General features: G+C 71.6%; 47 protein-coding genes and 1 pseudogene. 24 read left to right on the forward strand and 24 right to left on the reverse strand.

What is annotated here, in order from left to right; all coding sequences use genetic code 11:
- Together F6W97_RS31895 and F6W97_RS31900 are read left to right on the forward strand one after the other, a co-directional pair.
- Positions 1-641, forward strand: a 641-nt coding sequence (locus F6W97_RS31895) for an elongation factor 1-alpha C-terminal domain-related protein (RefSeq protein ID WP_407924628.1), incomplete at its 5' end; no start/stop codon positions are given.
- A 132-nt stretch (positions 642-773) separates the two neighbouring features.
- Positions 774-1,034: a hypothetical protein gene (locus tag F6W97_RS31900; protein WP_155374278.1), complete on the forward strand. Its 261-nt coding sequence runs from the start codon at positions 774-776 to the stop codon at positions 1,032-1,034.
- A gap of 30 nt (positions 1,035-1,064) precedes the next feature.
- Here F6W97_RS31900 and F6W97_RS31905 read toward each other — a convergent pair whose 3' ends face one another.
- The 4 genes from F6W97_RS31905 to galE form a co-directional block, all read right to left on the reverse strand.
- Positions 1,065-1,508 (reverse strand): GNAT family N-acetyltransferase, encoded by a 444-nt coding sequence (locus tag F6W97_RS31905; protein WP_155374279.1) that lies wholly within the window; start codon positions 1,506-1,508, stop codon positions 1,065-1,067.
- Positions 1,505-2,881, reverse strand: coding sequence for an SPFH domain-containing protein (locus tag F6W97_RS31910; protein ID WP_155374280.1), 1,377 nt, complete (start codon positions 2,879-2,881; stop codon positions 1,505-1,507). The genes F6W97_RS31905 and F6W97_RS31910 overlap by 4 nt, the downstream gene beginning before the upstream one ends.
- A gap of 263 nt (positions 2,882-3,144) precedes the next feature.
- A complete protein-coding gene (galK, locus tag F6W97_RS31915; RefSeq protein WP_155374281.1) occupies positions 3,145-4,227 on the reverse strand; it encodes a galactokinase in 1,083 nt (360 codons plus the stop codon).
- Positions 4,227-5,201 carry a UDP-glucose 4-epimerase GalE gene (gene galE / locus F6W97_RS31920; RefSeq protein WP_155374282.1) on the reverse strand — a complete coding sequence of 325 codons (975 nt, stop codon included), beginning with the start codon at positions 5,199-5,201 and terminating at the stop codon, positions 4,227-4,229. The genes galK and galE overlap by 1 nt, the downstream gene beginning before the upstream one ends.
- Before the next feature lie 321 nt (positions 5,202-5,522).
- Here galE and F6W97_RS31925 point away from each other — a divergent pair, with 321 nt between their 5' ends.
- Entirely contained in the window at positions 5,523-6,416 is an 894-nt protein-coding gene (locus F6W97_RS31925; protein WP_155374493.1) for a hemolysin family protein, read from the forward strand.
- Between the two features lie 185 nt (positions 6,417-6,601).
- Here the strand turns inward: F6W97_RS31925 and F6W97_RS40270 are convergent, their stop codons facing one another.
- On the reverse strand, positions 6,602-8,035 hold the full coding sequence (locus F6W97_RS40270) for a sigma-70 family RNA polymerase sigma factor (protein ID WP_196279418.1): 1,434 nt from the start codon (positions 8,033-8,035) through the stop codon (positions 6,602-6,604).
- Positions 8,036-8,136: 101 nt separating this feature from the next.
- Here F6W97_RS40270 and trpS point away from each other — a divergent pair, with 101 nt between their 5' ends.
- Positions 8,137-9,174, forward strand: coding sequence for a tryptophan--tRNA ligase (trpS, locus tag F6W97_RS31935; RefSeq protein WP_155374283.1), 1,038 nt, complete (start codon positions 8,137-8,139; stop codon positions 9,172-9,174).
- 73 nt (positions 9,175-9,247) lie between these two features.
- On the forward strand, positions 9,248-9,769 hold the full coding sequence (locus F6W97_RS31940) for a 2'-5' RNA ligase family protein (RefSeq protein ID WP_155374284.1): 522 nt from the start codon (positions 9,248-9,250) through the stop codon (positions 9,767-9,769).
- 125 nt (positions 9,770-9,894) lie between these two features.
- Here F6W97_RS31940 and F6W97_RS31945 read toward each other — a convergent pair whose 3' ends face one another.
- The 5 genes from F6W97_RS31945 to F6W97_RS31965 form a co-directional block, all read right to left on the reverse strand.
- On the reverse strand, positions 9,895-10,314 hold the full coding sequence (locus F6W97_RS31945; RefSeq protein WP_155374285.1) for a hypothetical protein: 420 nt from the start codon (positions 10,312-10,314) through the stop codon (positions 9,895-9,897).
- A 7-nt stretch (positions 10,315-10,321) separates the two neighbouring features.
- A complete protein-coding gene (locus F6W97_RS31950; protein WP_230687148.1) occupies positions 10,322-11,392 on the reverse strand; it encodes a YhjD/YihY/BrkB family envelope integrity protein in 1,071 nt (356 codons plus the stop codon).
- 227 nt (positions 11,393-11,619) lie between these two features.
- The gene (locus F6W97_RS31955; protein ID WP_155374286.1) at positions 11,620-13,245 is read right to left on the reverse strand and encodes a glycoside hydrolase family 13 protein; all 1,626 of its coding nucleotides are present in this window, start codon (positions 13,243-13,245) and stop codon (positions 11,620-11,622) included.
- Positions 13,246-13,267: 22 nt separating this feature from the next.
- The gene (locus tag F6W97_RS31960) at positions 13,268-14,698 is read right to left on the reverse strand and encodes an alpha-amylase (protein WP_155374287.1); all 1,431 of its coding nucleotides are present in this window, start codon (positions 14,696-14,698) and stop codon (positions 13,268-13,270) included.
- 128 nt (positions 14,699-14,826) lie between these two features.
- The gene (locus F6W97_RS31965; protein WP_120318021.1) at positions 14,827-15,843 is read right to left on the reverse strand and encodes a LacI family DNA-binding transcriptional regulator; all 1,017 of its coding nucleotides are present in this window, start codon (positions 15,841-15,843) and stop codon (positions 14,827-14,829) included.
- Between the two features lie 265 nt (positions 15,844-16,108).
- Between F6W97_RS31965 and F6W97_RS31970 the strand changes: the two genes are divergently transcribed.
- The 5 genes from F6W97_RS31970 to F6W97_RS31990 all read left to right on the forward strand — a co-directional run bounded on the left by F6W97_RS31970 (position 16,109) and on the right by F6W97_RS31990 (position 22,901).
- On the forward strand, positions 16,109-17,359 hold the full coding sequence (locus tag F6W97_RS31970) for a sugar ABC transporter substrate-binding protein (RefSeq protein WP_155374288.1): 1,251 nt from the start codon (positions 16,109-16,111) through the stop codon (positions 17,357-17,359).
- Positions 17,360-17,368: 9 nt separating this feature from the next.
- Positions 17,369-19,009 carry an ABC transporter permease subunit gene (locus tag F6W97_RS31975; protein WP_155374289.1) on the forward strand — a complete coding sequence of 547 codons (1,641 nt, stop codon included), beginning with the start codon at positions 17,369-17,371 and terminating at the stop codon, positions 19,007-19,009.
- On the forward strand, positions 19,006-19,851 hold the full coding sequence (locus tag F6W97_RS31980; protein WP_155374290.1) for a sugar ABC transporter permease: 846 nt from the start codon (positions 19,006-19,008) through the stop codon (positions 19,849-19,851). The genes F6W97_RS31975 and F6W97_RS31980 overlap by 4 nt, the downstream gene beginning before the upstream one ends.
- 188 nt (positions 19,852-20,039) lie before the next feature.
- Entirely contained in the window at positions 20,040-21,875 is a 1,836-nt protein-coding gene (locus F6W97_RS31985) for a glycoside hydrolase family 13 protein (protein ID WP_155374291.1), read from the forward strand.
- Positions 21,876-22,049: 174 nt separating this feature from the next.
- Positions 22,050-22,901, forward strand: coding sequence for a hypothetical protein (locus F6W97_RS31990; protein WP_155374292.1), 852 nt, complete (start codon positions 22,050-22,052; stop codon positions 22,899-22,901).
- A gap of 268 nt (positions 22,902-23,169) precedes the next feature.
- Here F6W97_RS31990 and F6W97_RS31995 read toward each other — a convergent pair whose 3' ends face one another.
- Positions 23,170-23,517, reverse strand: a complete 348-nt coding sequence (locus F6W97_RS31995; protein WP_155374495.1) for a hypothetical protein — start codon at positions 23,515-23,517, stop codon at positions 23,170-23,172.
- Positions 23,518-23,845: 328 nt separating this feature from the next.
- Here F6W97_RS31995 and F6W97_RS32000 point away from each other — a divergent pair, with 328 nt between their 5' ends.
- The 7 genes and pseudogenes from F6W97_RS32000 (at position 23,846) to F6W97_RS32030 (ending at position 31,930) form a co-directional block, all read left to right on the forward strand.
- Positions 23,846-24,910 carry a BMP family lipoprotein gene (locus tag F6W97_RS32000; RefSeq protein ID WP_155374293.1) on the forward strand — a complete coding sequence of 355 codons (1,065 nt, stop codon included), beginning with the start codon at positions 23,846-23,848 and terminating at the stop codon, positions 24,908-24,910.
- A 315-nt stretch (positions 24,911-25,225) separates the two neighbouring features.
- On the forward strand, positions 25,226-26,752 hold the full coding sequence (locus F6W97_RS32005) for an ABC transporter ATP-binding protein (protein WP_330164997.1): 1,527 nt from the start codon (positions 25,226-25,228) through the stop codon (positions 26,750-26,752).
- Positions 26,749-28,158 (forward strand): ABC transporter permease, encoded by a 1,410-nt coding sequence (locus F6W97_RS32010; RefSeq protein WP_155374295.1) that lies wholly within the window; start codon positions 26,749-26,751, stop codon positions 28,156-28,158. Before F6W97_RS32005 ends, F6W97_RS32010 begins: the two co-directional genes overlap by 4 nt.
- A gap of 2 nt (positions 28,159-28,160) precedes the next feature.
- Positions 28,161-29,429, forward strand: coding sequence for an ABC transporter permease (locus F6W97_RS32015; RefSeq protein ID WP_155374296.1), 1,269 nt, complete (start codon positions 28,161-28,163; stop codon positions 29,427-29,429).
- Between the two features lie 80 nt (positions 29,430-29,509).
- Positions 29,510-29,905 (forward strand): annotated as a pseudogene (locus F6W97_RS32020) (cytidine deaminase); the annotation flags it as partial.
- Positions 29,906-29,969: 64 nt separating this feature from the next.
- On the forward strand, positions 29,970-31,247 hold the full coding sequence (locus tag F6W97_RS32025; protein WP_155374298.1) for a thymidine phosphorylase: 1,278 nt from the start codon (positions 29,970-29,972) through the stop codon (positions 31,245-31,247).
- Positions 31,248-31,252: 5 nt separating this feature from the next.
- Positions 31,253-31,930 (forward strand): DUF4272 domain-containing protein, encoded by a 678-nt coding sequence (locus tag F6W97_RS32030; protein ID WP_155374299.1) that lies wholly within the window; start codon positions 31,253-31,255, stop codon positions 31,928-31,930.
- Positions 31,931-32,059: 129 nt separating this feature from the next.
- On the opposite strand, the gene F6W97_RS32035 is transcribed toward F6W97_RS32030, so the two are convergent.
- Positions 32,060-32,905 carry a putative RNA methyltransferase gene (locus tag F6W97_RS32035; protein ID WP_155374496.1) on the reverse strand — a complete coding sequence of 282 codons (846 nt, stop codon included), beginning with the start codon at positions 32,903-32,905 and terminating at the stop codon, positions 32,060-32,062.
- A gap of 34 nt (positions 32,906-32,939) precedes the next feature.
- Here F6W97_RS32035 and F6W97_RS32040 point away from each other — a divergent pair, with 34 nt between their 5' ends.
- Entirely contained in the window at positions 32,940-34,007 is a 1,068-nt protein-coding gene (locus F6W97_RS32040) for an adenosine deaminase (protein ID WP_155374300.1), read from the forward strand.
- Here F6W97_RS32040 and F6W97_RS32045 read toward each other — a convergent pair.
- Positions 33,979-34,347 carry a hypothetical protein gene (locus tag F6W97_RS32045; protein ID WP_155374301.1) on the reverse strand — a complete coding sequence of 123 codons (369 nt, stop codon included), beginning with the start codon at positions 34,345-34,347 and terminating at the stop codon, positions 33,979-33,981. The genes F6W97_RS32040 and F6W97_RS32045 overlap by 29 nt on opposite strands.
- 477 nt (positions 34,348-34,824) lie before the next feature.
- On the opposite strand from F6W97_RS32045, the gene F6W97_RS32050 reads away from it, so the two are divergent.
- From F6W97_RS32050 to F6W97_RS32065, 4 genes are read left to right on the forward strand one after another with little or no spacing between them, the layout of a single operon-like run.
- A complete protein-coding gene (locus F6W97_RS32050) occupies positions 34,825-38,136 on the forward strand; it encodes a sensor histidine kinase (RefSeq protein WP_155374302.1) in 3,312 nt (1,103 codons plus the stop codon).
- The gene (locus F6W97_RS32055) at positions 38,133-38,537 is read left to right on the forward strand and encodes a roadblock/LC7 domain-containing protein (RefSeq protein ID WP_144122168.1); all 405 of its coding nucleotides are present in this window, start codon (positions 38,133-38,135) and stop codon (positions 38,535-38,537) included. The genes F6W97_RS32050 and F6W97_RS32055 overlap by 4 nt, the downstream gene beginning before the upstream one ends.
- 58 nt (positions 38,538-38,595) lie before the next feature.
- Complete coding sequence (locus F6W97_RS32060; protein ID WP_120318038.1) at positions 38,596-38,973, forward strand: DUF742 domain-containing protein; 378 nt, start codon at positions 38,596-38,598, stop codon at positions 38,971-38,973.
- 1 nt (position 38,974) lies between these two features.
- Positions 38,975-39,571 (forward strand): GTP-binding protein, encoded by a 597-nt coding sequence (locus F6W97_RS32065; protein ID WP_155374303.1) that lies wholly within the window; start codon positions 38,975-38,977, stop codon positions 39,569-39,571.
- Between the two features lie 201 nt (positions 39,572-39,772).
- Here F6W97_RS32065 and F6W97_RS32070 read toward each other — a convergent pair whose 3' ends face one another.
- From F6W97_RS32070 to deoC, 11 genes are all read right to left on the reverse strand, one after another.
- A complete protein-coding gene (locus F6W97_RS32070; protein ID WP_155374304.1) occupies positions 39,773-40,975 on the reverse strand; it encodes an ABC transporter substrate-binding protein in 1,203 nt (400 codons plus the stop codon).
- Positions 40,976-41,105: 130 nt separating this feature from the next.
- Positions 41,106-43,754 (reverse strand): transposase, encoded by a 2,649-nt coding sequence (locus tag F6W97_RS32075; RefSeq protein ID WP_155374305.1) that lies wholly within the window; start codon positions 43,752-43,754, stop codon positions 41,106-41,108.
- Positions 43,755-43,813: 59 nt separating this feature from the next.
- On the reverse strand, positions 43,814-44,641 hold the full coding sequence (locus F6W97_RS32080; protein ID WP_155374306.1) for a DNA primase: 828 nt from the start codon (positions 44,639-44,641) through the stop codon (positions 43,814-43,816).
- Between the two features lie 71 nt (positions 44,642-44,712).
- Positions 44,713-46,548 carry an amino acid ABC transporter ATP-binding/permease protein gene (locus tag F6W97_RS32085; protein ID WP_155374307.1) on the reverse strand — a complete coding sequence of 612 codons (1,836 nt, stop codon included), beginning with the start codon at positions 46,546-46,548 and terminating at the stop codon, positions 44,713-44,715.
- Positions 46,545-48,209 (reverse strand): thiol reductant ABC exporter subunit CydD, encoded by a 1,665-nt coding sequence (gene cydD / locus F6W97_RS32090; protein ID WP_407924629.1) that lies wholly within the window; start codon positions 48,207-48,209, stop codon positions 46,545-46,547. Before cydD ends, F6W97_RS32085 begins: the two co-directional genes overlap by 4 nt.
- Before the next feature lie 27 nt (positions 48,210-48,236).
- Positions 48,237-49,679, reverse strand: coding sequence for a SigE family RNA polymerase sigma factor (locus F6W97_RS41450; RefSeq protein WP_330164996.1), 1,443 nt, complete (start codon positions 49,677-49,679; stop codon positions 48,237-48,239).
- A 106-nt stretch (positions 49,680-49,785) separates the two neighbouring features.
- Positions 49,786-50,793 carry an acyl-CoA dehydrogenase family protein gene (locus tag F6W97_RS32100; RefSeq protein WP_155374309.1) on the reverse strand — a complete coding sequence of 336 codons (1,008 nt, stop codon included), beginning with the start codon at positions 50,791-50,793 and terminating at the stop codon, positions 49,786-49,788.
- 117 nt (positions 50,794-50,910) lie between these two features.
- A complete protein-coding gene (locus F6W97_RS32105; protein ID WP_155374310.1) occupies positions 50,911-52,014 on the reverse strand; it encodes a hypothetical protein in 1,104 nt (367 codons plus the stop codon).
- A 170-nt stretch (positions 52,015-52,184) separates the two neighbouring features.
- A complete protein-coding gene (locus F6W97_RS32110; RefSeq protein ID WP_230687181.1) occupies positions 52,185-53,006 on the reverse strand; it encodes an aldehyde dehydrogenase family protein in 822 nt (273 codons plus the stop codon).
- A 73-nt stretch (positions 53,007-53,079) separates the two neighbouring features.
- On the reverse strand, positions 53,080-54,510 hold the full coding sequence (locus F6W97_RS32115; protein ID WP_155374312.1) for an aldehyde dehydrogenase family protein: 1,431 nt from the start codon (positions 54,508-54,510) through the stop codon (positions 53,080-53,082).
- Between the two features lie 2 nt (positions 54,511-54,512).
- Positions 54,513-55,460: a deoxyribose-phosphate aldolase gene (gene deoC, locus F6W97_RS32120; RefSeq protein ID WP_155374313.1), complete on the reverse strand. Its 948-nt coding sequence runs from the start codon at positions 55,458-55,460 to the stop codon at positions 54,513-54,515.
- Positions 55,461-55,606: 146 nt separating this feature from the next.
- Between deoC and F6W97_RS32125 the strand changes: the two genes are divergently transcribed.
- Together F6W97_RS32125 and upp are read left to right on the forward strand one after the other, a co-directional pair.
- A complete protein-coding gene (locus tag F6W97_RS32125) occupies positions 55,607-56,893 on the forward strand; it encodes a glycosyltransferase (protein WP_230687182.1) in 1,287 nt (428 codons plus the stop codon).
- Positions 56,894-56,902: 9 nt separating this feature from the next.
- Positions 56,903-57,535 (forward strand): uracil phosphoribosyltransferase, encoded by a 633-nt coding sequence (gene upp, locus F6W97_RS32130; RefSeq protein ID WP_155374315.1) that lies wholly within the window; start codon positions 56,903-56,905, stop codon positions 57,533-57,535.
- Positions 57,536-57,671: the final 136 nt, after the last annotated feature.

Raw genomic sequence — 57,671 nt, forward strand, 5'->3', positions numbered from 1 at the left:
ACCTGGAACACGTGCACATCGCCTCCGACCGCAACCTCGTCGACGTCCGGTTCCCCGTCCAGTACGTCATCCGGCCCCAGTCCACGACGGTCACCGACTACCGCGGCTACGCCGGACAGGTCGCCTCCGGGATCCTCAAGCCCGGCGACGAGGTCATGGTCCTGCCCTCCGGGATGACCACGCGCATCGCCGGTATCGACACCGCCGACGGGCCCGTCGCCGAAGCGTTCCCACCCATGTCGGTGACTGTGCGGCTCGAAGACGAGATCGACATCTCCCGCGGCGACATGATCTGCCGACCGCACAACACCCCGACCCCGGCACAGGACATCGAGGCCCTCGTCTGCTGGATGGACGACAGGCCGCTGACGGTCGGCGCGAAGTACGCGGTCAAGCACACCACCCGCACGGCTCGCGCGATCGTCAAGGGCCTGCAATACCGGCTCGACGTCAACACCCTGCACCGGGACGAGACGGCCACCCAGCTCGGGCTGAACGACATCGGCCGGATCCGACTGCGCACCACGATCCCGCTGATGGCCGACGAATACCGGCGGAACCGCACCACCGGCGGGTTCATCATCATCGACGAGGCCACCAACCGCACCGTCGCCGCCGGCATGATCATCGAAGCCGCCTGACCACTCGGTCGGCGGCTGAAGATCGCCGTTTCGTGTCATGAGCTGGGGTCACACCCCACGAAGTGACACGAGACGGCGATCTTCGCTTTTCCGGGTCAGCGCGGGGACGTGAGGGCTGGTCAGGGTACGTGAGTGGCCAAGTTGAAGGTGAGCAACGAGACCAGCGCCATGCAGTGCATGTTCGTGGAACCCTGGGGAACAGATCACTGGCTGCTGCCGGGGCAGACGCTGACGGTCGTCACCGAGCAGGAGCTCGAAGAGGCCCCGTTCAGCGTGGCCGTGCACGACCAGGGCATCAGCGTCATGTGCGAGTCGGCCTACTCTGCTGAGGTCTACGACGCCTTCGGCGAAGCTCCCTGCGGCTACCAGCGCCCGGAACATCCTGGCTGGTGAACCTCAGGGTCATAAGCCTGAGCCTCAGGGTCATAAGCCGAGGTTGAGCGACACGTACCCGTCGACGGGCGCGAAGCCCAGACCGGCGTACAGGGCCAGGGCGGCGGTGTTGGCGGTCTCCGTCTGGAGTGCCACGCGCCGGGCCCCGACGGCACGGGCCTGTGACACCGTCTCGGTCAGCAGCGCCCGGGCGTGACCGCGGCCCCGGTGCGCCGGCGGCACGTACAGGTCGCGGATCATCCAGAACGTGCCGAGTGTGAGCGAGGCGGGCACCACCAACGCCGTGAGCAGGCCGCATGGACGCCCCTCCGCGAAGGCCGCGCTGATCCGCAAACCTGACGACGTCGCCTGGTCCTGGAGCCACTGCCGGGTCGCGCCGTACCCCCGCTGCTGCCCGTAGTGCGCGCGGTAGTCGTCGAACAGCTCCGCCACCGCGCCGAAGGCGGCGTCGGACGGGCTCACCCAGGCGATCATTCGCGCGACGATACCGCCGAGCGGATCGCGGTGACCGCGGCGGCCAGCTCGGCGACGATCCCGGACAGGCTGCCGCCGTCGGCCCCGGACAGGTTGACCGTACGCAGCTCGTCCGGCTTGGGCAGCTTGGCGACGATCTCCGGAAGCCGTGCGATCAGCTCGGCCTGCACCGCCTCGGGTGAGCGCCCGTTGGCGATGTCCTGGCTGACCCGGTCGCGCTCCAGCCCCAGCAGGGCGGCGGCGTGCGACTGATCGGCGCGGTCGCGGGCGACGGCCAGTTCGTGGTCCAGGGTGAGGCGCTGCAGCGTCTGCTCCAGCTCCAGGCGCAGCCGGCGCATCTCGGTCTCCTGAGCGTGCCGCTGCTGCTCCAGCTCCAGCTCGTGCAGGGTGGTCTCGCTGGCCTGGCTGGCCAGCGCGCGGGCGTCGGCCTGCTCGCGCTCGCCCCGGCGCAGCCGCTCGGCGGCGTCCCGGTCGAACGCGGCGGCGTTGTTGCGGGCCTTGAGGTCGGCGAGTTCGCGGTCGTTCTCCAGGCGCTGCAACTGGTCCAGGCGCTGGGAGGCCAGTTCCCGGCCGGTGATGATCTCCTGGGCGCCGAGTTCCGCGAGCCGGGCGAGCTGGCCCTGCTCGGAGCGGAACGGTTTCTGCAGGTTCTCCCAGAGCCGGGCGGAGGTGACCACCGCCTCCTTGATCTGGACGGTGACGATGCGCAGGCCGAGGCCGGTGTCGCTGTCGCCGGCGCCTTCGGCGACGCCGCGCAGCCGGGCGGTCAGCTCCTCGATGATGGGCTGCTTGTCGCTGAGCACCTCGTGCACGCTCATGGTGGCGACCTTGTCCTTGATCGCCGCTTCGGCCTGCTCCTTGAGCTGGAGGTTGACCAGGCGCATCGGGTCGGAGGCGTCGCCGAAGTCGAGCTTGCGGTAGGCGGTGGCGATGTCCTGGACGATCCACTGGACGTACGCCTGGACGAGCACACCCTGCAGTTCGCGGCAGATGCAGAAGGCGTTGAGCAGGATGGTCTGCATGGTGCCGGGCACCACCAGGTAGGAGTCGGTGGCCGACCGGTACCGGAAGGACGTGCCGAGGCCCAGGTGCAGGGGCTTGTCGCGGCCGCGCCGGGTGTGCACGACGAAGGCGTTCGGCGGGACCAGGACGGTCTTCCACGGGCCGAAGCCGGTGACGCGTACGTCGACGGCGGTGGGCGGGGTGGTGGCCGCGTCGGCGGCGCTGCGCCGGGCCCGGTTGCTGGTGTCGCCGCCACCGCCGGGTGCCGGGGCCTGGGCCGGGGAGGCCTTCTTGACCCGCAGGTCCTGCTCGAGCTGTGCCGACTGGGCCACGACCTGGTCGAGGTAGACGTTGCGTTCCGCGGAAGCCATGCGCGGCATCCTGCCGCATGCCCGCAAGACCGTCCACTGTGGTGTCGGGAAGGGAACCGTCGGCGCCGGGAGGATTGCCGTGGCCGGTCCGTGTCGACGGGAGCGCGCCCCACGCGGACGGTTGCTCGCGGGGCGGCGCGGCACGCCCGTGTGTGCCGGAAGCCTCCGGCCGCTGCCGTGACCAGGGCTCCTGCGCTGACCGCGTTAAGAAGGGCACCTTCTATAACGCGGAGCGTTAAGAAGGTGCCCTTCCTTTGACTTTGTCAGGAGAGGCGGTGGGCGCCGGGGGAGGGGAGAGCGAGGAAGGTGGCGGGCGGGTTGAAGCCGCGGGTGGCGAAGGCGGTGGTGACGGCTTCGGCCACGGTGGCGGCCTTTTCGGCTTCGACCAGGGCCAGGACGCAGCCGCCGAAGCCGCCGCCGGTCATCCGGGCGCCGTACGCGCCGGCGGCCAGGGCCGTCTCGACGGCTTCGTCCACTTCGGGCACCGTGATCTCGAAGTCGTCGCGCATCGAGGCGTGCGACGCGGTCATCAGGGGGCCGATCTCGCGCAGGCGGCCCTCGCGGAGCAGGGCGATGGTGTCGAGGACGCGGGCGTTCTCGGTGACCACGTGGCGGGCGCGGCGGAACAGCAGATCGTCGTCGAGCCGGGTCAGGTCGTCGAGGGTGGCGTCGCGCAGCGCGGGGACGCCGAGCAGTTCGGCGGCCCGCTCGCAGGCGGCGCGGCGGGCGGCGTACTCGCCGTCGACGAGCTGGTGCGGGGCGCGGCTGTCGATGACGAGGATGGCCAGGCCCTGACCGGCCAGGTCGAGCGGGACGTGCTCGGTGGCCATGCTGCGGCAGTCGAGGAACAGCGCGTGCCCCTCGCGGCACAGCGTCGAGGCCGACTGGTCCATCACCCCGCAGGGCACGCCGACGTACACGTTCTCGGCCCGCTGGGCCAGCAGCGGCCGCTGCTCCAGCGGAATGTCGAGGCCGCCGAGGTCGGCCAGCGCCGACAGCACCGCGCATTCGAGGGCCGCCGACGAGGACAGCCCGGCCCCGCCGGGCACGTCGGAGTCGACGGACAGCCGCGCGCCCGGCACCTCGTGGCCTGCCTCGCGCAGCACCCAGACCACGGCGGCGACATACGCGGCCCAGCCGGTGACCGGCTCGGACAGGTCGAAGGTGACCGTCTCACCGGTCAGCGTCGACGTGACGGTCCACTCGGGACGGTCCAGCCGGGTCGCCGTCACGACGGTGCGCTGCGGCAGCGCGAACGGCAGCACGAAGCCGTCGCAGTAGTCGGTGTGCTCGCCGATCAGGTTGATCCGGCCCGGCGCGGCCCATACGCCCTGGTCGACGGTCATCACAGGCCGCTCTGGAAGAAGGTCCAGGCGTCGGCGACGATGTCGCGCAGGTCGGTCTTCACCGGCGTCCAGCCCAGCTCGGACTTGGCCTTCGCCGACGAGGCGACCAGCTCGGCCGGGTCGCCGGGACGGCGCGGGGCCATCTCGACCGGCAGCGGGTGCCCGGTGACCTCGCGCACCGCGTCGACGACCTGCTTGCAGGAGAAGCCGGTGCCGTTGCCCAGGTTGTAGACGCGGTGCTCGCCGGGGCGGGCCGCCTCCAGCGCCAGCAAGTGGGCCTGGGCCAGGTCGCCGACGTGGATGTAGTCGCGGATGCAGGTGCCGTCCGGGGTCGGGTAGTCGTCGCCGAAGATGGCGAGCTTGTCCCGCTGCCCGGCGGCGACCTGCAGCGCGATCGGGATCAGGTGGGTCTCCGGGTCGTGCCGCTCGCCGATCATCGAGCCGTCCGGCAGCACCAGCGCGCCGGCCACGTTGAAGTAGCGCAGGCTGACCGCGGCCAGCTCGTACGCGTGCGCCTCGGAGGCGATGGCCATGTCGACGGCGAGCTTGGTCGCGCCGTAGGTGTTGACCGGCTTGGTGATCGCGGTCTCGGTCAGCGGCAGCTCGGACGGGTCGCCGTAGGTGGCGGCGGTGGAGGAGAACACCAGGCGCTTGACCCCGGCCGCGCGCATCGCGTTGAGCAGCGCCAGCGAGCCGAGGGTGTTGTTGTCCCAGTGCAGTTCGGGCTGCGACATCGACTCGCCGGCCGAGATCAGGCCGGCGAAGTGCAGCACCGCGTCGAACCCGGCGTCGGGGGTGAGCACGGTGGCGGCGTCGTGGATGCGCGCCTGGACGAAGCGGGCGCCCGCGGGCACCTGGGTCGCGTCGTTGCGGGACAGGTCGTCGAGCACGACGACCTCGTGGCCGGCGTCGACGAGCAGCCGCGCAACGGCGCTGCCGACGTATCCGGCGCCCCCGGTGACCAGTACCTTCATGTAAGACGCTCCTCGAACTGCTGGTGCGGGCCAGCCTAGCCCGCGCCGTGGCGGTCGTGTCGTATCGCTATCTCATCACATTCAAACATAAAGCAACAGGCTCCAACGTCCCCGGTGGGCTGTCGGCCCCCCGTCAGGCTGCCGCGAAATCCCGGAAATCGCGGTCCCCCACCTGCCTGTGCCGCTCGTCATGCGAGAACGGTTATCCGGGAACGCTAATATGCGCCCATGTCCGTGCCCCGGCAGAACACCCCCCGCCAGCGGGATACCCATGGCCGCGAGCCGCGCCGCCGGGAGCCCCGGTTACGTCCGCCCGGGCGGATGGCCCGTGCCGTGGCACCGGCCATCGTACGGGCCGCCGACGCGCTGACGCGCTGGACGAGCCGCGTGCTGGGAGTCGAGGCGACCGCGGGGCGCGAGCGGATCACCGAGGCCCAGCTGCGGGAGCTGATCGCCGTGAACACGGCGCTCGACCCGGAGGAGCGGCACATCATCAGCAAGGCGCTGTCGCGCTCGGCGGCCACGCTGCGCGAGGTGATGGTGCCGCGTACCGAGGTGTGGTTCCTCGCGGTGGAGATGACCGTCGCGGAGGCGATCGCCGAGGCCCGCGAGGCCGGGCACACCCGGCTGCCGGTCACCGACGGCAGCCATGACGACGTGGTGGGCTTCGTCCACCTGCGGGACCTGCTCTGGGACGAGCGGCCGGACCGGCCGGTGCGCGAGCTGTCCCGGGAGATCAAGCGGCTGCCCGCCAGCAAACCGGTGCTCGCCGCCCTGTCGGAGATGCGGCGTGAGCGGCACACCATCGCCGTCGTCGTCGACGAGTACGGCGGCACCGCGGGCATCGTCACCCTCGAGGACCTGATCGAGGAGCTGGTCGGGGAGATCCACGACGAGTACGACGACACCCCCGCCGCGCACGCCCCGGGCGGCCCCATGCCGGACGAGGTCGACGGCATGCTCAACCTCGCCGACTTCGCCGAGCGCACCGGCATCACGCTGCCCGCCGGGCCGTACGAGACGGTGGGCGGGTTCCTGATGAGCGCGCTCGGCCGGCTGCCCGCGGCCGGGGACAGCGCCATGGTGGAGGCGTACCAGCTGACCGTGCTCGCCCTGGACGGCCGCCGCGTCGCCCGCGTCCGGCTCACCCCGGTGGACCCGGCCCCGGTGGAGCCGATCCCCGTGGACCCGGCCCCGTTACCCGACCCGGCCTGACCGGCCGCCTGCTGGCCGCTGCCCGCTGATGATCGCTGTTTCAGGTCGGAAAGTGGAGTCGGAGCACACTTTCTGACCCGAAACGGCGATCATCGCCGAAGCGCATGTTGGGAAGGGCACCTTCTTCTACGTATAGCGATGGGAAGGTGCCCTTCCTTCGGCGCGGTGGGTGGGCCGAGGGGCGGTCAGCGGATGGGGAGTTTGTGCCAGTACTGGCCGTCGGTGGATACGGCCACCCAGCCCGCGCGGAACAGGTCCAGCGCGACGTAGCCGTCGGAGGTGGCGCGCAGCTCGCCGACCGTCGGCAGGGTGCCACCCGCGGGGGTGAACGTGGCGCCCAGGTCGCCGCTGACGTAGAACCGGCTCTCCGGCCCGGCCACCAGGATGCGGCCGTCGGGCAGGTGGACCGGCTCGCCGACGGGGGCGAAGCCCGCCCCGGCGGAGACGCGGACCGGCACGCGGCCCGCGTACACGGCGATGATCTTGTTGTTCTTCAGGGCGAACGCCAGCACGTCCTCACCGCGCAGGGTGGCCGTGACCCGGTCGGCGCCCGCCGAGCCGGGCAGGGGGTGCCGCTGCCACGACTTCCCGTCGCTGGTCGAGGCGAGGTAGGCCGTGCCGCCGTCGAGGCCGCCCGCCCAGGCGAGGCCGGACGGGGTGCGCCCGCGTGCGGCCCAGGTGACCGTGAACCCGGGGTCGCCGGGCGGGACCGGCGGCTTCGCGCCGCCATCGGTGACGATCTGCCAGGTCTGGCCGCCGTCGCCGGTACGGGCGAAAGTCGGTCTGCAGCTCGGCAGCTCCCGGCTGGAGCACGCGGCGCGCAGCCAGCCCGCCCCGCCGGCCAGCTCGAACTCGGTGATGGAGCCGGGTACGTCCGGGGCGGTGGCGGGGTTGAAGATGCCGTCGATGACCAGGCCGGATCCGGAGCCTGAGCCCGAGTACACGGGTGCGGGCGGGGCGGTGACGGCGGCGCTGGGCGAGGTGGCGGTCTGGTCCGGCGGCAGCTGCGGCCGCCAGGGCTGGAACACCCCCACGGTGGCGATCAGCAGGACCGCGGCGGCGCTCGCGGCCTGCGCCGTACGGCGGCGGGCCTTGATCTTGCCGGCGCGGACCCGCACCTGCTCCAGCGGCGGCGCCTCGACGTCGTCGAGCAGCCCGCGCAGCGCGTCCCGGCCCCGGGAGAGCCGCGACTTGACCGTGCCCACGGGGACCTCCAGCAGTTCGGCGACCTCGTCCAGGGGCAGATCGGCGAGGTAGTGCAGCACGACGACCTCGCGGTACCGGCTCGGGATGGCAGCCAGCGCCGCGCGCAGATCGGTGTTGTCGGGCTCCGGCGCGGCCGCGGTCACCCGGGTCAGCGGCCGCTCCCGCAGCAGGATGGTGTCCAGCAGCTGGCGACGACGCCAGCGGCGGCGCACCACGTTGATGGCGACGGTACGCAGCCAGGCCTCCGGCGCGTCCACATCGCTCAGGCCGTGCCGCCGCGCCAGCGCGCGGGCGAACGCCTCCTGGACGGCGTCCTGCGCCTCGGTCAGGTCCGTGGTGAACGCGTAGACCTGCGCCACCAGCCGGCGGTACCCGGCGTGGTACAGCTCACCCAGCTCGTCCTGCGCGGTCATGGTCTCCCCGGTCCGTTGTCTCGGCGACTCTAGTGAGTCCCGCCACCGGCTGCCGGTTCCCAGGTTCGTGGACGGATCATCCGGGTGGGAGAATGGCCCCCATGTCCTTCGACGCGACCCAGCACAGCAAGCCCCGGGTGCTCTCCGGGATCCAGCCGACCGGCGGCTCATACCACCTGGGCAACTACCTGGGCGCAGTGCGCAACTGGGTGGGCATGCAGGAGACGCACGACGCGTTCTACTGCGTGGTCGACCTGCACGCGATCACCGCCGGGCACGACCCGAAGCTGCTGCGCGAGCGCACCCGGGTCAGCGTGGCGCAGCTGCTGGCCGTCGGGCTCGACCCGGCCCGCTGCACGATCTTCGTGCAGTCGCACGTGCCCGAGCACGCGCAGCTGGGCTGGGTGATGAGCTGCATCACCGGCTTCGGCGAGGCCAGCCGGATGACCCAGTTCAAGGACAAGTCGAGCAAGCAGGGGGCGGAGCGGTCCAGCGTGGGCCTGTTCACCTACCCGATCCTGCAGGCCGCCGACATCCTGCTCTACCAGGCCGACTCGGTGCCGGTCGGCGAGGACCAGCGCCAGCACCTGGAGCTGACCCGGGACCTGGCGGGGCGCTTCAACACGCTGTTCGGCAAGACCTTCACGCTGCCGCAGCCGCACATCGTGAAGGAGACCGCCAAGATCCTCGACCTGCAGGACCCGAGCGCGAAGATGTCGAAGTCGGCGTCGACCACGAACGGCCTGATCGAGCTGCTGGAACCGCCCGCGAAGATCGCCAAGAAGATCAAGTCGGCGGTCACCGACACCGGCCGCGACATCATCTTCGACCCCGAGGCCAAGGCGGGCGTGAGCAACCTGCTGACCATCTACTCCGCGCTGGCCGGCCGCCCGATCCCCGAGCTGGTCGAGGCATACGCCGGCAAGGGGTACGGTGACCTCAAGAAGGACCTCGCCGAGGTGGTGGTGGAGTTCGTGACGCCGTTCCAGCAGCGGACACAGGAGTACCTCGACGACCCCGCGCAACTGGACAAACTGCTGGTCATCGGTGCCGAGAAGGCCCGTACCGTCTCGGTGCGGACGCTGGCTACGGTTTACGACAAGATCGGGTTCCTGCCGGCGGCAGCCGGCAGGAACTAGCCGGCACAGGTTGGCGCCGGCAGGTTGGAGTCAGTCTGGCGCCGCAGGCGCCAGGCGAATTTTGGAGGCGTCGGTGGAACGCACCATCGGTATCGCGATCGGCATCCCGCAACCGTGGGGTGCCGAACTCGACGCGGCCCGCGCGTCCACCGGCGACCCGCTCGCGGCGCTGATCCCCTCGCACGTCACGCTTCTCGGCCCGACCATGCTGCCGGTCTCCGCCGACCTGGACCGCCGTATGGACGAGCTGCTGCTGAGCGTGGCTGAGCGGAACGCGCCGTTCTCCATCCAGCTGCGCGGCACCGGCACCTTCCGCCCGGTCAGCCAGGTGGTGTTCGTGGCGCTCGCGACGGGGATCGGGGAGTGCGAGCAGTTGGCGGGCGCGATCCGCACCGGTCCGCTGGCCCGCGACCTGGCGCACCCGTACCACCCGCACGTCACCATCGGCCACGACGTGCCGGAACCGGCCCTCGACGACGTCTTCGACCGCATGGCCGACTACTCGGCCCGCTTCGACGTGGACCACTTCACCCGCTACGAACACAACGGCAGCGGCAGCTGGCAGCCCATCCGCGCCTACCCGCTGCGCGGCTGACCCCCGCACCCGCGCGGCGCTTCCCCCACCAAGATCGTTTGCAGTTTCGGGGAAACTGTGCGAAACGAGGTCATCGTTCGCGCAGTTTCCCCGAAAGTGCAGAGCTGGACCCGCCTGGTGGTGGGTCAGGGGGCGGTGAGGCGGGCGCCGATACGGGCGAAGCCCGCTTTGAGCTCGTCGGCGCTCGGGGCTTCGACCACGTGGTCGTCATGGTCGTGGTCATGGTCGTGTTCGTCGTCGTCCGTGTCGTCGTCGAGCACGTCGTCGATCTCGTCGGCCTCCTGCGCGGCCAGGTCCTGCGCGTTGGCGATCTCCGCGCGGATCTGTTCGAGCGAGGTGGCCGGCAGCAGCGGTTCGACGACCGCCATCAGGTCCTCGTCGGCGACGACGTGCTGCGCGAGCGCGAGCGCGTGCGGGCGCTCATACGGCCCGCACACCACCGGCTCCCACTCCTCGTCGTCGTCGAGCGGCCCGAAGGTGATGATCCAGGGAAGGTCGAGCTGCGGCGCTCCGGCCGGCAGCTCCAAAGTCACGAGTGCACCCACGCGACCATCATCGAGCTTCGCGATGCTTTTCGGGGGTGTTCGGCGTATCCGGCGCGTCGGAGTCGTCCGGCGCCTCCTGCCGGGCGGCCCGTTCCGCGGCGTCGTCCGCGGTCTCCGCCGCCACGGCTTCCGCCTCGGCCCTGGCGATGTCGCCGGGCGGCACCCACTCCAGGTGGTGCTTGCGCGGGCGGCCCCAGGCCAGGTCGAACACCTTGCCGTTGGGGGAGGTGGCCGCGTAGGAGACCGCCCAGAGCACGATCTGGTTGAACAGGTACAGGTACAACAGCAGACCGACGGACGCGGCCACCGCGACGTAGGCCGGGTTGTTCTCGGTGCGCTGGACGAAGTACCTGCCGAACTCGTTGAGCAGGGTGAAGCCCACCCCGATGATGCCGATCGCGGGCAGCAGCCGCCGGGGCGTCATGTGCACCCGCGGCAGCACCGTGACCAGCGCGAATCCGATCATCGCGTTGACCAGGACCGCCACCGCGTACGACGTCACCTTCAGCCAGAACGCGCCGCTGGTGCCCGGGATGAGGTCGAACAGGGTGGCCAGGCCGTCGATCGCGGTCAGCGAGACGCCCATCAGCAGGCCCAGCGCGAGCAGCATGCCGAAGTCGGTCAGCCGCAGCACGAGGAAGTTGCCCGGGTGCTGGTCCAGCCCCCAGATCGCGCGCTGCGACGAGCGCCAGGCGTCCACCCAGCCGATCCCGGCCAGCACCAGGCTGATCAGACCGACGGTGCCGATGGAGCCGGCCGCGGTGCGCAGCTGCTCGGTGTTCATCGCCGGGAAGTAGTTGGTGAGGAACCGGTCGACCTCGGCCACCAGTTCGGCGTCCCCGGAGAAGACCTTGACCAGCACCGCGTACGCCACCATGGCCAGTGCGAACGCGGCGAAGAAGGCGTAGTAGGCGATGGCCGCGGCCAGCCGCCCGGCGAGCACGTCGGCGTAGCGCTCCTTCATCCGCCACAGGTGGTCGAATGCGGCGGACCGCTTGCGAGCCCGGTCCACCATCGCGTCATAACGGGCGCCGACGTCCTCGGTCATCCGCTGCACCCAACCCACCACAGCCACCACCCCCTCATCCTCCCCGACCCGCACCCCCCCCCCCCCCCCCCCGCCGGGGGCCGCGCCCCCCCCCCCCCCCCCCCCCCCCCCCCCCCCCCCCCCCCCACCCCCCCCCCCCCCCCCCCCCCCCCCTCCCCCTAAATATTCTACCGCTGGCCTCTGCGCCCCCGCCCCCCCCCCCGCGACTCTTTAAGACTTGCGGTCTGGGTCCGGCCGGGCGGCCGGGCGGTTCAGGGTCAGGTGGTGAGCCAGATGGTGGTGTCGGGGGGGAGGTGGCCGTCGGGGTGGAGGGGGCCGCTGGACAGGAGGATGTCGCCGGTCAGGTTCAGTTCGGCGAGGTCGACGGCGCGGTCGGCGATGTTGACGACGACCACGACGCCGGGGTCGCGGCTGAAGGCGAGCACACCCTCGGGTGCGTCCAGCCAGGTCACCGTGCCGCCGCCGAGCGCGGGCAGCTCCTTGCGCAGGCGCAGGGCCGCCCGGTAGAAGTTCAGCGTCGAGTCCGGGTCGGACTCCTGCGCCTGGGCGGTCAGCGCCTCCCACTTCGCGGGCTGCGGCAGCCACGGCGTGCCCAGGCCGTCCGGGTTGAACCGGAAGCCCTCGGCCGCCGTGCCGCCCCAGGGCAGCGGCACCCGGCAGCCGTCGCGGCTCTCCCCGGTACGCAGGAACGACGGGTCCTCGCGCAGCTCGTCGGGCAGGTCGAGGACCTCGTTGAGACCCAGCTCCTCGCCGTTGTAGAGGTACGCCGAGCCCGGCAGGGCCAGCATCAGCAGGGTGGCGGCGCGGGCCCGGCGCAGGCCGAGATCGCCGTCGCCGTACCGGGTGACGTGGCGGAATTTGTCGTGGTTGGACAGCACCCAGGTGGTCGGGGCGCCGACCAGGGCAGCCTCGGCCAGCGACTTGTCGATGATGGCGCGGAACGACGCCGGGTCGAAGTCGGCCATCATGAAGTCGAAGTTGAAGGCCTGGTGCAGCTCGTCGGGGCCGATGTAGCGGGCCAGCCGCTCCGCGGACTCCACCCACGCCTCGGCCACGGCCATCCGGCCGCCCGGGTACTCGTCCAGGATGGGCCGCCACTCGCGGTAGATGTCGTGCACGCCGTCCTGGTCGAAGTACGGCAGGCGCTCGCTGCCCAGCATCTCGACCTGGCGGCCGCCGTCGTCGGACGAGCGTCCGACCGAGGGCAGCCCGGCCTCCTTGATCATGCCGTGGGCGACGTCGATGCGGAACCCGTCCACGCCCCGGTCCAGCCAGAACCGCAGCACGTCGCGGAACTCCGCGCGCACCTCGGGGTTCTCCCAGTTCAGGTCGGGCTGCTCGGGGGCGAACAGGTGCAGGTACCACTGGCCGTCGGGCACCCGGGTCCAGGCCCGGCCGCCGAAGATGGACTCCCAGTCGTTGGGCGGCAGCTCGCCGCTCTCGCCCTTGCCCTCGCGGAACATGTACCGCTCGCGCTCGGCCGAGCCGGGGGCTGCCGCCAGCGCCTCCTGGAACCAGGCGTGCTGGTCCGAGGAGTGGTTGGGGACCAGGTCGACGATGATCCGGATGCCCAGCGCGTGGGCGTCCTTCATCATGTCGTCGAAGTCGGACAGCGTGCCGAACCGCGGGTCCACGTCGCGGTAGTCGGCGACGTCGTAACCGCCGTCGGCCAGTGGCGACGTGTAGAACGGGCTCAGCCAGACCGCGTCGATGCCGAGCTCGCGCAGGTACGGCAGCTTGCCGCGCACGCCCTGCAGATCGCCGGTGCCGTCACCGTCGGCGTCGGCGAAGCTGCGCGGGTAGATCTGGTAGACGACGGCGTCGCGCCACCAGTCGTCGTTTGCCTGCGTGGTCACTGGCAGTCCTTTCCAAGGGTGGCGCATGAGCGGTTGCGCGGTCTGTCGGTCATGAGGGGAGCAGGGCCGCGGCCGTCGTGGCCGGGACGGTCAGGGTGAGCCGGCCGGCGCCGTCCACGTCGGCGGTCTGCCCGGAGACCACGTCGCGGTAGCGGCCGGCCGGCAGGCCGGTCTCGAAGGTGCGGGTCATCGGCGTCGGCGCACGATTCACCACGAAGTATCCGCTGCCCCGGGCGAAGGCCAGCGCGTCGCCCTGCGCCCACCAGGCGGTGACCGGGGCGTCGCCGACCGCTTCGCGCCAGGACAGCAGTGCCCGGACCGCGGGCAGCCGGTGCTCGCAGACGAACGCCTTGCCGTCGCAGACCACGGACCGGGTGCGGCCGGCGGCGTCGGCGGGCGGGCCGTCGTCGAAGCCGTCGTACGCGAAGCTGCTCATCACCAGCGGGGTGCCGTAGGGCCAGGCCAGCATGAACTGGACGGCGAGGGTGTGCAGCGGGCCGTCGGCGTGGGTGAGCGTGCTGCCGTTGCGCTGCGAGTCGTGGCTGTCGACGTACACCACGGAGCCTGTGGAGGGCAGCAGGTCGGTGAACGGGGAGCCGGTCTGCGCGCCGAGGTCGGCCAGCGAGGTCAGCGTGCCGTTGCGGAAGGCCCGGCTCACCGTGTCGGCGTAACGGGGCTCCAGGGTGGCGCCGAGGTCGCGGTACTCGGTGGGCTGGATCGGCTCGGTGGGGCTGTAGAGCACCTCGGACCAGACCACGGCGGGGCGGTCGAGCAGGTCGAGGATCGCGCGCAGGTCGGCGGCGGGCAGGTGCTTGGCCGCGTCGATCCGGAACCCGTCGACCCCGAGCGACAGCAGGTCGTTCAGGTACGCCGCCAGGCGCGAGCGCACGGGCTCGGTCTCCGTGGCGAGGTCGGCGAGGCCGAGCAGTTCGCACTGCTGCACCTGGTCGCGGTCGCCGTAGTCCTGCACGGCGCACGGCGTGTGGAAGCTGCCCGCGGGCTGGTCCGGGTAGGTGTAGTGGGTGAACGCCGTACCTGCCGAGCCGGTCCCGGCCGCCTGAGCGGTCATGTGGTTGACCACGGCGTCGGCGTAGATCTTGACGCCCGCGCGGTGGCACGTCTCGACCATCGCGGCCAGCGCCGCCCGGTCGCCGCGGCGGCTGGTCAGCGTGTACGAGACCGGCTGGTAGTCCTGCCACCACGGGTGGCCGGGCAGCACGGCGTGTTCCTGCGGTGGGGAGAGCTGCACGCCGGTGTACCCGGCCGCGGCCAGCGCGGGGCACTCTGCGGCCACGTCCGCCCAGGGCCACTGGAACAGGTGGACCAGCACCCCGGAGGGATCGTGTACGCGCTGCTCAGCGGCGGGGGAGGCCGTTGCGACCGGCTGAGAGAGCGGTTTCTCGCCGGCCGTGCCGCAGGCGCCGGAGAGCAGCACGACCGCCGCGCCGATGACGGCTGCGGCGCTGCTGCTGCGGCGCATGTTTTCCTCCAGGAGCGAGCGTCTCGCGGGCTATGAACGCCGTGAGGACCCATGAAGGATGTCGTGCAAGTTGCGCAAGAGTCAAGCAGAGGATTTCAGAAAGTTTCAATCGTCATACTGACGCAGGGTCACCCGCTGTGGGCGGCGGTGGACCCCCGAACGACCAACTCGGGCCGGAAAATGTACTCCGAGTGGGGCGCCGGGTGGCCCTTGATCTCGTCCACGAGCGCCCGGACGGCGGCCACGGCCATCGCCCGCACGGGCTGGCGCAGCGTGGTCATGGGCGGGTCGGTGAAGGCGATCAGCGGCGAGTCGTCGTAGCCGACCACCGAGACGTCCGTGGGCACCTGCAGGCCGCGCTGGCGCACCGCGCGGATCGCGCCCAGCGCCATCAGGTCCGAGCCGCAGACGAAACCGGTCACGCCCTTGTCCAGCAGGCGCGATGCGGCGGCGTCGCCGCCCTCCACGCCGAACAGGGACAGCGAGATCATCTCGTTGATCTGCGCGTCGCTGAGGTTCAGCAGGCGGCGCATGGCGGTCCGGTAGCCCTCGATCTTGCGCTGCACCGGCAGGTAGCGGTCCGGGCCGGAGATCAGGCCGATCTTCTTGTGGCCGAGCGCCACCAGGTGGGCCACGGCCAGCTCGCCGGCGGCCCGGTCGTCGCAGGAGATGAACGGCGCCTCGATGTTCTCGGCGTAGCCGTTGACCAGCACGATCGGCAGCGGGCGGGCGAGCAGTTTGCGGTAGCGCTCGGGGTCGCTGGTCGAGTCGGCGTGCAGGCCGGAGACGAAGACGATGCCGGAGACCTGCCGGTCGAGCAGCATCTCGACGTACTCGTCCTCGGTCACCCCGCCGGGGGTCTGGGTGCACAGCACCGGGGTGAAGCCCTGCTGAGCCAGGGTCGTCTCGATGATCTGGGCGAACGCCGGGAAGATCGGGTTGTCCAGCTCCGGCACCACCAGGCCGACCAGGCCCGCACTGCGCTTGCGCAGCCGGGCGGGGCGCTCGTAGCCCAGCACGTCGAGAGCGGTCAGCACGGCCTGCCGGGTGTCGGCGGAGACGCCGGGCCGGTCGTTCAGCACCCGGGAGACGGTGGCTTCGCTCACCTCCGCCTGCTGGGCGATGTCAGAGAGTCGTGCGCGCATGGCGGCACTCTAGCCGAAGACAGCCGCATGTTGATATGGGCACGTTGCAAGGTCTTCCATTGCTTGCAAAGGCTTGCTAACCTCCCGGCAACAAACTCTGTAACACCCATCACAACCCCGGCAACGGGGTGCTGTGGTGCGTCACCGATTCTGGAAGACCTTCCAGGAACGGTGATGCGTCGACCCCTCTCCGCCGCACGGGTGCGTGGATACGCCCGCGCGGCACCCCCGGGTCACCTGCGTGACCCTTCTCGAAGGAGTGCTCATGCGCATCCGTACCGCGGGTGTGATCGCCGCCGCCGGGCTGCTGATGCTCGGTGTCGCGGCTTGTGGCGGGACCAACGAGCCGGCCGCCACCCCCAGCAAGGACAAGGGCAACGGCAAGCTCGTGCTGTGGACCGACCCGACCCGGGCCCCCGTGCTCAAGCCGTTCGCCGAGGCGTTCGGCAAGGAGAACGGCGTCACGGTCGAGGTCAAGGAGATCAGCGAGAACCAGCAGCAGACCTTCATCACCGCCTCGCAGCAGGGCAGCGGCCCGGACATCATGGTCGGCGCGCACGACTGGATCGGCAACATGGTGCAGAACGGCGCCATCGACCCGGTGCAGCTGACCGCCGAGCAGAAGGCCGCCTTCCACCCGAACGCGATCAAGGCCGTGACCTTCAACGGACAGATCTACGGCGCGCCGTACGCGATGGAGAACGTGGCCCTGATCCGCAACACGGAGCTGGTGCCCACCGCCCCGGCCACGATCGAGGACCTGATCAAGACCGGCAAGGAGCTCAAGGCCGCCAAGAAGGTCCAGGAGATCCTCTGCGTGCCGTTCGGGGCGGCCGGCGACGTGTACCACACGTACCCGCTGTTCTCGGCGGCCGGCGGCTCGCTGTTCGGCACCACCGCCTCCGGTGACCCGGACCCGTCCAAGGTCACCGTGAACACCCCCGAGTCGATCGCCGCCCTGGAGAAGATGAAGGCGCTCGGCGAGAAGGGCGAGGGCGCGATCAAGACCTCGATCGGCAACGAGAACGGCATCCCGAGCTTCGTGCAGAAGAAGTGCGCGTTCCTGATCTCCGGCCCGTGGTCGATGAACGACGTCAAGAAGGCCGGCTTCGCGTACGACATCACCGCCGTCCCCGGCTTCGCGGCCGGCGGGCAGGCCAAGCCGTTCCTCGGCGTGCAGGCGTTCTACGTGGCGGCCAAGGGCAAGAGCAAGGTGCTGGCCCAGGAGTTCGTGGCCAACTACGTCACCAACAAGGACGTGGCCCTGGCGCTCTACAACGCCGACCCGCGCCCCGCGGCGCTGACCGCCGCCGCCGACGCCGTGAAGTCGCTGGACCCGAACGCCGAGAAGTTCGTGCTGGCCGGCGCCAACGGCATCCCGATGCCCGCCATCCCGGCCATGGGCGCGATCTGGGGCCCGATGGCCAACGCCGAGGTGGCGGTGGTCAAGGGCGGCGACGCCAAGACCGCGGCCGAGGCCGCCGCGAAGACCATCACCGCTGAGATCAACAAGTAGTCCTGCCTCATGACCACTGAGGTGACGGGTGCGGGGAGCGCGAGCTCCCCGCACCCGGGGTCGTCCGGGCAGGCCCCCGAGCAGCGCTCCCGGGGTGGACGGCGCGGTGATGCGGAGCAGGTCCGCCGCACCCGCGAGGTGTCCACCGGCTTCATCGTGTCGCGTATCGCGGTGCTGGGCATCGTCGCCGCACTGCTGATCTACGCGCTCCCGCCGCTGATCCAGACGGAGGCCTGGACCGCCCTGGGCGTCGTCGGCGTCGTCACGGCGCTCGTCGCCTACCTCTACCTGACCCCGCGCCACATCCCGGCGAAGTACCTGGTGCCGGGCACGATCTTCCTCATCGCGTTCGCCATCGTGCCGATCGTGCTGACCTTCATCACGGCCTTCACCAACTTCGGCGACGGGCACCGCGGCACCAAGGACGAGGCGATCCGGGCCATCGAGACCAGCTCGGTGACCCAGGTTCCGGGCTCCCCGGAGTACTACCTGACCATCGCCGAGAGCGACGGGAAGATGGTGTTCCTGCTGGTCGACCCGGCCACCAAGGCGGTCCAGGCGGGCACGGCCGACGGCCTGTCCCCGGTCGCCGGAGCCGACGTGTCACTGACCGGCAAGGTGCTGTCCGCCGCCGGGTACACCGTCATCCCGACCGCCCAGGCGGCCGAGCGCGACGCGGAGATCGCGGCGTTCTCGGTGCCGACCGCGGGCGGCGCCGTCAAGGCCACCGGCCTGAGCCGGGCCTTCGAGGGCAAGGCCGACAAGTCCTACGACGCGGCCTGCGACTGCGTGACCAGCCCGAGCGGCGGCCGGTGGGTCGCCGACGAGGTCGAGGGCTACTTCGTCGACGCCGAGGGCAAGCACCTCGACCAGGGCTGGAAGGTCGACGTCGGGTTCGCCAACTTCGCCAAGGCGCTGACCGACCCGACCATCTCCGGGCACTTCCTCAACGTGCTGATCTGGAACTTCGTCTTCGCGCTCAGCGCGGTCGCGACGACGTTCGCACTCGGCATGATCGTGGCGCTGGCGCTGCACTCGCCCCGGGTGCGCGGCACGAAGTTCTACCGGATCATGCTGATCCTGCCGTACGCCATGCCGGGCTTCGCCATGCTGCTGATCTGGCGGGACATGTTCAACACCGACTTCGGACTGATCAGCAAGCTGTTCGGGGTGCACGACTGGCTCGGCACGCCGACCACGGCCCGGCTCGGCCTGATCGTGATCAACCTGTGGATGGGCTTCCCGTACATGTTCCTGGTGATCACGGGTGCGCTGCAGGCCGTGCCGCGGGAGCTGACCGACGCGGCCCGCATCGACGGCGCGTCCGCGTGGGCCGGCTTCCGGCGGGTCACCCTGCCGCTGGTGCTGGTGGCGCTGACCCCGCTGCTGATCTCGTCGTTCGGCTTCAACTTCAACAACTTCAACAACATCAAGCTGGTCACCAACGGCGGGCCGTACGCCATCGACAACAGCACCGTCGGCGCGACCGACCTGCTGATCAGCTACACGTACCGGGTCGCTGGCTTCGACTCCGGCGTGGCCGACTTCGGCTTCGCCGCGGCCATCTCGGTGTTCATCTTCGCGATCGTGGCCACGGTCTCCACGGTGGCGTTCTGGCGCAGCCGGGCGCAGGAGGAGGTGTACTCGTGAAGTGGCTCCGAGAGGTCGGCTGGCGCTACGCGGTGGTACTGGTGGTCTGCGCGTTCGCGCTGTTCCCGGTGCTGTTCGTGGTGTCCGCCGCGATCAACCCGCTGGGCACGCTCGGCTCCACCGGGCTCATCCCGGAGGGCGCCAGCCTGAAGAACTTCGTGGACCTGCTGACCGGTGACCACCCGTTCACCAAGTGGTTCCTGAACTCGGTCATCATCGCGCTGATCTCGGCCTTCGCCGGTCTGCTGATCAGTGTGGCGGCGGCGTACGCCTTCAGCCGGATGCGGTTCCGGGGCCGCCGGGTGGGCCTGCTGTCCATCCTGCTCATCCAGATGTTCCCGCAGTTCCTGGCGATCGTGGCCATCTTCATCGTGTTCACCGAGGTCACCGAGCTTTACCCGACGTTCGGCTTCAACAAGCCGTGGGGCCTGCTGGTGCTCTACCTGGGCGGCGCGCTGGGCGTGAACACGTACCTGATGAAGGGTTACCTGGACACGGTGCCCAAGGAGATCGACGAGTCGGCCACCATGGACGGCGCGTCGCACGTGCAGACCTTCTTCCGCATCATCCTGCCGCTGGTCGGCCCGGTGCTCGCGGTCACGGCGATGCTCTCCTTCATCGGCACCATCAACGAGTTCCTCATCGCGAACGTCTTCCTCCGCGACACCGAAGCCAAAACCCTCGCGGTAGGCATGTACGGCATGTTGACCGACAAGCGGGACGCCAACTTCGGCATGTTCGCCGCCGCCACCCTCCTGACGGCCATCCCCACCGTGAGCCTCTTCCTCTGGCTCCAGAAATACATCGTCAGCGGCCTCACCGCCGGCGCAGTCAAGGGCTGACCCTTTCGCCGCGTTGATCATGAACTTATGGCACGGCTCGACGGTGTGTCGTCGCCACAACTTCATGATCAACACGGTGGGGGTGGGGCAGCAGTAGCAGTAGCTGCAGTGTCGCGACCTCGGGTTCCGGTGACGGGACTGCGGGCTGAAACGTCGACATCCTCTGAAAACGGAAGGATGGCGCGACAATGCGTCTCATCGAACAGCCGCATCATGACGGCTCGGCGCTCTACATTTCGGACACCGCACCGGGGCTGGGCGACGTGGTCACCGTGTGGGTGCGGGTGCCGGTCGCGGCGGACGTCAGCGCGGTGCACGTGCGGAGCACGCCGGACGGGGAGCCGTCGTTCGTCGCGGCAGAGGTGGATCCGGATCGGACCGGCGCCGCGGTCGGCGGGTACGGCGCGACCGACGTCTGGTGGCGGGCGGCGCTGACCGTGCGCAACCCGGTGACGAACTACCGCTTCCACCTGCGCACGGCGGCCGGGGACACGTACTGGCTGACCGCGGGCGGGGTCGTGGAGCACGAACTGCCCGACGACACCGACTTCCGGGCCGTGGCGTACGACGCGCCCCCGGCCTGGTCCGCCGACGCCGTGCTGTACCAGATCTTCCCGGACCGCTTCGCCCGCGCGGCGGACGCGAAACCGATGGCGGCGCTGGACCTGCCGGACTGGGCGCTGCCCCGCGAGTGGGACCGCGACGAGGTCATCGGGCAGGGGCCGGGCACCGCCGAGCAGCTGTTCGGCGGCGACCTGGACGGCATCGCCGAGCACCTGGACCACATCCAGGGGCTGGGCGTGAACACCGTGTACCTCACCCCGGTCTTCCCGGCCCGGTCAAACCACCGCTACGACGCCTCCACCTTCGACGAGGTGGATCCGCTGCTGGGCGGGGATGCGGCGCTGGCCCGGCTGGCCGAGGCCGTGCACGCGCGGGGGATGCGGCTGATCGGCGACATCACTTCCAACCACTGCGGCGACGCCCATGAGTGGTTCACCGACGCGTCCTCCGATGTGGACTCCGCTGAGCGGGAGATGTTCTATTTCGATCCCGAGACCGGCGACTACGAGGCCTGGTGCGGGGTCAGGAGCCTGCCGAAGCTGAACTGGGCGAGCCCGCTGGTGCGGCAGCGGATGACCGCGGTGCTGCGGCGCTGGCTGGTGCATTTCGACGGCTGGCGGGTGGACGTGGCCAACATGACCGGCCGCCGCGGCGCGCAGGACGACGCCCACGAGGTGGCCGCGCTGATCCGCCGGGCCCTGCCCGCCGAGGCGATGCTGGTCGGCGAGCACATGCACGACGCCACCGGCGACCTGGACCGCGACGGCTGGCACGGGGCCATGAACTACCTCGGGTTCACCCGCCCGGTCTGGGCCTGGCTGCGCGGCGAGGCTCCGGGCCTGCCCAACTTCTTCGGCACCCCGGGCGACGTGCCGAGCCGGGACGGGACGGCGACCCACGCGACCATGCGGGCGTTCGCGGCGCGGGTGTCCTGGCGGTCGCTGATCCACTCGTGGAACATCCTCGACTCGCACGACTCGGCCCGCATCCGCACCGTCACCGGCTCCGCAGCCCGGCAGCTGGTCGCGCTGGGCATGCAGGTCACGCTGCCGGGAACCCCCATGGTGTACGCCGGCAGCGAGTTCGGCCTGACCGGCTGGAACGGCGAGAACGCGCGTACCCCGATGCCCTGGCGCCGGCCGGCCGATCGCGACGAGCAGACGCTCGCGGCCTACCGGGAGTTGCTGGGGTTGCGGGCCGCGGAACCGGCGCTGCGCCACGGCGGGCTGCGCTGGCTGCATGTGACCAGCGATACCATGGTCTACCTGCGGGAATCGGAGCAGAATGCACTTCTGGTGGCGGCTTCGCGCGCGGCCGGTGAGGATGTCTCACTTGCCCTGGGCGCGCGGGCTGTCGGCGTCTTCGCTGCTACGGACCTCGAACCGGACGGCACGGGTCGGCTGACCCTGCCGGGCGACGGTCCGGCCCTGCGCGTGTGGCGACTGGAACCACCCCGCTGACAGGCGGTGGCGGCACGCGGTTCGACCCCGTGTGCCGCCACTTGCCGTAAACGTGTCGACACGCCGTGTGATCGTGAGATTTCCACATGATCGATCGCCGGTATGTCCTTTTCGGGCGTGTCGCCCTCGCGACTCACGCAAGATCGCGTGAACCGGGGTCTTACGCTGACGCCCGTGCCCAAGCCGCCGCTGCGCCCCGAAGCGCTCGCCCGCCGGATCTTCCGGGGAGCCGACGCGCTGGAGTCGGGTCTGCTCACCCGTGCCCAACTACGCAGCTCCGCCTGGCGGCCGCTGTTCCGCGGGGTGTACGCCGACCGCGACCTGACCATCACCCACCGCCTGCGCTGCCTGGCCGTGAGCGACTTCCTGCTGCCCGAGGACGGGGTGATCGCCGGCCGCTCCGCCGCCAGCCTGTACGGCGCGCCGTACGGGGCGGACGAGCCGGTGGAACTGCTCACCCCGGGCCGGTTCGGGCCGATGGCGGGCATCGTCGTGCACCGCGGACCCGTGCCGGAGAAGGACGTGACCCGGCGGGTCGACGGCATCCGGGTCACCACGCCCCAGCGCACCGGCTGGGACCTGGCGCGCTGGCTCGACGTGGTGGAGGCGGTGGCGCTGCTCGACGTGATGGTGTCCCGGGGCGCGGTGAGCGTCGGCGCGCTGACGGAGTACGCCCAGGCCCGCATCGGCAAGCCCGGCTGGGGGCGGCTGCTGAAGGCGGCGCAGCTGGTCGACCCGGCCGCGCGCGGGGCGCACGAGAGCCGGGTGCGGGTGCGGCTGGTGCTGGCCGGGGTGCCGGCCCCGGTGGTGAAGTACGTGCTGGCCCGGGACGGGGAGCCCGCGGTGCGGCTCGACCTGGCCTGGCCGGCTCACCGGGTGGCGGTCACCTGCGCGGACGAGCCCGCGCCGGGGCCTGGTGGCGAGTGGCTGACGGTGCCCGCGGACCCGCAGCGCGTCGCCGCGGACTTCGACTCCCTGGTCCGCGACCTCAAGGCCGCCCTCCGCGCCCGCCGCCCCCACCCCTGACCCGGCTGCTCGGTGCGGGGCCTCCGCCTCCGCGCCCGGCTGCCTTGACCCGGCCTCCGGCCTCCGCTCCCGGCTGCCTTGACCCGGCCTCCGCCTCCGCGCCCGGCCGACCGCTGGTGCGTTTCCCGCCCGGCTTCGGCCGGAAACGAGGAAGATCGCTGTTTCGTGTCGAGATCTGCGTTTGGACCACAGCTTTTGACACGAAACAGCGATCTTGACCGTGACGCCGGCCGCGGTCGCCACCGCCGCGAGGACGGTGGCGGGACGGTCAGCGCCAGAAGACGGCTACGGCGGCGTTGACCAGGGTCAGGCCGATGATGGCCAGGAAGTGGCCCTTGTTGACCGTCTCGCGCTTCTTGAGGTACGGGATCAGCACCATGATGAAGATCATGATGGCGATGACACCCTTGACCGCCAGCTTGACCGGGTCGGGCTGGACCTCGCGGCCCAGCGGCGCGGCCAGTGCGACGCCGGTGACCACCTGGATGGTCGCGCCCCACAGCATGACGGCGTTGATGTAGATGCGTCCCGTGTAGTACTGCACCAGCGCGCCGCCCAACAGCAGGGCGAAGCCGACAAGGTGCGCGTATCGCAGGATCAGGCGTACAGCTTCCAATGCGTCCACGATCGCCGAGGGTACGCGAGCAGGTGTCGCGGACATCACGCCCCGGTCCCAACCAGGTATGGACCTGAAAGAATGCCCGGTTCGTACCTTGCTGTGTGAGTTAAGGCGGGCATGGCCGACGCAGCTTCGTGACCCATTACACGTCCTGGTCACGCGGGGGTAACGACCGTTCAACAACCCTGCACGATTGTCGTCCGGACAGCGATATGAAGGATATGTTGCTGGGCGAGGTTCACCGTGCCGCCATCTGTACACAAGATGGAAGACCATGTGCGGTGTCTTTATGGGAGAGGAGACCGTCTTGCGCCCTGTGCGTGGGATGAAGATTGTCGCGCTTGTCGCGTCTGCGGGCCTCGCGTTCGCCGCAGCCGCCTGTGCCAAGCCGACTGAAGAGACGCCGGGTACCGGCACCAGCGCCGCTGCTGCCAAGTACAGCGCGTGCATGGTGACCGACACCGGTGGTATCGACGACCACTCGTTCAACGCGTCGTCCTGGGCGGGCCTGCAGGCCGCCAAGGCCGCGAACCCTGCGATCGACCCGACCTACACCGCGTCGACCAGCATGGCTGACTACGACCCGAACCTGGCCAACTCGGTCACCAAGGGTTGCAAGTACATCCAGGCTGTCGGCGGTCTGATGGGCGACGCGACCAAGAAGGCCGCGACCGCCAACCCGACCACGCAGTTCTCGATCGTCGACGCCGACAACCTCGGCCTGACGAACGTGTACCCGATCCAGTTCCAGACCCAGCAGGCGGCGTACCTCGCCGGCTACCTGGCCGCTGGCTACTCGAAGTCGGGCAAGGTCGGCACCTACGGCGGCATGAAGATCCCGCCGGTGACGATCTTCATGGACGGCTTCGCCGACGGTGTGGCCGCCTACAACAAGGCCAAGAGCAAGAACGTCCAGGTGCTCGGCTGGGACAAGGCCAAGCAGGACGGCCTGTTCACCGACGACTTCGGCTCGCAGGACAAGGGCAAGCAGAAGTCGGACACGCTGGCCGCCCAGGGCGCCGACGTGATCTTCCCGGTCGCGGGTGGCGCGGGCCTCGGCTCGGCCGCCAACGCCGGCAGCAAGTTCGTCGTGATCTGGGTCGACGCGGACGGTTTCGACACCACCAAGTACGGCTCGGTCATGCTGACCACCGTGGTGAAGAACTCGACCGACGGTGTGAAGGAGGCCGTGACCAAGGCCGCCGGCACCCCGGGCACCCTGCTGACCGGCGGCTTCATGGGCACGCTGGCCAACAACGGCGTCTCGCTGGCTCCGTACCACGACTTCGACAGCAAGATCGACCCGGCCCTCAAGGCCGAGGTCGAGGCGCTGAAGCAGGACATCATCTCCGGCAAGATCGTGGTTGAGTCCCCGGCCCAGCCGAAGTGACACCCGGTCGTCCTCTCCGGTGAGATGATCACCGGAGAGGGCGGCCTCGCTTTCCTCAACCGGCCGCTGTCCCCGCCACGGAATCCGTGGTCGAGATGGCGGCCGGACCGGTTGACGCCGCAGTGCGGACCGGGGAGTGCGCTCCCCCCGGGGCCGCCCACATAATGAGCGCACACTCGCCCTCGGCAGACGGAACGTCGCGGCCCCCGCCGCCCGGCCCGCTCCGGTGGAGCACGGGACCAACGGAGGTCGGAGCTGAGACTCGAACTGCGCGGCATCACCAAGCGATTCGGTGACCTCGTCGCAAACGATGACATCCACCTGACCGTCGAACCGGGCGAGATCCACGCGCTGCTCGGCGAGAACGGCGCAGGCAAGTCCACTCTCATGAACGTGCTGTACGGCCTGCTGCAGCCGGACTCCGGCGAGATCCTCGTCGACGGCGCACCCGTACGCATCAAGGGCCCCGGCGACGCCATCAAGGTCGGCATCGGCATGGTGCACCAGCACTTCATGCTCGTGCCGGTCTTCTCCGTCGCCGAGAACATCATGCTCGGCGCGGAGCCCGCCCACGGCGGCTTCATCGACCACGGCAAGGCCGTGAAACTGGTCCGTGAGGTCTCCCAGCGCTACGGCCTGCCGCTGAACCCCGACGCGATCATCGAGGACCTGCCGATCGGCATCCAGCAGCGCGTCGAGATCGTCAAAGCGCTCACCCGCGACGTCGACCTGCTGATCCTCGACGAGCCGACCGCCGTGCTCACCCCGCAGGAGACCGACGAGCTGCTCGAGGTCATGCGCGGGCTGAAGGCGGCCGGCAAGTCCATCGTCTTCATCACGCACAAGCTGCGCGAGGTCAAGGCGGTGGCGGACCGGATCACCGTGATCCGCCGCGGCCGGACCGTGGGCACCGCCGAGCCGACCGCTCCCGAGTCGGAGCTGGCCGAGCTGATGGTCGGCCGCAGCGTGGTGCTGGAGGTGCCGAAGGAGGCCGCCGTGCCGGGCGAGCCCGTGCTGGAGATCGCCGGCCTCGTCGTCGCCGACGACCGCGAGCACCGTGCGGTCGACGGCGTGGACCTGGTGGTACGCGCCGGAGAGGTGCTCGGCATCGCGGGTGTCCAGGGCAACGGCCAGACCGAGCTGGTCGAATCGATCATGGGGTTGCGCCCCGCGCGGGCCGGCAGCGTGCACCTGTCCGGCAAGCCGATCACCACCTGGCACACCCGGGAGGTGCTGCGCGCCGGTGTGGGCTACGTGCCCGAGGACCGCAGCGTCGACGGCCTGGTCAAGGAGTTCTCGGTCGCCGAGAACCTGGTGCTCGACCTGTACGACCTCCCGCCGTTCGGCGGCCGGTTCGCGCTCGACCTCGACGCCATCGAGGCCCAGGCGGAGCAGAAGATCGCCGAGTTCGACGTGCGCACGCAGTCGCCGCACCAGCCGGTCGGCGCGCTGTCCGGCGGTAACCAGCAGAAGGTCATCGTGGCGCGGGAGATGTCCACGCCGCTGAAGCTGCTCATCGCGTCGCAGCCCACCCGCGGCGTGGACGTCGGCTCGATCGAGTTCATCCACTCCCGGATCGTCGCCGAGCGCGACCGCGGCGCGGCCGTGCTGGTCGTCTCCAGCGAGCTGGACGAGGTGGTGGCGCTGGCCGACCGGGTCGCGGTGATGTACCGCGGCCGGGTGCTGGCGGTGGTCTCCCCCGACACGCCGCGCGAGACGCTGGGCCTGCTGATGGCCGGCATCGACCCCAGTAGCAGCTCGCACACCCCCGGGACACCGGCATCCGGCGAGCAGGACACCCAAGGTGAGGGTATGAGCGAGCACGGCGAGGCAGCCTCATGACGTCGCACGAGCCGATCGAGGCCGAGCCCGGCGCGACCGCGGCGTCGCCCGACAAGGGCCCGGCCCAGCCGACGCCCGGCGTGGACCAGTACCACGTCGATCCGTCGCTGCCCGCCGCCGGTGTCGAGGAGCGCCACGACCAGGCGGAGCGGCAGCCGAAGCACCGCGCCCCCGCGCCCGAGGAAGGAAAGCGGTCCTTCGGGCGTACGTTCCGCGAGGAGCTGTGGGCGAACAACAACTTCACGGTCACGCTGCTGGCCATCGTGCTCGCGCTGATCTGCGGCGGCGTGCTGATGGTCATCGGCAACGCCGAGGTCCGCGACCAGTGGCAGTACCTGCTCTACCAGCCGGGCAAGACGATCGGCGACACCTGGGCCTTCGTCAGCACCGCGTACACCGACATGTTCAAGGGCGCGGTCGTCAACCCGGACACGGTGAACCGCTGGTACTGGAACATGACCACCTGGCAGCAGGTGTTCTACCCGATCTCGGAGACGCTGACCAACGCCGCTCCGCTGATCTTCACGGGCCTGGCGGTGGCGGTGCCGTTCCGCGCCGGCCTGTTCAACATCGGCGGCCAGGGCCAGGCGATCATGGGCGCCATCGGCGGCGGCACGGTCGGCCTGGCGCTGTCCCTGCCCGCGATCGTCCAGGTGCCGCTCGGCGTGCTCGCGGGCGCGCTGCTCGGCGGTCTGTGGGGCTACCTCGTCGGCATCCTCAAGGCGCGTACCGGCGCCCACGAGGTCATCCTGACGATCATGCTCAACAACATCGCGTTCCTGTTCCTGGGCTGGTTCATCCTGCAACAGGGGATCAAGGATCCGGCCCGCTCGGACGCGATCAGCAAGCCGATCCAGGAGTCCGGCCGGCTGCCGCAGCTGATCCCGGACCCGCTGCTGCGGGCCAACCTCGCCATCGTGCTGGCCGTGCTGGCCGCGGCCGGGGTGGCCTGGCTGCTCAAGCGCGGCCGGTTCGGCTTCGAGCTGCGGGCGGTCGGGCACAACCCGCACGCCGCGGCCACCGCCGGCATCAAGGTCGGCACCACGGTCGCGCTGACCATGGCGCTGGCGGGTGCGCTGGCCGGTCTCGGCGGCACCAGCGTCGCGCTGGGCACCGCCCCGGCGCTGACCGTCGACATGCTCGGCCAGATCGGCTTCAACGGCATCCTGGTCGCGCTGCTCGGCCGGGTCCGGCCGTGGGGTGTGGTCGGCGCCGGGCTGCTGTTCGGCGCCCTGCAGGCGGGCGGCAACGCGATGCAGACCTTCTCCGGGGTGTCCGTGGAGCTGGTCGGCGTGATCCAGGCACTGATCGTGCTCTTCGTCGCCGCCCCGGCGCTGGTGAAGGCGATCTACAGGCTGCGCAGGTCGCCGGCTGCGGCCGCGCAGGCCGGATTGGCGAAGGGCTGAGCATGACTACCTCCACGATGGACGTCGAGCTGGCGGTGCCGGAGGCGTACTGGACCCGGGCCCGCAAGACCGGCGCGGTCATGATCGTCCTAGGCCTGCTGGCCACGATCCTGTTCGGTGCCCTGGCCAGCTCCGAGAACGCGCGCTTCGCGCTCGGTGAGAACGTGTCCGGGGCCGGGTTCGACATCCCGGGCACCGCCGGCGCGATCCTCTTCGGGCTGGTCGCGCTCGCGGCCGGCGCGGCGCTGCTGGTCACCGGCAAGCACTTCGGGGTGCTGACCGGCGTCGCCCTGATGGGCTTCATCATCTCGGCGCTGTGCTGGCAGATGTCGGTGTCCCCGGTGTCGCACATCATGCCGCTCGGCTTCATCGCCGCGGCCACCTTCACCGCCGCTATCCCGCTGATCTTCGGTTCGCTCGGCGGCGTGCTGTGCGAGCGCAGTGGCGTGGTCAACGTCGCGATCGAGGGACAGCTGCTCACCGGCGCGTTCTTCGGGGCGCTGTTCGGCACGCTCACCGGCAGCTTCTGGCTCGGCCTGCTGGCCGCGGCGATCGGCGGCGCGCTGCTGTCCGCGATCCTGGCCGTGTTCGCGATCAAGTACCTGGTGGACCAGGTCGTCGTCGGCATCGTGCTGAACGTGTTCGCGGGCGGTCTCACCGCGTTCTTCTACGAGCAGGTGATGCGGCCGGACACGGACGCGTACAACTTCCCGGGCAAGGTGCCGAGCTGGCCGATCCCCGGGCTGGTCGACATCCCGATCATCGGGCCGGCGCTGTTCAACGGCAACATCTTCAGCTACGGCTCGCTCATCGCGGTGGCCGTGATCACGATCGCGCTGTTCCGCACGCGCTGGGGCCTGCGTACCCGGGCCGTCGGCGAGCACCCGGCCGCGGCGGACACCGTCGGCATCCGGGTGCTCGGGCTGCGCTACGCGAACGTGCTGATCGCGGGCCTGGTGGCCGGGTTCGGTGGCGCGTACTTCTCGATGCTGTCGACCACCGGGTTCAGCAAGTACATGGTCAGCGGCGCGGGCTTCATCGCGCTGGCCGCCATGATCTTCGGCCGGTGGCACCCGGTCGGGGCTTTCTTCGCGTCGCTGTTCTTCGGCTTCTTCGGCGCGCTGACCGGCTTCCTGACCAGCATCAGCAGCCCCATCCCGAGCCAGTTCCTGAGCATGCTGCCGTACGTCGCGACGATCTTCGCGGTGGCCGGGCTGGTGGGACGCGTCCGCGCGCCCGCGGCCGACGGCAAGCCCTACGTCAAGGGCTGACGGCTAGGCTGGATGGTCCGATCTTGCGTGGCGCCCGGCCGGGCGCCACGCCGGACGGGCGAACGTGGAAAGGGGCCGTGATGGACGTCGACTGGGAGATGCTGCGCGAAGAGGCGGTGCGGGTGATGCACCGCGCCTACGCGCCCTACTCGAAGTTCCCGGTGGGCGCCGCGGGGCTGGTCGACGACGGCCGTGTCGTCGTCGGCTGCAACGTCGAGAACGCCGCGTACGGCGTGGTGCTGTGCGCCGAGTGCGGCATGGTGTCCCAGCTGCACGCCACCGGTGGCGGCAGGCTGGTCGCGATGGCGTGCGTGAACGCCTCCGGCGATCCGCTGCTGCCCTGCGGGCGCTGCCGCCAGCTGCTGTGGGAGCAGGGCGGCCCGCGCATGCTGATCGACGCCGAGGGGGGCCCGCTGACCATGGCGGAGCTGCTCCCGCACGGGTTCGGCCTGGCCGAGCTGGAAGCTGTCAACGGAGGAATGCAGTGAGCGAGCGGGTCATGGGCGCGGTCGTCGAAGCCGGTCGGAACGAGGAGCAGGCATGAGTTTCGCGGCTGTCGACGTCATCCGGGCCAAGCGGGACGGTGGCGAGCTCGACGACGAGCAGATCGACTGGGTCGTCGACGCGTACACCCGCGGCCATGTCGCGGATGAGCAGATGTCTGCGCTGGCCATGGCCATCCTGCTGCGCGGCATGACCGACCGGGAGATCGCCCGGTGGACCGCCGCGATGATCGCCTCCGGGGAGCGGCTGGACCTGTCCAAGGTCTCCCGGCCGACCGTGGACAAGCACTCCACCGGCGGCGTCGGGGACAAGATCACACTGCCGCTGACCCCGCTCGTGGCGGCCTGCGGCGCGGCCGTGCCGCAGCTGTCCGGCCGCGGGCTCGGCCACACCGGCGGCACACTGGACAAGCTGGAGTCGATCCCCGGCTGGCGGGCTGCGCTGAGCAACGAGGAGTTCATCTCACAGCTGCGTGATGTCGGCGCGGTGATCTGCCAGGCGGGCGAGGGCCTCGCTCCGGCGGACCGCAAGCTGTACGCGCTGCGCGACGTCACCGGGACCGTCGAGGCGATCCCGCTGATCGCCAGCTCGATCATGAGCAAGAAGATCGCCGAGGGCACGGGCGCGTTGGTGCTCGACGTGAAGGTCGGTCGGGGCGCGTTCATGAAGTCGGTCGAGCATGCCCGCGAACTGGCCCGCACCATGGTCGAACTCGGCCGGGCGCACGGCGTCGACACGGTCGCACTGCTCACCGACATGAACACCCCGCTGGGCCGGACCGTCGGCAACGCCGTCGAGGTGCAGGAGTCGCTGGACGTGCTGGCCGGCGGCGGCCCCGCCGACGTGGTCGAGCTGACCCTGGCGCTGGCCCGCGAGATGCTGTCCGCGGCCGGGCTGTCCGACGTCGACCCCGCCGACGCGCTGCACGACGGGCGGGCCATGGACTCCTGGCGGGCGATGATCCGCGCCCAGGGCGGCGACCCGGACGCGCCGCTGCCCGTGGCGAACGAGATCGAGCAGGTCAAGGCCGAGCGCTCCGGCATCGTGGCGTCGGTCGACGCGCTCGGCATCGGCCTGGCCGCCTGGCGGCTCGGGGCGGGCCGGGCCCGCAAGGAGGACCCGGTCAGCGCCGCCGCCGGGGTCGTGCTGCACAAGCGTCCCGGTGACCGGGTCGCCGCCGGCGAGGTGCTGTACGAGCTGCGCGCCGACGATCCGTCCCGGCTGCCGGCGGCCCGCGTCGACGCCGCGTCGGCCGTCGTCGTCGGGGACGGGCCGGCGCCCGTACGCCCGCTGATCATCGACCGGATCGGCTGACCGGCGTGGCACTGCCCGCACCGGACCCCCTCGCCGTGCGCGCCGCCAGCTTCCAGGAGCTGACCCGGCTGGGCGTGCCGCTGCCACCGGACACCTACCCGCTGGTATGGGAACCGGGGGACACCGTCGAGCTGCGACCCACGGGCGAGCTGGAGGCCCGCGCGGCGATCCTGCACGTGGCGCTGGAGCGGGTCTTCGGCATGCCGCCCGCCGAGGCCGAGAAGTGGCTCGACGCGAACGCCCTCATCCCGGACGTGACCGAGCCGGAGTGGGCCTGGATCGTCGACGAGCTCGGCGACCGGCAGTCCTTCGTGCTGCACATGGACGCGCTCGCCGGGATCTGCTGGGTGCTCGGCGTCATCAAGACGCTCGACCCGCTGCTGGTGCCGCCGCGTCTGATGGAGTCCCTGCCGGACCTGCACGGGGGCGAGACCTTCCCGGCCTGGCAGGCCCGCATCCTGGCCGCGCCGCGTGACCCCACGGTCGTCGCGGCAGCGCTCGACCTGCACTACTGCCTCGACTGGTCGTTCCAGGAGATGGAGCGCCAGGGCCTGCGGCCACCCGGCGAGCTGAACGCCAACGCGATCGGCCAGCGGCGCTGGGCGCTGGAGTGGTCGTCGGTGTTCCTCGGCGAGTTCCACGACCCGCCGGGCGGTTGGGAAGAGGTCGACCTGTCGGTCTGACCGGCCCGCGGGTCCGGAGGGCAAGATCGCTGTTTCGTGTCGAAAGGTGCGGTTGGACCGCAGGTTCTGACACGAACCGGCGATCATGGCGGTGGCGGTGGCGGTGGCGGAGTGATGGGACCGGGGCGGTCAGCGGGGGCGGTAGGTTCCGATGCGGACGGAGGCCGTGCAGGTCACCGGGGCTGTGGCGCGGGACTGGCTGTGGAAGGCGTTGGGACCCATCGCGATCAGGTCGTCGGCTTGCGTGGCGGTCAGGTGGAGGTCCCACTCCAGCAGCTGTTCGCCGGTCTGGGTGAAGTCGCGCAGCTCGTGGGCGAGGCGTTCGGCCTTGGACGGATCGACCGACAGCAGGCCCAGCCGCTCGCGCAGCTCCGCGAGGTGCCGTTCGGTCGGGGTGACCACCACCAGCAGGCCGCCGGGCTTCAGCACCCGGCGCATCTGCGTGCCGTTGCGCGGGGCGAAGACGTTGAGCAGCAGGTCGACGCTGTCGTCGGCGAGCGGCAGGGTGCCCCAGGTGTCGGCGAGCACCGCTCCGGCCCGCGGGTGTGCCTTCGCCGCCCGCCGCAGCGCCGCCTTGCTGACGTCGAACGCCAGCCCCTGCGCCTGCGTCCAGCCGTCGAGCACAGCCGCCAGGTAGTACCCCGTCCCGGCACCCAGATCCACCACCAGCGGCACCGTCCCGCCGCGCTGATCATGAAGTTGTGGCCGCGACACGCCGTCGACCCGTGCCATAAGTTCATGATCAACCAGGTTGGTGAGGGTGGTGGCGAGGGGGAGGTAGTGGGCGGCGGAGAGGAAGGCGGTGCGGGCGGCGACCATGGCGGGGGTGTCGCCTTCGGGGAGCTTGCGGCCGGTGCCGAGGGTGACGTAGCCGTGTTTGTTGAGGTCGAAGCTGTGGTTGTTCGGGCAGCGCAGGGTGGGGTCGGTGCGGGTCAGGGGCTGGGCGCAGACGGGGCAGCGCAGCGCGTCAGTCATCTCGGCGGTGAGCACACCGAATATCTTGGTGCATGTGACTCCGACCTATGACGAGATCGTGAAGGCGCCCAAGGCACTGCTGCACGACCACCTCGACGGCGGCCTGCGCCCGGCCACCATCGTCGAGCTGGCCGCCGAGATCGGGCACGAGCTGCCCGCCACCGATGCCCGGGAGCTGGGCGAGTGGTTCGTCTCCGCGGCCGACAGCGGATCGCTGGAGCGCTACCTGGAGACGTTCTCGCACACGGTGGCGGTCATGCAGACCGCGCCCGCGCTGCGCCGGGTGGCCCGCGAGTGCGCGCTGGACCTGGCCGCCGACGGCGTGGTGTACGCCGAGGTGCGGTACGCCCCCGAGCAGCACCTCACCGCCGGGCTGACGCTGCCCGAGGTGGTGGAGGCGGTGCTGGCCGGGTTCGCCGAGGGCAGCGAGCAGGCCGCTGCGGCGGGCACCCCGATCCGGATCGGCACCCTGCTCACCGCGATGCGGCACGCGGCCCGCTCGATGGAGATCGCCGAGCTGTCCACGGCGTACCGCGACGCGGGGGTGGTCGGCTTCGACATCGCCGGGGCGGAGGCGGGCTACCCGCCCACCCGGCACCTGGACGCGTTCGAGTACCTCCAGCGGGAGAACTTCCACTTCACCATCCACGCCGGCGAGGCGTTCGGGCTGCCCTCGATCTGGCAGGCGCTGCAGTGGTGCGGGGCGGACCGGCTGGGCCACGGCGTGCGCATCGTCGACGACATCGAGCCGGGCACCGGCAAGCTGGGCCGGCTGGCCGGGTACGTGCGGGACAAGCGGGTGCCGCTGGAGCTGTGCCCGTCGTCGAACGTGCAGACCGGGGCCGCCGCCTCGATCGCCGATCACCCGATCGGGCTACTCCGCGACCTGCGCTTCCGGGTGACGGTCAACACCGACAACCGGCTGATGAGCGGCACCTCGATGTCGCGGGAGATGGCGCTGCTGGTGGAGGCGTTCGGCTGGGGCTGGGTGGAGCTGCAGTGGTTCACCATCAACGCCATGAAGAGCGCGTTCATCCCGTTCGACGAGCGGCTGACGATCATCAACGAGGTGATCAAGCCGGCTTACGCGAAGCTGCTGTGACCAGCAGCCGCGCGCGGCGGTGCAGCGCCGCGGCGGTGGTGGGCCGGCAGCCCAGCTCGCACTGCCGGCCCAGGACCTGGGCGTCCTCGCGCCACAGGCGCAGCCCGCGGCGCACCAGGACCAGCGGCGGCTTGCGGTGCTCAGCCAGGTCGCGGACCAGCCGCCGGGCGAACGTGACGGTGCGCGGCCGGTGCAGCGCCAGCGCGTCCGCCAGCACTCCTGCCTGCGTACACGCGCCGACCATCTCGGCCGCGAAGATGCCCTCGGCGATGAACAGGGGCGCGCCGTCGAGGTGGAACGGCCTCGCGCCGATCCGGGCACTGAGGCTGATGTCGTACACGGGCACCTGAGTGTGACCCGTTTGAGCCAATTGTGTGACCGCAGTCATAGCCGCGTCCAGGTCCCAGGAAAAAGGGGACTCCCAGTCGGCCATCTCATTCACTCGGGGGAGTGTCGGGTCGGTGCCTTCCTTGTAAAAATCATCGAGGCACAGGACCGGAAGCCCGGTCTGGCGCGCTACGTACGATTTGCCCGATCCGGAAGGACCGGCAAGAAGGATAACTCGGGCGCTTTGGACACTCACCGTGCGTGACTCCAAGGAAACTGCGGGCTGAACTGTGCGGTTGGCCTGCAAGAGCATCCCATCCGGTGTCGGATTCCAGGCAGCCTGGGCTTTCCTCTTTTCACCGGGCGTGATGGAATCTCGGGGGTCCGTCCCTAGCTCGCCGGGATGGGCTGTGTACGGTGCCCGGCGCGACCCCCGCGCCATCCGCACTTTCGCGGATCTCGATGGTGGTACCGACAGGAGGGCGGTGACGTGAGCAAGCGGCCAGGAACGCAGAACAACGCGGTCCTTTCGCGTCTCCGACGGCCTGTGAGCCGGCTCCGGGACATGCCGATCTGGTCCAAGCTGGGCCTGATCATGATCGTTCCGACTCTGGCCACGATCGTCGTGGGCACCAACGGTCTGTTGGACAACCTCGACACAGCGACGGGCGCCGACCGCACACGGATTCTCTCCGTGTTGGTGAAGGAGTCAGGCGCACTCGTCGACGACCTCCAGAACGAGCGTGCGGCAGCGGTCATGCTGCTCGGCACGACCAACACGCCGCCGGCGTCGTACGAGAACTCCGGCAAGCTGGTCGACGAGGCCAAGAAGCCGTACGCGCAGCAGCGCGGCGCGCTGGTCGACGTCGACGACAGCCTCCGGGACCTGCTCGTGCAGATCGACTCGGGACTTTCCAGCCTGCCCTCCGTGCGAGAGCAGGTGAAGGACCGCAAGATCAAGCAGTCCGACGCGGCGATGCGCTACCAGGTGATCATCGATTACCTGCTGCAGATCCGTGACAGCGCCGCCCAGATCGCCGGTGGCGGCGACCTCGGTGACGGCCTGCGCGCGGCCAGCGCGATCGCCACGTACAAGGAATTCCTCTCGCAGGAACGGGTCATCGTGCACCGGGCATACATGCTCGGTGGCCTGAACACGGGTCTGCGCAAGGACTTCATCGCCACGCTGACCGGCCAGGAACAGGCGCGCGACGCCTTCGAATCGGTGGCCAGCGACGCGGACATGGACCTGTTCAACAGCCAGGTGACCGGCCCGACGCTGCGCAAGTCGTCGAAGTTCCAGGCCGACATCGAGGCGCTGCTGGGCGAGTCGCTGTCCTCGCTGAACTTCTCCGCGGCCGAGTGGGACCAGAGCATGCGCGACCACGGCGGAGTGCTCCGCAAGGTCGAGCAGCAGCTGGACTCCGACGTCGAGGTGACCGCGAGCGACCTGCGTGACGAGGTCACCCAGCAGGTTCTCGTGCAGACCGGCCTGCTGCTGGGCATGCTGCTGCTGGCGATCCTCTTCGCCTGGCTGGTGGCCCGCTCGATGGCCCGGTCGCTGCGCGAACTGCGCCACGGCGCGCTCAGCATCGCCCAGTACGGCCTGCCCCAGGCCGTGGCCCGGCTGCGCGACCCGGCGCTGTCCTCACAGCTGTCGCCGGTGCAGGTCGCCAACCAGATCGCCGAGCCTCTGCCGGTGCGCAGCAAGGACGAGTTCGGGCAGGTGACCGAGGCGTTCAACGCGGTCCACCTGGAGGCCGTCCGCACCGCCGCCGAGCAGGCAGCCCTGCGGTCGTCCGTCGCGACGATGTTCGTCAACCTCGCCCGCCGCTCGCAGATCCTGGTCGACCGGCTCATCGGTCACCTGGACCGCCTGGAGCGCGGCGAGGAGGACCCGGACCGGCTGGCCGAGCTCTTCCAGCTGGACCACCTCGCCACCCGAATGCGCCGCAACGACGAGAACCTCCTGGTCCTCGCCGGCGCCGACTCCACCCGTGTGCAGCGCGAACCCGCGGCTCTGCTGGACGTGCTCCGTGCCGCCCAGTCCGAGGTCGAGCACTACACCCGGATCGAGTTCGGGGTCATCGACCGTGACATCGAGGTCGCCGCGCACGCGGTCAACGACCTGGTGCACCTCATCGCCGAGCTGTTCGACAACGCGACCGCGTTCTCCCCGCCGGACTCGACCGTCATGGTCGAGGCACGCCGGGTGGGCGACCGCGCCGTGCTCTACGTCGAGGACCACGGCATCGGCATCTCGCCGGACATGCTCAACGAGATCAACGAGAAGCTGGCCAGTCCGCCGCAGGTGGACGTGGCGGTCTCCCGGATGATGGGCCTGGTCGTGGTCGCGCGGCTCGCCGCACGGCACGGGGTCAAGACGGAGCTTCGGCTCTCGGCCGACCGGGGCATCATCGCCGACGTCACGCTGCCGACCGCGGTCCTGGTGCCGCGTGCCCTGGCAGGCGGCCGCGCCGCCGGCCCGCCGCGGGAACTGCCCGGGTTCGCCCCGGCTCCCAACGTGCGCCAGCAGCCCCCGGCAGCTCCCGCGCAGCGCTCGTCCTCCTTCGCGCCGCTGGCGCTGGAGTCGGGCTCCGGGCTGGGTGCTCCGGCCGGTGCCGGCCGCCCGGTCAACGGCGGCGGCAGCGGCGGGCGGCTCTTCGACGCCCCGCCGGCTCCGCCCGCTCCGGAACTGCCCGTCAGCGCGCCGCCCTCGCGGGCCGGCATGCCGGCGTGGTCGGACCTGACCGGTGTCAACGGCTCCAACGCGGCGCAGTCCAGCTTCGGCGAGGCGCTCCCGCAGCGGCGGGTGCCGGCCGACACCGATCGGCCGGACTCGTTCAACCAGCCGCAGATCCCGCGGCAGTCCTCGTCGCCCGCCGAGGAGCGCGCCAACCCGTCCTGGAACCAGCAGAGCTGGGCCGGGCCGGCGGTGCCCGCTCCGGCGTCTCCGCAGACGCCGAGCAGCCCGTACACGAGCCCTGGCATGCCGATCTCGGCCGTCCCGGTCTCCGCGGTGCCCGTCTCGGCAGCGCCCGTCTCGGCGGCCCCGCTGGACGTTCCCGCGTCCGCCGTGCCGCCGGTCTGGCCGCCGGTCAGCCACGAGGACAGCAGGGCGGCGACGCCGGACATGACGGCCGAGATGCCGCGGATTCCGGACGAGTACCCGGTCGTGGACACGCGTATCCCGTTCGCTGACGAGACGATGGAGCTGCCGATCTTCCGGGAGCTCGAGTCGGCCTGGTTCAGCACGCGGCGTACGGCAGTCGATACACCAGGTCAGGACGAGAAAACTGCCCCTCCCGCGAACGTCCCCCAAGACACTACGATCACCGCACAGTTCCCCGCCGTTGAGCGCAACGGTCACGGGAGCAACGGTGGACCGAAGGTCAGCACAGCGGCGGGAGCTTCCGACCTGCCGAGCAGGGACGTGAGCATGGGGAGTACACAGTCTGGCCGCGAGGCCGCCGGATACGAGGTACCGGCGCCTTACCGGCCGAGCTGGCAGACAGCCGCGGACGACGGATGGGCGGCCGCCACGGCGATCGCCAACAACACGGCACCTTCGGAATCGACGGCCGCCGGGCTGCCCAAGCGCACCCCGATGGCACAGCTGGTCCCCGGCGGTGTGGAGAAGGGCGCTACCACCGTGCAGCGCCGTACGCCGGAGGGCGTCCGCGGACTGCTCTCCGCCTACCACCGCGGGGTGCAGCGTGGCCGCACTCAGCACAAGGACGATGATGTGATTCCGGGCTCCACCGAGACCGGAAGCCAGTCTGGCAAGGAGCAGGAGGCATGACCACTACGCAGGATCTTGGTTGGCTGTTGGCCAACTTCGCCGACCGGGTGCCGGGCGTCGCCCATGCGGTCGCGGTGTCCGCGGACGGCCTTCTGCTCGCGTCCTCCCGGGATCTTCCCCGGGACCGGGCCGACCAGCTGGCCGCCATCTCATCCGGTCTGGTGAGCCTCACGCAAGGTGCCGCCCGCTGTTTCGAGGGCGGGGCGGTGTTGCAGACTGTCGTGGAGATGGACAACGGGTTCCTTTTCCTGATGTCCATCTCCGATGGTTCCTCGTTCGCGGTGCTCGCTTCGCGAAGCTGTGACGTGGGCCAGGTCGGGTACGAGATGGCGCTTCTCGTGGACCGGGTGGGCGACGCGCTCACCCCGGCCCCGCGCAGCGCCGCAGGCGTGCTGGGCTGAGGCACAACCGTCCCGGAGGGTCCGGGGACGGCACTGGGGAAGGGGGTGAACGGCGACGATGCCCGACAGAGAAGAACCGACCGGCGCATTGGTACGGCCGTACGCCGTGACCCGTGGCCGCACCCGGCCGCGATTGGAGATCGCGATCGAGGCGCTGGTGGAGACGACCGTACGTGGTCGCTCTGCCGGCACCTCGGGTCGCGGCGGCCACGGGCGGGAACATCAACACATCGCGTCTCTCTGCGACGGCAAGGTGCAGTCGCTCGCGGAGATCGCAGCACGGATGCGGCTGCCGCTCGGTGTCGCCCGTGTCCTCATCGCGGACATGGCGGCAGACGGCCTGGTCGCGGTATACGAGCCGACGTCGTTTGAGAGTAACGACGCGGTAGGCACTGAACTGCTGGAGAGGGTACTCAGTGGACTTCGGAGGCTCTGACATGTCACACCGCCCGGCGCAACAGCCTGGCGGTCGTGTGACATCGGCGAAGATTGTCATCGCCGGCGGCTTCGGCGTCGGTAAGACGACGCTGGTTGGGTCCGTTTCGGAGATCACGCCGCTGACCACTGAAGCGATTATGACTTCGGCCGGCGTCGGCGTGGACGACACGCGCTCGGTCCCCAACAAGACCACCACCACGGTGGCCATGGACTTCGGCCGTATCTCCATCGATCGCGACCTGATCCTGTACCTGTTCGGCACGCCTGGCCAGACGCGTTTCTGGTTCATGTGGGACGAGCTGGTGCGGGGCGCGATCGGCGCGGTGGTCATGGTGGACACCCGCAGGTTGGCGGACTGCTTCGCGGCGATCGACTTCTTCGAACACCGCAAGCTGCCCTACCTGATCGCGATCAACCAGTTTGACGGTCAGCAGTACCACAACGCCCAGGACGTTCGCGACGCGCTCGCGATCTCCTCGGACGTGCCCGTGGTCAGCTGCGACGCGCGTAACCGCGAGTCGACCAAGCAGGTGCTGATCTCCCTGGTGGAGTACGTGCTCTCGATGCGGCGTACCCGCACCGGAGCCCCCGCCTGACATAGCCAGGCACCTCAAGGCCCGCCGTCCCCGGACAGCGGGCCTGAAGTGCTGTCCGGCCCCTTTGCCGCAAGTCTTAAAGACTCGCGCCCTCAGACGGTCTCTGAGGGCGCGAGTCTTTAAGAGTTGTGCCAGAAGGCCAGAGGTCGGGCGGGCCAGAGGTCGGGCGGGCCAGAGGCCGGGGTGGTCAGGAAGGGAGGGTCAGCTGAGGCGGACCCAGGCGCCCTGGCGGACGACGAAGGGGGCGAGGGCGTCGGCTTCGAGGCCGCCGTGGGAGATGGGCTGGAAGGCGTAGGCCCCGGTGATGCCCTCGATCGGACCGCCCTCGAGGCGGCCGCGCAGGCGTTGCGGATCGGTGCTGACGGCCCGGCGGGCGGCGGTGGCCATCAGCGTCAGCGCGTCAGCCCCGTACGGCGCGAAGCCGGTGAACGAGCCGTACTGCTGGATGTAGCGGTAGATGAAGGTGCGCTGGGCGCGTCCGGAGGGCGTGGTGGCCACCGTGGGGGCCCCGGCGAGCACAGCGGGGTGCACGACGTAGGCGCCTTCCATCGCGCGGGCGTTGGGGCCGTTGAGGGTCTCGTCCGCGCCCGCACCGGCGTCGAGGAACACCTTGCCCTCGTAGCCGGCGTTGCGCAGCGCGGCGACCGCGGCGGCGCTCACCGGGGCCTGCGCCCAGATGATGACCGCGTCCGCCTCGGCGTCGGCGATCCGTGCGGCGGCGCTGCCGTAGGCCCGGCCGGACCGGGGCAGGCGCACGGTGTCGACGATGTCGCGTCCGCTGGCGAGCATGGCCCGGGGCAGCGCGCGCACACCCGCGTCGCCGTGCCCGTCTGCGGTCGCCAGCACGGCGACCTTCACCAGCTGCTGCTTGCGGATCTCGCGGCCCATGACGGCCGCGACATCCGAGGCGTTCGCGCCGAGCTGGTAGACGAACTTCCGGTTGGGCAGCGGCACGGTCATGTCGTCACCGCTGTTGAGGCACAGGAACGGGACCTTGCCCGGCTCGGCCACGGAGATGATCGCGCGGGCCGTCTCGACGGTCGCGCCGCCGATGATCGCGCTGACCTTGTCCTGCTCGATGAGGTCCTTGGCCTGCTGCATCGCGGTCGCCGCGTTGCCGCCGTTGTCCTTGACAACCAGCCGGATGTAGAGGCGGCCCTCGCCGTACGGGATGCCGATCGAGTTGATCTCGTCTGCGCCGACCTTCAGCGCCTGCTCCTGGAGCTTGCCGAGAGTCGAACCGGCGCCGGTGAGCTCCAGGTTGACGCCCAGCACCAGCTCCCCGGTGGCGCCCGCGGCCGTCGCGTCGGGCTCGGCGCAGGCGGCCAGCAGCACCCCGGCGGCCAGTCCGAGTCCGCCGGTGAGGGCGCTTCGTCGGGTCAGTCCACCTGTGGCGCTGTTCATGACGTGCCTTTCCGTGGTGCAGGGGTGCGTGGGCAGTGGCGTGAGCCACTGCCGCACACGTATCGTGCTGTCCCGCCGGCGCGGGGGTCAAGCCAGGGGACTATGGCCTGGGACACACTGAAACTGCAGGTCAGCGGTAGTTCGCCGCGCGGTAGTTGTAGTCGTCCCGGTCGTCGCGTGCGTCCTGCTCGCGGCTGAAGTCCCAGCCGTTGGCAGACTCCCGGCCCGGTCGGCCGCCGACGGCGAAGCCGCCCTGGCCGGGCGCGCCGCCCAGTTCCTGGTTGCCGCGGCGCCAGCCGCGGAAGTAGTTGCTGGTGTGCGCGGCGATGCCGGCGGCGTCGCGGACTATGCGCAGCGGGCGCTCCTCGCGCTCCGGCGTGGAGCCGGGCACCAGGTTGGCCTGCGGGACGCGGCGGGGCAGGCCCGCCGTGGTGTCGACGCCGACCTGCGGGCGCGCTGCCTGCTCGGCGGCGCGCCAGCCGGTGTCCATGGTCGAGTTCCAGGTGGTCTCGGTGTCGTCGCCCGGCCCGGCGAACCAGGCCGAGGAGACCGACGCGAAGATCAGCAGGTCGTCGTCCTCGCCGGAGGCCGGGCTGGAGGCGCGCTCGGTGCGGCGCGGCTTGGGCCGGGCCCCGGTCAGCGCGCTGTCGTCGACCAGGCGCAGCGGGGGTTCGTCGCGCACGCCGCGGCCGTTGCGCCGGGCGGGTTCGTCCACCAGCCGCAGCGACGGGGACTCGGGCAGCACCAGGTCGTCGTCGAGCCAGGGCGGGGTGATCCGCCCGTCGGCGGGCCGGGCCGGCTCCTCCGGCTCGGGGTTCAGCGGCCAGTTGGCGCGCGAACCGGCGGGCGCCGCGGGCGGCTGCGGCGTCATGCCCAGCGGGTCGACCTGCATCCGGGTGATGTCGCTCGGCACGTCGGTCGCGGACGGCGCGTTGTAGCGCGGCCGCTCCCCGGTGTCGCGCAGGTTGTCCTGCCCGAAGCCGCTGCGGGCGCGCTCGGCGAGCTCGTTGGCCAGCCGCTCGGCGGCCGACGGCTGGTAGCCGCGCGGGGCGCGGTCGTCGTAGTCGTTGGCCCGGTCCGTTACGGGCGGCTGGTAACCACCACGCGGGGCGCGGTCGTTCGCGGGCTCGGCGGCCTGCTGGTAACCACCACGGGGGGCGCGGTCGTTCACCGGCTCGGCGGGCGGCTGGTAGCCGCCGCGGGGGGCGCGCTCGGCCCGGTCGTTCGGCAGCTCCGGGGCGGGCTGCTGATAGCCGCGCGGCGCGTCGTTCGCCGGTTCGGCCGAGGGCTGGTAGCCCCGCGGCGCGTGGTCCGCCAGGTCGGCGGCGGGCTGCTGGTAGCCACGCTGCACCGGCTCGACGGACTCGTCGGGCAGGTCCGCGGACGGGGCCTGGTTGAACCCGCGCGCGGCACGCTCACCGCTGATGACGGCATTGGTCAGGGTCGGCACGAACGGCTTGCCCGCGTCGGCCGGCGGCCGCGAGGTGCGCTGCGCCGGGATCGGGGTCTGCCGGGCCGGGATCGGGGTGGGCGCCTGCCGGGTGGGGGCGGCAGGGGCCTCCTGGCGCGCCGCAGCGGGCGTGGCGACGATCGGGGTACCCGTGATCGGGGTCGGCTCGAAACCGGGCGGCACGGGCGGCGTGGAGGGCGCCCACGCGGGACGCTCCACCGGCGGCGGGGCCAGGGGCGTGGCGGACACCGGTTCCGGGGCAGTCGGCGGGGCCTGCACCGGGCGCGGCTGCGCCGGGGCGGCGTTCACCGCGGTCGGCTGCACCCGGCGGCGGGCGCCGGTCGCGGCGGCCATCGCGGGCGGTGCGGAGGTGACCGGAACCCCGGTCCGCCGGGCTGCGGGCTGGGCGGGCACGGCGGCCGCCTGCGGGGCCATCCGCTCGGCGAGGGCGTCGATGATGGCGGCGCCGGCGGCGTCGGAAGAGCGCACCGCGGCCACGCTGTGCCGCACGGACTCGGCCACGGCAGCGGTCAGCTGCTTGCCGATGCCGTTGCGGCGCGGGGTCTCGGCGATGGCGACGCGCAGCGCGGTGACCGCCTCCAGGGCGGTGCCGCTGTCGCAGACGCCGTCGGCGACGAGCCGGGCGGCGACGGTCTCGGCGGTCGCGCCGTTGTCACGGTTGCGGGAGCCGGACTGGCCGGCCAGCATGCCCGGCTCGGGCAGCGCCTCGAGCACGGCCAGGGCGACCGGTGCGGCCGGGTCGGGGTAGGCGCGCAGGGCGGCGGGGTACAGCTCGCGCAGCACCTCGCGCAGGGCCACCGCGGCGGCGTGCCGGCCGACGGCCAGCGCGGCGTGCGCGGCCAGCACCGGCTTGAAGGCGACGAACTCGCGGGGCGCGGGACCGACCACTGCGGACAGCGCACCGGCCTGCAGCGCGCGGGCGAGCCCGACGGCACGGCGCTCGTCGGGGGAGGAGTTGACCTCGTCCAGGGACTCGTCGTCGGCGAACCGGTCGGCGAAGTCGTCGGCGGACTCGTCATCGGTGTACGCGATCGCCCGGCCTGCCGCGGCGAGCAGCGAGATGACCTGCTGGTCGTCGCTGTCGGCGGCCACCGTGACCATCGTCGAGCCGCCGAACCTCTCCGCCAGCAGCGACGTCACCAGCGCGTAGCCGGTGGGATCGTCGTTGATGACGCAGAACTCCAGCAACCTGCCGGAGTCGTCGACAACGGCGACGGTCAGCCGGTTGACGGCCGCCGCAAGGTTGTCCCCCGCGTCGACCTCCGGAGCTGTCGACGCGATACCGCAGTACACCCGCACGAGCGCCACGGACTCGTCCTCCTCCCGGACCCCTCGTGTGCCAAAGACTGATGTTCCCTGGTTAGGGGTCAGTCGCGCCAGTCCACAGCGCCAGAGATCTTGCCAATTACCGAACGCCAGCCGATGGATGCCTGCTCTGCCCCGATTTTCTTCAGCTTTCGCTTTGCGAAGAACGCACCGACGCCGCCCCCTTCCGAAGCGCGCAGCGCATCGTCGAGGTCGTCGAGCGGGGAGCCGGGGGAGAGCGCCACCATGACGGGCTTGAGGCGAAGAGCGTAGCTCACATCTCTGGCAAACTCCCCGGCGCGCAGCACGAGCTCGGCGTCCCAGGCATCCGGGCCACCGCGCAGGTTCTCCACGACCAGGTCCAGTTCGTACGCGTCGTCCTCGCCCGCGACCACGTCGGTGGCCTTGACCGACTTGGCGAGCTTCGCCCAGCCTTCGAGTTGCTTCATGTCGTGCGGTGCGCCGGAGCGCACGAAGTCGGCCAGGCCCTTGGCCGACAGGAACAGCAGCAGGCGGCCCTTGTGCGAGAGGAAGACGGGCACCTCCTCGTCGGAGACGGCGGCGTCCTCGTCGTCCTCCTCCTCGGCCTCCTCGGCCTCGGCGGACTCCACGACGCGCTCGGCGACCTCGTCCTCGGCGGGAGCCGCGGCGACCTCGTCCAAGGCCTCCTTGGTCCACTGGAACTCCGGCAGCTCTTCCTCGTCCGCGACGCCCATGGGACGGCCGGTGCGGCCAGCGAAGATCGCGTCGTCGTCCTCGCGATCGGCGATGTCGGTCGGGGTCAGCTCGCTCGCGGGACGGTACGCCCGCAGCGTCATGCCGACCTTGCCACCGGGCAGGGCTACCTCCACCGGCGAGACCTGGTACTCGTCCCAGAGCGTGCTTGCCACTGCTGACCTCCGCCGTTCAGCTGCCGACCTCTACCGGGTCGGTGACTCTCCGCACACCCTAGTGGTTCGTGTCAGCCCCCGTGCGCCCGCACCCAACCCTGCGTTCCGCGCTCCTTCACGCGTCCGCCGTCCAGCACCACGACCTCGTCGAACGCGTCGAGACCGGAAAGCCGGTGGGTCACCAGCACCACCGAGCGGCCGCGCCGGTGCGCCAGCACGGCGGCGAGGACCGCGTCGGCCTGCGCGGGGTCCAGGCCCTCGGTCGGCTCGTCGAGCAGCAGCACCTGCGGGTCGGCCAGCACAGCCCGGGCCAGCGCGAGCCGCTGCCGCTGGCCGCCGGACAGCTCGGCCCCGTCCTCGCCGACGCGCACGTCCAGGCCGTGCGCGTCCACCCAGTCCCCCAGCCCGGCGGTCCGGCAGGCGGCGACCAGCTCGTCCTCCGTCGCGTCGGGTCGGCCCAGCAGCAGGTTGTCCCGGACCGAGGCGTGGAACAGGTGTGCGTCGGCCAGCAGCCCGGTCACCGCGGCGGGCCACTGATGCCGGTCGAACGCCGCGATCGGCATGCCGACGCCGGGCGCCGAGGGCGCCAACGCTGACCCGTCCGTGTCGCCGTTTTCGGCGGTCGGGTCGGTGGACCGCGCGGCGTGGGCCGGTTCGGCGGTCGCGGTGCCGGAGTCCGGGGTGATCGCGCCGGTGAGCAGGGCGAGCAGGGTGCTCTTGCCGGCGCCGGAGGGGCCTACGACCGCGATCCGGCGGCCGGGTGGCAGGTCGAGGTCGATGTCGTGCAGGGCCGGCGCGGCGTCGGCGCGATAGCGCACTCCAGCCCCGCGCAGGCGCAGGTGTACGGATCCGTCCGGGACCGGCAACCCGCCGTCCGCGGCGGCCGCGGGCTCGTCCAGCAGCTCGGCGACGCGGCGCAGGCTGCCCTGGATCTCGGCGCCCTTGCGGGCGGCGGCCAGCAGCGACAGCGCCAGCTCCCCGGTGGCGAGGGTGGCCACCGCGAGCACCGCCAGCCACACCCCGGGCAGGCCGCGCGACAGGGCGGTGATCATCACGGCCATCGCGGTCACTGCGCCGAGCGTGGTCGCCGCGGCGTCCACCGCGAACGAGCGCAGGGCCAGGGCACGTTCCACCCGGGCCAGTTCGGCGGCGTGTGCGGTGCCGCGGGCCTCGTACTCCGGACGGGCGCCGAAGGCGGCGAGGTCGGCCGCGCCGTGCACCAGGTCCACCGTGTCGACCGCGTACGCGGCGCGCAGCGGGGCCAGCCGGGCCGCGCCGTGCCGGGCCAGCCGGGCGGCCAGCAGCGGCAGCGCCACGCCGGTGACCAGCAGACCGGCCAGCAGCACCAGGGCGACGGCGGGGTCGGCGAACATGGCCGTGCCGACCGCGGCGACGGCGACCAGCCCCGCGGCCGCCATCGGCAGCATCACCCGGATCACCAGGTCCTGCACCGCGTCGACGTCGGAGACCATCCGGCTGAGCGCGTCGGCCCGGCGGGCCGGGGGCCGGTCCACCAGCGCCGCGAAGATGCGGGCCCGCACCTCGGTGACCATGCGCAGCACGGCGTCGTGGCTCGCCAGCCGCTCCACGTAACGCAGCACGCCACGCCCGATGGCCAGCGCCCGCACCAGCACGATCGCGATCGACAGCGCGATCAGCGGGGGCTGCCCGGCCGCCGTCGCCAGCAGCCACGTCGCGGCGGCCATCAATCCCAGGCCCGCCGCCTCGGTCCCGGCCGCCAGCAACCCGGCCCCGACAAACCGCCACCGCAACGGGTACGCGAACGCCAGCACCCGCCGCACGGCCGCGTCACCCGGACCGCGCCCGCTCGCCTTCCCGAGTTCGCTGCCCGGCAGGTCTGCGGAGCGCGCCGCGACGGCGTGCGGCGAGGCGGCGGACGTGGTCATGCGGTCACCAGTTCGTTGAGGGTGCCGTGGTCGATGCGCACCACGCGGGTGGCCGCGGCGAGCAGGGCGGGTCGGTGCGCGACCAGCAGCGCGGTGCGGCCCTCGACCAGCGACAGCGTGGACTCGACCACCGCCTGCTCGCTGGCGGCGTCCAGCCGGGCCGTCGGCTCGTCGAGCAGCAGCAGGGGAGCGTCGCGCAGGAAGGCGCGGGCCAGCGCGAGCCGCTGGCGCTCGCCGCTGGACAGGCCGTGTCCGCGCTCGCCGAGCACGGTGTCCAGGCCCTGCGGCAGGGCGTCGACCACCGGGCCGAGGGCGGCGGCGCGGGCCGCCCGCGCGACGCGCTCCCGGGCGGTGCCCGGCGCGCCCAGCGCGATGTTGGCGGCGAGCGTGTCGGCGAACAGGTGGGCGCGCTGCGGCACCCAGCCGAGCTGCCGCCGCCAGCCGTCGAGGTCGAGCTCGGCCAGGTCGGCGCCGTCGACCAGGATCCGGCCCGCGGTCGGCGTCGTGAAGCCGAGCAGCAGGTTGAGCAGGGTGCTCTTGCCGCCGCCGCTCGGGCCGACCAGGGCGATCCGCTCGCCGGGGCGGATGGTGAGGTCGACGTCGCGCAGGGCCGTGGTGCGCTCGTACGCGACGGTCACCCCCTGCAGCTCGATCACGCCGGGGCGCGGCGCGGTGCGGGCGCTGCCGGCTGATCCGCTCCCCGATGTTTCGCCGTCGGCGGCCGCGAGCAGGGTGAACGCCTGATCCAGCGCGGTCAGGCCCTCCATGCTGGCGTGGAACCTGGTGCCGGCGGCGCGCAGCGGGGCGTACGCCTCCGGGGTCAGTAGCAGCACAGTGAACGCGGCGGCCAGCGTCATGCCGCCGCCCAGCAGCCGCAGGCCCACCGGCACCGCCACCAGCGCGACCGAGATCGTGCCGACCAGCTCCAGCACCAGCGCGGACAGGAAGGCGATGCGCAGCGTGCCCATGGTCGCCGTACGGTGCCGGTCGGCCATCTCGCGCACCGCGGTGACCTGGGCGCGCGCCCGGCCGAACGCCTTCAGCGTGGGCAGGCCGGACAGCATGTCCAGGAAGTGCCCGCCGAGCATCCGCAGCCGCCGCCACTGGCGCTCGGTCGCGATGCGGGTCTGCCAGCCGACGAGGATGCCGAAGATCGGGATGAGCGGCAGGGTGACCAGCACGATCACCGCCGAGGCGAGATCGGTGAAAGCGAGAGTGGCCAGCACCCCGATCGGCACCGTCACGCCCAGCACGAGCTGGGGCAGGTAGCCGGTGAAGTAGCCGTCGAGCGCGTCCAGCCCTCGGCCGGTGAGCGTGGCCAGCTCCCCCGCCCGCTGCCCGGCCAGCCAGCCGGGACCGCGGCGGCCCACCGCGGCGAGCAGGTCGGCCCGCAGGGTCGCCTTGGCGGTGGCCGCCATCCGCGCCGCGACCACGCCCAGCCCGCTGGTGAGCGCGGCGCGGGCGGTCAGCGCGAGCAGGAACACGGTGATCGCGGCCGGCTCCAGGCGCAGCTCGACCGCGGCGGCCAGCGCTCGGGCGAGCGCGACCGCCGCGGTCACCACGGCGACGGCGACGGCCGCCCCGAGCACCCCCAGCAGGAGCACGTCCCGCCGGGTGGACGGGACCTGCCGGAGCAGACGGGGATCGAACGGGCGGGCCACGCTGTCCATCGTGCCCGATGGCGTGGGTCACTGCCCCGCAGGCCCGGCCACCGTGATGCTCTCGGCGAACCGGATGAGGTCGGTCTCGTCGAGATCACCCGCGTCCTGCGTCACCGACAGCACCCGCTGCTCGTCCAGCCGGACCCACAGCGTCGTCGGCGGGGCCCCTGGATCACCCCGCTCCAGCCGGGCCGGACGGCCGCCGACCAGCAGCGAGCGCTCGGGGCCGACCATGCTCGTATCGGTGCCGATGTTGATGCACACCCCCACCGGGTCCTCCGGGCGCAGCCGGGGCTCCCGGCTCAGGCACAGGTGGTCCACGCCCAGGCTGTCCAGCTCGTACCCGGCGGGGGCCAGCGAGTAGCGGATCCGCGGGGAGGCGGTCAGCCGGCCGGGGCGCAGCTCGCGGGCGAACCGCTCGACCTCGGCCACGGTCAGCAGGCCGCCGAAGCTCTGCACGGTCAGCCAGCGGCTGTCCCGCCGCCAGGTCAGCCCGACCGCCGGACCGGTCTCGTAGTCGCCGGTGCGCAGGGTCGCGCTGACGCCGTTCACCTGCACCGTGCGCGTCTGCTCCGCCTCCCAGTCCCACCGGTAGGGCGTCGGCGCGGCGTAGACGAGCAGGTATCCCGGCCGCCCGGTGCTCTCCAGGCCGGTCATGTCCAGACTGCTGACGACCTCCAGCGGGCCGACCTTGTCCGGCAGCCAGCCCGGCTCGTACGCGAACGACGGCAGCTCGCCACCGGACCCCACCGGCACCAGCACCGACGGCGCGGCGGCCGACGGCGACGGCGTGGCCGGCGACGTCGGGGTGGGCGTGGTCACCGGCGGCGGCTGCGTACCCCGCCAGCCGGGCACCAGCATGATCAGCGCGACGATCACGGCGGCCACCGCGGCGGCCAGCCCCGCCTGCCGTCGCCGCCGCACGCCGACCGCCCGGCGACGCACCGACTCGACCGGCACCGCCGGGAAGCTCCGCTCGCCCGCGGGCACCGGCACCGGGTTCGCCAGCCTGGAACGCAGCGCGGCCAGCCCGCGGTGGGCGTGCACCCGCACCGTGGCGGGCGAGCAGTCCATCAGCTCGGCGATCCGCTCGTCGTCGAGGTCCTCGAAGAAGCGCAGCACCAGCACCGTGCGCTGGCGGCGGGGCAGCGTGCCCAGCAGCGCCCACAGCTCGTCGCGTACCGCGTGGCGCTGCACGAAGTCGTCGTCGCCCGCGGCGTCGGGAGCCGTCTCCAGCGGACGCTCCCGGTGCGACAGCCGCCGCCACCAGGACGAGTGCGCCCACACCACGGCCTTGCGCAGGTAGGCGTCCGGGTTGTCGGCCTCGATGCGGTCCCAGCGGCGGTACGCCTTGGCCAGTACCTCCTGCACCAGATCCTCGGCCAGGTGGCGGTCGCGGCAGAGCAGGTACGCGAAGCCGACCAGGGGCCCGGAACGGGCGCGGACGTAATCCTCGAATTCCGGGTGCACGGGGGTCTCCTCAGCCGGTGAGCGGTGGTCTCGCGGCTAAGACGTCACGGCACGGCCGCGCTGTTTACCCGTTCCGTAAGAAATCTCGGCGGGGCGGCGGCGGCGCTCAGGGTTGCGCGGCCGGCCGCAGGCGGGCGAGCAGGGCGTCGCGAATGGCGGGACGGTTGCCGAAGACCAGCAGGAACGCCGCCTCGCGGAGCAGCCGCTGGGCGTGGTCGTCACGCAGCACCGCCCGCGCGCCGGTCTGCACGGCGAGCTGTGCGGTGGCCCGCAGCACCAGGTCGGAGGCGGCCGCACGGGCGGCGGGCACCGCGTCCGCGTCGGCGGCCAGCAGGGCGGCGCGGGCCGCGGCCAGCTCGGCGTCGAGCGGGCCCGGCCCGAGCAGGCGGCAGCACCGGTTCACCACGCCGAGCGCGAGGAAGCCGTTCAGCGCCGAGCCGCTCGCGTCCGATGACGACCATCTCCGGTACGCCTGCACGTCGGCGAGCCGGTCGGCGGGCACGAAGTGGCCGTCGAAGCGGACGTCCACGGTCCGGCTCGCCTGCACGGCGACCAGTTCCAGCGGAGTGGTGACCAGGGTCGGCGCGTCGGCGGCGTCGACGAACAGGAAGTGCACGTCGTCGTGCTCGTCCCGCGCCGCGGTGTAGAGGGTGTCGATCATGTCCCAGCCGGTCACCCACGGCACGATCCCGTCGAGCAGGTAGCCGCCGTCGACGGTGCGCACCCGCATGGGCGCGGTGGCGCTGCGCAGTCCGGCCAGCGCGATGCCGGCCCGGCGTACCCCCTGGGCGAAGGGTTTCAGCCAGGTGTCGCGGATGCCGGGACGGTCGCTGTGGGCCGCGGCCAGGACCGGGCCGTGGTGCTGGAGCCAGACGAACGCGGTGGTCAGGCAGCCGCTCGCGAGGGTCTCGACCAGCGCCGCCGCCAGCGGGAAGTCCATGCCGAACCCGCCTTCCCCGGGCGGCGCGGCGATGCCGTAGAAGCCCTCGGCGGCCAGCAAGTCCAGCTGGGACGCGGGGATCCGGTCGGCTGCGTCGACCGCGAGGGCGGCGGGGAACAGGACCTCGTCCGCGATCTCCCGTGCCCGTGCCCGCATCCGGCTCGCCTCATCCACGCGACACTCCCGTCATCGCCCCAGGATCGCACCGAGACCGCCGCGCGGGCCAGATCTTGTGCACTTCGTGCTGCTGGGGCGACACGAAGTGCACAAGATCCGAAGAGCTTGCCGGAGTCAGGGGGTGCGTGGCCGGATCTCGTCGCTCGGGTCGGGAGCGATGAGCAGGCCGCCCTGCACCCCGATGAAGTGGTAGCTGACCTGGCGTAACGGCCAGACGACCCAGGGCCGCTCGTCCGCGGCGATCGTGCGGCCGTCGGCGTGCCCGGCCGCGCCGACCAGCACCCAGGAGTAGGTGGTGGACAGCACGGTGATCGAGTCGCCGGTGACGCCGACGGGGGTGATCCCGCGGGGCAGGCCGTCGCGCACCTCGTCGGCGGTCTCGTCGTCGGCGTACAGCACGGCCCGGAGGGTGGCGACCGCGTCGCTGTCGTCGGTGGTGAACGTCGCGCGCACGGTCAGGTAGCAGTTGCGCAGGTTGAGCAGCTTGTCGTCGGGCAGGACCCCGTCGCAGCCGCGCTGCTCGGTGGCGGCGACCCGGACGAGGTGGTCGCCGTTCATGGTCAGTTCGGCGGGGAAGACGTCGGCGGCGCGTACCCAGGTGGGCTCGCTCCTGCTGGTGGCCGGCGGCAGCACCGCGGCCATCAGCACCACGGCGCCGACGAGCGCGACCGTGTTGTAGTGGCGGTCGACGGCGGGCACCGCCCTGCCCACGAAGACCAGGACCAGCAGGAACAGCAGCACGGCCCCGGCCCCGCCCAGCGCCCACAGGATGCCGCCGTCCACCGCTTCGCTGCCCGGTCCCTTGACCAGGTCCGACAGGTCGCGTTTGTGGCCGGGGAAGAAGGTGAAGGCGACCAGGCCGACCACGGCGGTCGCGGTGCCCAGCGCCACCCGCCCGCGCTTGGCGAGCCGGTTCCACAGCGCGGCCACCAGCAGCAGCATCGCGGCGGGCGTGGTGACGATCAGCCACCCGGCGACGGTCATGCCGGCGGCGGAGCAGGCCGACAGGTCGCAGGCGAAGCCGAGCAGGGCGGCGCGCACATGCCCGCCGAGGCGGATGTAGGCGATGACCGCGCCGAAGAAGCCGATGACTACCAGCAGAGTCCACAGGCACCCCGAGCGCGAACTTCGGCGACTGCCTGCCGCCTGGCTCGCGGCGCGGCGATCCGCCTTGCCGACGTACTCGATCGGGCCGCTGCCGGAGGTGGGCTTGCTCATGATCGGCCACCCTAGCGAACCCGCGCACACCCGACCTCCGGCTGCCCGCCCTCGCCGCCGAGCAGGCGGCCGCGCGCGATCCAGAGGCCGAAACGGCAGCTCGACAGCTTGAGATGTGAGGAAGGGCACCTTCTGCATCGCATGGCGACGTGAAGGTGCCCTTCGTCCGTTCACAGGCCCTTGGGGTGCCAGACGGTCTTGGTTTCGAGGTACGCCGTCATGGGGGCGAGGCCGGGGTCGGCGGACCAGTCCGGCGCGGGGGCCGGGCGGCGTACCCGCTTGAGGGTCTCCGCGGCGGCCTGCTCCAGTTCGAGGGCGAGCTTGGCGTCGGCCAGGCCGGTCAGGTCGAGGCCGTTGACGTCGCTGTGCGAGGCCAGCCAGGGGGCGACCTCGGCCGCGGAGCCGGTGAGGATGTTGACCACGCCGCCGGGGACGTCAGAGGTGGCCAGCACCTCGGCCAGGGTGATCGCGACGCGCGGGGCGTCGGTGATCACGATGACGGTGTTGCCGGTCGCGATCGCCGGGGCGATGACGCTGACCAGGCCGAGCAGGGTCGGCTCGGACGGCGCGACGACCGCGACGACGCCGCTGGGCTCGGGCGAGGAGATGTTGAAGTACGGCCCGGCCACCGGGTTCGCCCCGCCGACGACCTGCGCGAGCTTGTCGGTCCAGCCCGCGTACCAGACCAGCCGGTCGATCGCCTCGTCCACCTCGGAGGCCGGCACCTCCAGCGCGGCGAACTCGTCGCGGCGGGCCTCCAGCATCTCCGCGATCCGGTAGATGACCTGGCCCTTGTTGTACGCCGTGGCGCCGGACCACTTGCCGAACGCGGCCCGGGCTGCGAGCACGGCGTCACGGGCGTCCTTGCGGGAGGCCTGGGCGGCGTTGGCCACGAACTGCCCCTTGCTGTCGGCGACGACGTAGGTGCGGCCCGACTCGCTGCGCGGGAACGCACCACCGATGAACAGCTTGTACGTCTTGCGTACGGCCAGCCGCGGCGCGACGGCGACGCCGCCCGCGGTGACCCGGGTGGCGGAGGCGACGGAGTCCGCGGACTCCTTCTTCTTAGCCGGCAAGGTAGGCCTCCAGCCCGTGGCGGCCGCCCTCGCGGCCGTAACCCGATTCCTTGTAACCACCGAACGGCGAGGTCGGGTCGAACTTGTTGAACGTGTTCGCCCAGACGACGCCGGCCCGGAGCTGGTCGGCGATGGCGAGGATGCGGGAGCCCTTCTCGCTCCACACCCCGGCCGACAGCCCGTACGGCGTGTTGTTGGCCTTCTCTACCGCCTCGCCGGGGGTGCGGAAGGTCAGCACCGACAGCACCGGCCCGAAGATCTCCTCGCGGGCGATGCGGTGCGCCTGGGACACGCCGGTGAAGATGGTCGGCGCGAACCAGAAGCCGCGCTCGGGCAGCTCGCACGCGGGCGACCAGCGCTCCGCGCCCTCGGCCGAGCCGATCTCGGCCAGCGCCTTGATCCGCGCCAGCTGCTCGGCGGAGTTGATCGCGCCCACGTCGGTGTTCTTGTCCAGCGGGTCGCCGACGCGCAGGGTGGCCATGCGCCGCTTGAGCGATTCGAGGAGCTGGTCGGCGACGGACTCCTGGACCAGCAGCCGGGAGCCCGCGCAGCAGACGTGGCCCTGGTTGAAGAAGATGCCGGTGACGATGCCCTCGACGGCCTGGTCGATCGCGGCGTCGTCGAACACGATGTTCGCCGCCTTGCCGCCCAGCTCCAGGGTGACCTTCTTCTTCGTGCCCGCGACGGCCCTGGCGATGATCCGGCCGACCTCGGTCGAGCCGGTGAAGGCGACCTTGTCCACGTCGGGGTGGTTCACCACGGCAGCCCCGGTCTCGCCCGCGCCGGTGACGATGTTGACCACGCCCGGCGGCAGCTCGGCCTGCTGGCAGATCTCCGCGAACAGCAGCGCGGTCAGTGGGGTCGTCTCGGCGGGCTTGAGCACCACCGTGTTGCCCGCGGCCAGCGCCGGGGCGATCTTCCACGCCAGCATGAGCAGCGGGAAGTTCCACGGGATGACCTGCCCGGCCACGCCCAGCGGGCGCGGGTCGGACCCGTAGCCCGCGTACGGCAGCTTGTCGGCCCAGCCCGCGTAGTAGAAGAAGTGCGCCGCGGCCAGCGGCACGTCCACGTCGCGGGACTCCTTGATCGGCTTGCCGTTGTTCAGCGTCTCCAGCACGGCCAGCTCGCGGCTGCGCTCGGCGATGATCCGCGCGATCCGGAACAGGTACTTGGCCCGCTCCCGGCCCGGCATCGGGCCCCACACGTCGGTGTAAGCCCGGCGGGCGGCCTTGACGGCCCGGTCCACGTCGGCGGTCGAGGCCTCGGCGACCTCGGCCAGCACCTCCTCGGAGGCGGGGGAGATGGTCTTGAAGCTGCCTGCGCCGTCGACGAACTCGCCGTTGATGAACAGCCCGTACGACGGCTGCAGCTTCACGATCGAGCGCGACTCCGGTGCCGGCGCGTATTCGAATCTGCTCATGTCTAGTCCAGGGTGAAGTAGTCGGGGCCGCTGTAGTGGCCGGTGGCGAGCTTGGTGCGCTGCATCAGCAGGTCATTGAGCAGCGTGGACGCGCCGAACCGGAACCAGTCCGGGTCGAGCCAGCCGTCGCCGGCGATCTCGTTGACCATGACCAGGTACTTGATGGCGTCCTTGGTGGTGCGGATGCCGCCCGCGGGCTTCACGCCGACCTTGCGGCCGGTGGTGTCGAGGAAGTCCCGCACCGCCTCCAGCATGATCAGCGTGACGGGGAGGGTGGCCGCGGGGGCGACCTTGCCGGTGGAGGTCTTGATGAAGTCGCCGCCCGCCAGCATGGCCAGCCAGGACGCGCGCCGCACGTTGTCGTAGGTGACCAGCTCGCCGGTCTCCAGGATGACCTTCAGGTGCGCCTTGCCGCAGGCTTCCTTGATGGCGACGATCTCCTCGAAGACCTCCAGGTAGCGGCCGGACAGGAATGCGCCCCGGCTGATCACCATGTCGATCTCGTCGGCGCCCGCGGCGACCGCGGCCCGGGTGTCGTCCAGCTTCACCTTCAGCGGGGCCTGCCCCGACGGGAAGGCGGTGGCGACGCTGGCCAGGTGGATGCCGGAGCCGCGCAGCGCCTCGTGGGCGGTCGGCACCATCGACGGGTAGACGCAGATCGCGGCTACGGACGGGCAGTTCGGGTCGCCCGGGTCGGGCTGCCGGGCCTTCGCGCACAGCGCCCGGACCTTGCCCGGGGTGTCGGAGCCCTCCAGCGTGGTCAGGTCCACCATCCGGATGGCGAGGTCGATCGCCCACGCCTTCGCGGTCGTCTTGATCGAACGGGTGCCCAGTCCCGCGGCGCGCGCGTCGGCGCCGACCCGGTCGACGCCGGGCAGGCCGTGCAGGAAGGTCCGCAGCGCCGCGTCGGAGCGCGTGACCTCGGACAACGGTGAGATGGTGGCCGTCATGCCGCGAAGTCTACGCGGTCTCATGAATATCGATCTTGTCCACGTCGTGGGATCGGCGGATCGGTGGCCGCCGTCACCACATCCGGCCGACATGCCGCGTTAACGCCGCATCAACGCTGGTCACCGACCGTCTTGGTGTGCGCATCATGCACTTCACCGACACGTACCTGCCGCGTCGCGACGGAGTCGTCACGTCGCTGCGGACACTGCGCGCGGCCCAGGCCGCCGCCGGACACGACGTGCACTGCGTCGTGCCGGCCCACGGGGACCAGGTCGACGAGCCCGGCCTGCTCCGGCTGCCGGCGCTCGCCTGCGGGGTCGCCGACCTGCGGCTGGCCCGCTGGGCGCTGTGCGCCCGGGGGACCCGCGAGCAGCTCGTCGCCGACCTCGGCGAATACCGGCCCGACGTGGTCCACGTGCACACGCCCGGACCGGCCGGGCTGCTCGGGGTGCTGCTGGCCGCCCGGCTCGGGGTGCCGCTGGTGCAGACGTACCACACGGACCTGCACGCCTACGCCGAGGCGTACCGGGTGCCGGGGTGGGCGCTGCGGCTGCTGCTGCGCCTGTACGCGGGGCGGCTCGGGCAACCCGCGCGACTCGTCGGCGGGCGGGCCGCCGTGCTCAGCGAGGGCAACCGGCTGCTGCTCGGCGACGCCCGCGCGGTGGTGGTGCCGACCCGGGCGGTGCTCGACCGGGTGGCGCTGCCGGTGCATCCGACGCGGATGGCGCTGATCCCCACGGGGGTTGGTGAGCGCCCGGCGTCGCGGGCCGAGGCGGGCGCGTTCCGGGCCGGGCACGGTATCGGCCCCAAGGATCCGCTGGTGCTGTTCGTCGGCCGGGTCAACCGGGAGAAGGGCGTCGACCTGCTGGTCCCGGCGTTCGCCCGGGTGCTGGCGGCGTCGCCGAAAGCCCGGCTGGTGCTGGTCGGCGCGGTCTACGAGCGGCGCTGGCTGGCCCGGCTGCTGCGCGAGGCCGGACCCGGGGTCGCCGACCGGGTGGTGCTGACCGGGCAGCAGCCCCCGCATGTGGTGGCGGCCGCGTACGCGGCGGCGGACGTGTTCGCCTTCCCGTCGCGTACCGACACGCAGGCCCTGGTGCTGCAGGAGGCCGCGCTGGCCGGACTGCCCGCGGTGCTGGCCGACCCGTCCCTGCACCGCTACGGCACCCTCGACGGAAACGCCGTGCTGGCCGACCCCGATCCTGAGGCGTTCGGCGACGCCGTGCTGAGACTGCTCACGGACCGCCGGGCCGCCCGCCGCCTCGGGGCCGCCGCGCGGGCCTGCGCCGCCGGGCACACCCCCCAGCGGTACGCCGAGGCCATGCACGCCGTCTACACCGCCGCGGGGACGTGTCCCCTGGACGGGGCGGCCTACACCACCGTGCCGGGGGCCGGGACACCGGTTGGCACGACGCGGGCGGCTACGGGCGGGTAGTTTCACGTCGTGGACGTACTCGTCGTTGATCACCCGTTGGCCCAGGCCCGCCTCACCGCCATGCGCGACTCCCGCACCGACTCGAGCAGTTTCCGGGCGGCGTTGCACGAGCTCACCACCATGCTGGCGTATGAGGCCACCCGTACCTTCAAAGCCGACACGTTCCCGGTCGAGACCCCGGTCGCGACCGCGGTGGGCACCCGCCTGGCGAACCCGCCGCTGCTGGTGCCGGTGCTGCGCGCCGGGCTAGGCATGGCCGACGCCGCGCTGAGCCTGCTGCCCGAGTCCTCGATGGGCTTCGTGGGCCTGGCCCGCGACGAGCACACCTTCGAGCCCCGCGCCTACATGGAGTCCCTGCCCGCCGACCTCACCGGCAAGCCGGTCCTGGTCCTGGACCCGATGCTCGCCACCGGCGGCTCCCTCGAACACTGCTGCCGCCTGCTCGCCGACCGCGGCTGCACCGACATCGTGGTGCTCTGCGTCCTGGCCGCCCCCGCCGGCATCGACCGCCTGCGCGACTCCGGCCTCCCCCTCCGCATAGTCACCGCATCCATCGACGACCACCTCAACGAGCACATGTTCATCGTCCCCGGCCTCGGCGACGCCGGCGACCGCCAATTCGGCGGCATGCCCCGCTTCTGAGGTCCTCTCGCGTCGATCATGAACTTATGGCACGGCTCGACGGCGTGTCACTGCCATAAGTTCATGATCACCTAGCGTGCGGCACCCGCCCCCGCGCCTTTCCCGAGGTTATTGATCATGAAGTTGTTCACGTGAC

Source organism: Catellatospora vulcania (genome assembly GCF_009720385.1).
Classification (GTDB): Bacteria; Actinomycetota; Actinomycetes; order Mycobacteriales; family Micromonosporaceae; genus Catellatospora; species Catellatospora vulcania.

What these genes read in the sequence shown, in the direction of transcription:
- F6W97_RS31905 (WP_155374279.1), bottom strand. Translation starts at nt 1,508, where the DNA reads ATGATCGCCTGGGTGAGCCCGTCCGACGCCGCCTTCGGCGCGGTGGCG.
- F6W97_RS31910 (WP_155374280.1), bottom strand. Translation starts at nt 2,881, where the DNA reads ATGGCTTCCGCGGAACGCAACGTCTACCTCGACCAGGTCGTGGCCCAG.
- galK (WP_155374281.1), bottom strand. Translation starts at nt 4,227, where the DNA reads ATGACCGTCGACCAGGGCGTATGGGCCGCGCCGGGCCGGATCAACCTG.
- galE (WP_155374282.1), bottom strand. Translation starts at nt 5,201, where the DNA reads ATGAAGGTACTGGTCACCGGGGGCGCCGGATACGTCGGCAGCGCCGTT.
- F6W97_RS31925 (WP_155374493.1), top strand. Translation starts at nt 5,523, where the DNA reads ATGGCCCGTGCCGTGGCACCGGCCATCGTACGGGCCGCCGACGCGCTG.
- F6W97_RS40270 (WP_196279418.1), bottom strand. Translation starts at nt 8,035, where the DNA reads ATGACCGCGCAGGACGAGCTGGGTGAGCTGTACCACGCCGGGTACCGC.
- trpS (WP_155374283.1), top strand. Translation starts at nt 8,137, where the DNA reads ATGTCCTTCGACGCGACCCAGCACAGCAAGCCCCGGGTGCTCTCCGGG.
- F6W97_RS31955 (WP_155374286.1), bottom strand. Translation starts at nt 13,245, where the DNA reads ATGCGCCACCCTTGGAAAGGACTGCCAGTGACCACGCAGGCAAACGAC.
- F6W97_RS31960 (WP_155374287.1), bottom strand. Translation starts at nt 14,698, where the DNA reads ATGCGCCGCAGCAGCAGCGCCGCAGCCGTCATCGGCGCGGCGGTCGTG.
- F6W97_RS31965 (WP_120318021.1), bottom strand. Translation starts at nt 15,843, where the DNA reads ATGCGCGCACGACTCTCTGACATCGCCCAGCAGGCGGAGGTGAGCGAA.
- F6W97_RS31970 (WP_155374288.1), top strand. Translation starts at nt 16,109, where the DNA reads ATGCGCATCCGTACCGCGGGTGTGATCGCCGCCGCCGGGCTGCTGATG.
- F6W97_RS31975 (WP_155374289.1), top strand. Translation starts at nt 17,369, where the DNA reads ATGACCACTGAGGTGACGGGTGCGGGGAGCGCGAGCTCCCCGCACCCG.
- F6W97_RS31985 (WP_155374291.1), top strand. Translation starts at nt 20,040, where the DNA reads ATGCGTCTCATCGAACAGCCGCATCATGACGGCTCGGCGCTCTACATT.
- F6W97_RS32000 (WP_155374293.1), top strand. Translation starts at nt 23,846, where the DNA reads ATGAAGATTGTCGCGCTTGTCGCGTCTGCGGGCCTCGCGTTCGCCGCA.
- F6W97_RS32010 (WP_155374295.1), top strand. Translation starts at nt 26,749, where the DNA reads ATGACGTCGCACGAGCCGATCGAGGCCGAGCCCGGCGCGACCGCGGCG.
- F6W97_RS32015 (WP_155374296.1), top strand. Translation starts at nt 28,161, where the DNA reads ATGACTACCTCCACGATGGACGTCGAGCTGGCGGTGCCGGAGGCGTAC.
- F6W97_RS32025 (WP_155374298.1), top strand. Translation starts at nt 29,970, where the DNA reads ATGAGTTTCGCGGCTGTCGACGTCATCCGGGCCAAGCGGGACGGTGGC.
- F6W97_RS32035 (WP_155374496.1), bottom strand. Translation starts at nt 32,905, where the DNA reads ATGACTGACGCGCTGCGCTGCCCCGTCTGCGCCCAGCCCCTGACCCGC.
- F6W97_RS32055 (WP_144122168.1), top strand. Translation starts at nt 38,133, where the DNA reads ATGACCACTACGCAGGATCTTGGTTGGCTGTTGGCCAACTTCGCCGAC.
- F6W97_RS32060 (WP_120318038.1), top strand. Translation starts at nt 38,596, where the DNA reads ATGCCCGACAGAGAAGAACCGACCGGCGCATTGGTACGGCCGTACGCC.
- F6W97_RS32065 (WP_155374303.1), top strand. Translation starts at nt 38,975, where the DNA reads ATGTCACACCGCCCGGCGCAACAGCCTGGCGGTCGTGTGACATCGGCG.
- F6W97_RS32070 (WP_155374304.1), bottom strand. Translation starts at nt 40,975, where the DNA reads ATGAACAGCGCCACAGGTGGACTGACCCGACGAAGCGCCCTCACCGGC.
- F6W97_RS32085 (WP_155374307.1), bottom strand. Translation starts at nt 46,548, where the DNA reads ATGACCACGTCCGCCGCCTCGCCGCACGCCGTCGCGGCGCGCTCCGCA.
- F6W97_RS32105 (WP_155374310.1), bottom strand. Translation starts at nt 52,014, where the DNA reads ATGAGCAAGCCCACCTCCGGCAGCGGCCCGATCGAGTACGTCGGCAAG.
- F6W97_RS32115 (WP_155374312.1), bottom strand. Translation starts at nt 54,510, where the DNA reads ATGAGCAGATTCGAATACGCGCCGGCACCGGAGTCGCGCTCGATCGTG.
- deoC (WP_155374313.1), bottom strand. Translation starts at nt 55,460, where the DNA reads ATGACGGCCACCATCTCACCGTTGTCCGAGGTCACGCGCTCCGACGCG.
- F6W97_RS32125 (WP_230687182.1), top strand. Translation starts at nt 55,607, where the DNA reads ATGCACTTCACCGACACGTACCTGCCGCGTCGCGACGGAGTCGTCACG.